We start from the raw sequence: 57,671 nt of genomic DNA on the forward strand, positions 1-57,671 counted from the left end.
AATTTTGGTGATTTTGGTGAACAGAACCAGACCTATAAGGTCCAGGTTATTGTTGATGACCGTATGCCGGGTGCAAATGGCACGCTTGAAAATACCGATATGGCCAATGGCGGGCCAAACCCGAATCAGGTGCCCTATGAGGAGGCACCAAATATCGATGCCACACCGATTTATCCCTATACGACCGATATTTCGGCATCGAATTTCCAGTATAATGTGGCGGCTGTTACCCGTGACGTGTTCCTGACGGCCTATAACACCCCGGCCAAGGTTACAGGCAATAATTTCAGCGTTGATGAAAGCAACGGCGTCATTAACGTTAATGGCAGCAACGCCAATCTGAGCATCGATGACGTTGATGATCTTGGCGGCACGATGAAAGTTACTTTGACGCTTTCAGAAGGTACGTTTACGCAAATCGGCTCATATATTGCTGACACCACAGCAGGGGCAAAGAGCGTTGATTTTACAGATGCCCGCGATTCAGTGACCTTGTCAGGCTTCACCGAGTCCGAGTTGAACAGCCTGATCAAAAGCATCACTCTGAAAGCACCAGATCAAATGGGTGATTCTGGCAGCAATTCCAACTTCAACGGCGATATCACCCTGACGGTCGAGGTCAATGACCTTGGCAATAGTGGCCTTCGCCCGGATCCGCTGAATGGCGACACCAATGATGCGGCGGCCAACCCCGGTGACTATGATTACGTCGATACCAGCGACGGATCGACGGATGCGGCATTGAAAACAACCCGTACCATCACGATTACGGTCAACCCCACCAATGATGCGCCAACAATCAGTGCTGGCACCACGTCGCACAGTGTCACGGAAAGTAATGTGCTGGGTACCGGTACGCCGGAAACCACCATTCTTGATAATGTCACCATCGGCGATGTTGACCTTGCAACAACGGGCGGGCTTGATGCCAATACCTTTGGTAAAGGCCAGATCGTTGTTTCGCTGACGGGGGCGCAGGCGGGTGAAATTCTTTCCGTTAGTGGATCGCTTGCCGGTATTGACAGTGTTACGGGTGGTACAGGCGGTAGCGCCCTTACGATCAATCTGACCGATACGGCAACCCTGGCCGAAGTGAAGGCTATTGTTGAGGCCATCAAATATCAGTCCACCGGCGATATCGTGACCGGGACGCGCAATATTACGGTTAATCTGTATGACGCGCAGGGCAGCAGCCAGGATGGTAACGTTCAAAGTGGCGGTGATGCCGGTGCATCACGCCTGAGCGCGTCGATTGCTGCCACGGTAATCGTCACCGAACAGAACGACCCGCCCAGCATTTCCGGTTCTCCGTCCATTACGGCCAAGGAAGATATCGATTATGTCTTCCAGGTCAGTGATTTCAACTTCACCCAAACCGGTGGTGAAAGCGCGCTTGATACCGAACTGAATAAAATCACCATCAAATCCCTGCCTGAGGGTAGCAAGGGTAGTCTGTTCTATGATGCTGATGGAGATGGGGTCTTTACCGAGATATTGGATGTGACGGGTGGGCTGGATGTTTCGGCACAGGATATTGCCGATGGTAAGCTGATCTATCGTTCCGACCCTAACCTGAACCAGTCGCAGGCGGATAACAGCTTTTCCTATAGCGTCTGGGATAAAGGGCATGCCAGCGATCCCACCATTCGGGAATCTGCTGATGGCACCATGCAGATCAATGTTGATCAGCAAAACGATGCCCCGGTTCTTACAGCCACCAATAAAACGGCAAGTGCAACCGAAAGTGCTACCAGCGCAACGGGTACTGACCCGGTTCAGATCGTTTCGGGTGTTACGCTTAGCGATTTCGACCTTTCCACAACCGATGGCCTGAGTGTTTTTGGTAAAGGCACGCTGACGGTTGAAATTGTTGGTGCAACGACTGCCACCAAGGAATATCTGACGCTTTCAGGCAGCCTGCCTGCCGGTGTGACGGTGGTTGATTCCCAGGGCAGTCCCATTTCGCTTTCCAGCACGGTTGGCGATAACAAACTGGTCTTCAGCCTGGATGCCGATACCACGGCTGCCGAAGTCCAAAGCCTGATGGAAAGCCTGCGCTATCATACGGAATCGGACGTTCTTGACGGGACACGTACCGTCAAATTCACCATCAATGATGGCAATAACGAACAGACAAACGGCAATACAGCCGGTGGCCCGACCAGCCTTGAAGCAACGCTGAACGCCACTGTTACCATTACCGAAGTCAACGACCCGCCGATTGGTAGTGATAAAACCGTTATCGCAACGGAAGACACTGATTATGTGATCAAGGTTGGTGATTTTGGTTATAGCCAGCCCGGCGATGAAAACGACGCATTCCAGGCGGTGCGGATTGATAGTCTGCCAGCTGGGACGAAAGGTGAGTTGTACCTGAAAGACAGTAATGGTGTTTTTCAGCATGTCGAGGCGAGTGATGTTATTTCTGTAAGCGATATTGCAGCCAAAAAACTGGTTTTCCGTCCTGTAGAGAACGTCAATGGTGATGCAGCAACCAGCTTTACCTTTACCGTTCAGGATGACCGTAACGGGTATGCCGATTCATCGAACACGATGACCGTTGATATCAATCCGGTAAACGATGCGCCGACTGTATCGGGTACGGATACGAATGCGATCATCGACGAATCACCAAATCCGGATGAAGGCACGGCGGCGGTTTATATTACCAGTAATGCCTCGGTCGAGGACCTTGACCTTGCATCAACATCAGGCCTGACGCCCGGTCAGTTTGGTGACGGTTGGCTTGAAGTTTCGATTGGTGGAGCGACCCCTACTGAAACACTGGCTGTTGCAAACAGCGTTTTGACCAATTTGGGCATGAGCCTTGATGGCTCTTCGACTGGTATCAATGGCACAACGCTTCGGATCAACTTTACCGATGCAACGACAACGGCCAATATCCAGACGCTGATCAATGCAATCACCTATCAGAATAGCAGTGACGTTCCGGATGATGGCCAGGTTCGGACGATCACGATTGCATTGCATGACGGTGTCAATGAGCAAAACGGTCATGATGCTGGCAGCGGTGGGTCAAAAAGTGGTTCGTTCGATGTTCATCTGACACTCAATGAACAGAACGATCCACCATCCGGTGCGGATCATACGGTCACGACGGACGAAGATACGAGCTACGCGCTTAAGGAAAGTGACTTCGGCTATTCGCAGCCGGGTGATGAAACCGATGCATTCCAGGCGGTGCGGATTGATAGCCTGCCTGATGCGACGAAAGGTGAGTTGTACCTGAAAGACAGTAATGGTGTTTTTCAGCCTGTTTCGGCGAGTGATGTTATTTCTGTAAGCGATATTAACGCGAACAAGCTGATTTTCCGTCCTGCAGATAACGTCAATGGTGACGCCGCAACCAGCTTTACCTTCTCGGTTCAGGATGATCATGAGGATCAGGATGCCTTTGATCCGACGCCGAACACGATCACGGTCAATATCAATCCGGTAAATGATGCGCCGGGCTTTGGGCTGAATGATGGAGAAATCAAATCTGTTGATGAAAGCACGGACAGTAATAAGGGTGTTCCGCCGACCTCGATCATAAGCGGTGCGAATGTTGGTGATATCGACCTTTCGACGACAGGCGCGCTTGATAGCGATACGTTTGGCGGCGGGAAGATCACGGTGTCGATTGGCAGTGCGGATGCCAGCGAACAGCTGACGATTGACAGCAGTGCGCTGCCCACCGGTGTGACGGCAACCGGGGGTGCCAATGGCACCAACCTTGTCATCACGCTTGATAACGACACAACGATAGCCCAGGTCAATGCGATCCTTGATGCCATTCGTTACAGCACGACTTCGGATACCTTCACTGGTGGCGAACGGACCATCACGACGACGCTGAGCGACGGGAACAATGTGCAGCCGGGTGGTGGCAGTGGCACGGTGGATGCGGGTGGCCCCAATCCGTTAAGCCAGACGCTGATTTCGAAGATCACGGTTGTGGAAAAGAATGACCCACCATCCGGTGCGGATCATACGGTCACGACGGACGAAGATACGAGCTACGCGCTTAAGGAAAGTGACTTCGGCTATTCGCAGCCGGGTGATGAAACCGATGCATTCCAAGCGGTCAAGATTGTAACGGTGCCAGTCAGTGGCAAGTTAACGCTGAATGGCGAAGGTGTATCTGCCGGGCAGGTTGTTTCTCTTGCCGACATTCAGGGCGGCAAGCTGCTTTATGTTCCGGCAGATAACGTCAATGGTGACGCCGCAGCCAGCTTTACCTTTGCGGTACAGGATGATCATGAGGATCAGGATGCCTTTGATCCGACGCCGAACACGATCACGGTCAATATCAATCCGGTAAATGATGCGCCGGGCTTTGGGCTGAATGATGGTGAAATCAAGTCTGTTGATGAAAGCACGGATAGTAATAAGGGTGTTCCGCCGACCTCGATCATAAGTGGTGCGGATGTCGGGGACGTTGACCTTTCGACGACAGGCGCGCTTGATAGCGATACGTTTGGTGGCGGGAAGATCACGGTGTCGATTGGCAGTGCGGATGCCAGCGAACAGCTGACGATTGACAGCAGTGCGCTGCCCACCGGTGTGACGGCAACCGGGGGTGCCAATGGCACCAACCTTGTCATCACGCTTGATAACGACACAACGATAGCCCAGGTCAATGCGATCCTTGATGCCATTCGTTACAGCACGACTTCGGATACCTTCACTGGTGGCGAACGGACCATCACGACGACGCTGAGCGACGGGAACAATGTGCAGCCGGGTGGTGGCAGTGGCACGGTGGATGCGGGTGGCCCCAATCCGTTAAGCCAGACGCTGATTTCGAAGATCACGGTTGTGGAAAAGAATGACCCACCATCCGGTGCGGATCATACGGTCACGACGGACGAAGATACGAGCTACGCGCTTAAGGAAAGTGACTTCGGCTATTCGCAGCCGGGTGATGAAACCGATGCATTCCAGGCGGTGCGGATTGATAGCCTGCCTGATGCGACGAAAGGTGAGTTGTACCTGAAAGACAGTAATGGTGTTTTTCAGCCTGTTTCGGCGAGTGATGTTATTTCTGTAAGCGATATTAACGCGAACAAGCTGATTTTCCGTCCTGCAGATAACGTCAATGGTGACGCCGCAACCAGCTTTACCTTCTCGGTTCAGGATGATCATGAGGATCAGGATGCCTTTGATCCGACGCCGAACACGATCACGGTCAATATCAATCCGGTAAATGATGCGCCGGGCTTTGGGCTGAATGATGGAGAAATCAAATCTGTTGATGAAAGCACGGACAGTAATAAGGGTGTTCCGCCGACCTCGATCATAAGCGGTGCGAATGTTGGTGATATCGACCTTTCGACGACAGGTGCGCTTGATAGCGATACGTTTGGCGGCGGGAAGATCACGGTGTCGATTGGCAGTGCGGATGCCAGCGAACAGCTGACGATTGACAGCAGTGCGCTGCCCACCGGTGTGACGGCAACCGGGGGTGCCAATGGCACCAACCTTGTCATCACGCTTGATAACGACACAACGATAGCCCAGGTCAATGCGATCCTTGATGCCATTCGTTACAGCACGACTTCGGATACCTTCACTGGTGGCGAACGGACCATCACGACGACGCTGAGCGACGGGAACAATGTGCAGCCGGGTGGTGGCAGTGGCACGGTGGATGCGGGTGGCCCCAATCCGTTAAGCCAGACGCTGATTTCGAAGATCACGGTTGTGGAAAAGAATGACCCACCATCCGGTGCGGATCATACGGTCACGACGGACGAAGATACGAGCTACGCGCTTAAGGAAAGTGACTTCGGCTATTCGCAGCCGGGTGATGAAACCGATGCATTCCAGGCGGTGCGGATTGATAGCCTGCCTGATGCGACGAAAGGTGAGTTGTACCTGAAAGACAGTAATGGTGTTTTTCAGCCTGTTTCGGCGAGTGATGTTATTTCTGTAAGCGATATTAACGCGAACAAGCTGATTTTCCGTCCTGCAGATAACGTCAATGGTGACGCCGCAACCAGCTTTACCTTCTCGGTTCAGGATGATCATGGGGATCAGGATGCCTTTGATCCGACGCCGAACACGATCACGGTCAATATCAATCCGGTAAACGATGCGCCGGGCTTTGGGCTGAATGATGGAGAAATCAAATCTGTTGATGAAAGCACGGACAGTAATAAGGGTGTTCCGCCGACCTCGATCATAAGCGGTGCGAATGTTGGTGATATCGACCTTTCGACGACAGGCGCGCTTGATAGCGATACGTTTGGCGGCGGGAAGATCACGGTGTCGATTGGCAGTGCGGATGCCAGCGAACAGCTGACGATTGACAGCAGTGCGCTGCCCACCGGTGTGACGGCAACCGGGGGTGCCAATGGCACCAACCTTGTCATCACGCTTGATAACGACACAACGATAGCCCAGGTCAATGCGATCCTTGATGCCATTCGTTACAGCACGACTTCGGATACCTTCATTGGTGGCGAACGGACCATCACGACGACGCTGAGCGACGGGAACAATGTGCAGCCGGGTGGTGGCAGTGGCACGGTGGATGCGGGTGGCCCCAATCCGTTAAGCCAGACGCTGATTTCGAAGATCACGGTTGTGGAAAAGAATGACCCACCATCCGGTGCGGATCATACGGTCACGACGGACGAAGATACGAGCTACGCGCTTAAGGAAAGTGACTTCGGCTATTCGCAGCCGGGTGATGAAACCGATGCATTCCAGGCGGTGCGGATTGATAGCCTGCCTGATGCGACGAAAGGTGAGTTGTACCTGAAAGACAGTAATGGTGTTTTTCAGCCTGTTTCGGCGAGTGATGTTATTTCTGTAAGCGATATTAACGCGAACAAGCTGATTTTCCGTCCTGCAGATAACGTCAATGGTGACGCCGCAACCAGCTTTACCTTCTCGGTTCAGGATGATCATGAGGATCAGGATGCCTTTGATCCGACGCCGAACACGATCACGGTCAATATCAATCCGGTAAACGATGCGCCGGGCTTTGGGCTGAATGATGGAGAAATCAAATCTGTTGATGAAAGCACGGACAGTAATAAGGGTGTTCCGCCGACCTCGATCATAAGCGGTGCGAATGTTGGTGATATCGACCTTTCGACGACAGGCGCGCTTGATAGCGATACGTTTGGCGGCGGGAAGATCACGGTGTCGATTGGCAGTGCGGATGCCAGCGAACAGCTGACGATTGACAGCAGTGCGCTGCCCACCGGTGTGACGGCAACCGGGGGTGCCAATGGCACCAACCTTGTCATTACGCTCGATAACGACACAACGATAGCCCAGGTCAATGCGATCCTTGATGCCATTCGTTACAGCACGACTTCGGATACCTTCACTGGTGGTGAACGAACCATCACGACGACGCTGAGCGACGGGAACAATGTGCAGCCGGATGGTGGCAGTGGCACGGTGGATGCGGGTGGCCCCAATCCGTTAAGCCAGACGCTGATCTCGAAGATCACGGTTGTGGAAAAGAATGACTTACCCGAAATTTCGGGGAACCCGGCTGTTACAGCGACCGAAGATACCGATTATGCTTTTGCTGTTTCGGATTTCCATTTCAAGCAGTCAGGTGGTGAAAGCACGGTTGATACCGAGCTTAACAAAATCACAATCAAGACCTTGCCCGATAGCAACAAAGGCCAGCTTTTGTTGCAAACCGGGACCGATGGCAATTCAAACCCGATTTATAGCGTCGTTACGGCGGGACAGGAGATTCCGGCAAGTGATATTGCGTCGGGCAAGCTGATTTATCGTTCGGATACTAATCTGAACGGGCCGGAAGCGAAAACCGCATTTACCTACACCGTATGGGACAAGGGCCACGCGAGCAGCAATAATGTTGCGGCAGAATCGGCCGTTGGCACCATGGATATCGATGTTAAAGCGGTAAACGATGCCCCGGTGCTGTCGGGAACCGCAGAATCACCGGCAATGGTTATTAAGAAGGACGGAACCGGCACCACTGGCACGGCCGCACTGGCCACCGGTGTTAGCGTTTCCGATATCGATATTACCACTGACGGCGATGTAAGCAGTTATGGTGGCGGATCAATCACCGTCAGCTTTACGGATGGTTATCAGGCAGGCGACCGGTTGACCCTTAATGGAGGGACGCTGGCCGGTATGACGGGCGTTACCGGTGGTAACGGGTCGGCACTGGTGATTTCGCTGGCGAATGAAGCGACATCTGCCCAGGTCAAGGCGATCATTGAGGCGATCCGTTATGGCAGCGTCGATGCCGATCCAACGGCTGCGAAAACCGACACCACCCGGGCCTTTTCGATTGTTCTGAACGATGGCGATAACAACGCCGACGGGGGAACGATTGATGGCACCAATGATGCCGGTGGGCCGACCAGCCTGAATTCGGCGGCATTGACGGGAACCATTTCTTTCCGTTATCCGCCAACGGCGACGGACGATACCGTTACCGTTTCCAAGCTGTCGACCACGGGTACGGGGAATGTCAAAACCAATGACAATGACCCGGAACATACGCTGGACCCGACCCATGAAGCGGATTTCAGTCTGTCGCAGGTGAATGGCGATAGCGGAAATATTGGCAAGACGCTTACCGGTACCTATGGCACGATTACGATCAATGCGGATGGCAGCTATAGCTATCAGCTTGATACGACCAATCCTGCTGTAGTTCAGCAATTGCCAGGCGATGCTGACCTGACAGAGAGCTTTACCTATGAGATTACCGACAATGACGGGCAAAAAGACACTGCCACGGTTCATATCAAGATTGTTGGTAACAATATTCCACCCGAGGCGACCGATAACAGCAATGCCGTCAAGGTTGGCACCAATGAAACTGCAACCGGCAATGTAATTACGGACAATAACGGGCATGGTGTTGATAGCAACGCCGAAAATGTCAGTCAGAACCTTTCGGTAGTGGGCATTAACGGTGGCAACGGCAATATCGGCACAGCCATTGCGGGGACCTATGGCACAATTCGCGTCAATGCGGATGGTACCTATAGCTATGTTCTAAATTCATCGAACAGTACGGTTAGAAACCTCCCGGTTGGTCAGACCCTGACCGAGACATTTACCTATACATTGTCCGATGGCATCGACACCGATGTTGCGACGGTCAGAATTACGATCAACGCGCCAAATGTGTCAAAGTCGCCAAGCCCGCCGCCACCGCCATTGCCAACCCCGACTGATCCGGGGCCGGGTGAAACACCGGGCACACCTGATCCGGGACCTGGCGGAACCCCCGGGTCGTCAAATGATCCTTATACCCAGGTTGTAAACACGTTTGGTTCGGGCGTTGATTTTCATTCACCGCTAACCAATCCGGTACGGCTTACTCTGGAATTGCAGGATCGCGTGGCAACAGCAACGGGCATTCAGTTGTTCCCGCTGCCGGCAACCGCGTTTCAGCATACGGACCCAACCGAAACCCTGGATATTGATGCGTCCCAGCCTGATGGGTCACCTTTGCCATCGTTTGTGAATTTTAACGCGCAAAACCTGGTGTTTGTGGTGGACGGCGATGCCGCACGTATTGCCGGGGTGAAGAGCCTTGATATCCGCGTGACGGGTCGTGATACCCACGGCAACGAGGCAACGACGACCTTTACCATTTTGTTCACCGACCGAAATGTTGATGCCCCTGGCGAAGGCACAACAGACGGAGAAAAATCGGATGAAGACGGTGGGGACAATGCCACACCAGCAGATGGTGACGGCAATACGCCTGTTGATGACAACGACAAAGCCGATGGCAATTCCAATGCAAACGGTGAAGGGGCGGCACAAGGCGATAATAACGCTGATGGCGCAACAGCGGATGCGCGGGATCAACAGGCGGGACTTGCGGCAAAAGAACGAATGTTGAGCCGTATTGCCGTTGATGCCCAGGCAATGAATTACGGACGGCACGCCATTTTGGCGGAGCGAGAAGCCTTGCTGGCGGATTTTGCGGCCCTGTTTAAGGGCTAGCATCGGGGAAGCAGCAAGCGAAGATTTTGACCGGAAGCCAAGAGGATGGCTTTCGGTGGGACTGGAGTGAAAAACAAGGGGCCGCCAAGGCGACCTTTAGAAGGGGGAATTCCGTAGCACATCGGTAAGCGGCCATTTCGGGATGGCTGCTGGTGTGTTGTGGAACGGGCTTCTTTTAAGGGGGAAAAGAAGCAAATGGTTACGAAAATGAAAATCACAAGAATTACAAAAACGAAAACGGGCACAATAATTGCCAGCAAGACCTTACCGGTTATGGCGGCATTTCTGTTTTTAAGTGGTTGCGCTGTGAAGATGGAGCCGATTAGCGATGCTGATCTGGCAGCCGCGGCGCAAAGCGACATGGCCCTGATTAAATCATCGGTGCCGGAAATTAACGGGCCGTTGACATTGCCAGATGCCATTGCCCGGGCGTTAAAATACAATCTTGCCAATCGGGTCAAGATTATGGAATCGGCGCTGGCGACAAAAAACTTTGACCTGGCCAAGCTCGACATGATGCCGCTTTTTAAAGCGGATGGCGGGTACAGTGCGCGCACTAACAAAAACGCAACCAATAGTCGCGATTATGCAACCGATGTTGAATCACCATCCTATTCCTATTCCGACGATGCCCAGCATTGGGATGGCAATTTACGCTTCAGCTTTAATGTGCTGGATTTCGGGATCAGTTATTTACAGGCCAAGCAGGAAGCTGACCGTGCTGTTATTGCCCTGCACGCACGTACCAAATCAATGGCGCGGTTGATTCAGGAAGTGCGCACATCGTTCTGGCGGGTGGTTTTGCTGGAACGTGTGGCCCCGGAAGTGGACGATTTGCTGGTGCGTGCAGACCAATCGATGAAGGATCTGGAAACCGCCCGAACCGAGGGGTTGCGTCCGCCATTGGCTGTTCTGGAAGACAAGCGTGCCCTGATTGAAATCATTCAGCAGCTTGAAACCATGCAACAGTCCATTGGTGCGGCCCGTATCGATCTGGCTTCGCTGATTAACGCGCCGGCAAAAACAGATTTGCAATTAAAAGTCGGCAGCGATTTTCCGCCCTTGCCGCGTAAACAGCCTGATTTTGACAAGCTGGAATTGTACGCGCTGGTTCATTCTTCGGATTACACCGACGAAATCTATAATCTGCGCATCGCCCAGAACGAATCGCGCAAGGCGATTGCCCGCCTGTTTCCGTCACTGGAAGGGTTTGGATCGCTGAATGCCGATACCAACCATTTCCTTGCCAATCGGTCATGGTATGAAGCCGGTGCGCGTGTATCGTGGAACCTGTTTAACGTGTTGCGGATTGGTGACGTCAATGAAACCAATGACGCGCGCCGCAATATGACAGTCGCCCGGCGTATGGCCGCCAACATGGCTGTGATCACCACAGTCCATGTGTCGTGGCAGGAATATGCGGATGCAAATGCCCGCCTGGACCAAGCCAAACGAATTGACGAAATCGACAAGGAAATTTCCAAGCTGACGGACGAGTCTGTTGCGACGGATGCCGTCACCGGGATGGAGCGAATTCGAAGTGAAATTCGGTCCTTGCGCTCGGCTGTGGCCCGTGTGCTGGCTTATTCCGATGCGCAGGATGCCTATGGCCGCTTCCTGTTCAGTCTGGGACTGGTGCCGGATGTCACATCGTCGTTGAATGCACCGGAAGAGGTTCTTGCCGAAAAAATCAAGGAATCGCTTGATAAATGGGAAGGGGGCGACCTGCCGATGATTGAAAATATTGGGACTATTCCTGATTTTGTTGATGAAAAATAACGCGTGAAATGCCGGGATATGGGGTAAAACAGCGCCATGTCCGGGCGGAGTTTATAGAGTGTTCAGTGTGAAGACGGGAATTTTTGGTGTGGTTCTGGCAGCGACAATGGCGCTGTCACAGCCGGCATGGTCGCAAGGTGTTGATGCGGGGAATAGGGATTTACCCGCCCTGATACCGGCTCCCATGCCTGATTCTGCCGGAAATTTCCCGGGGGCAGATGTATCGGGTGATCGTTTTCAGGGGTCGGTTCGGGCCAAGATCCGCCCGGTGCAACATGCCATTTTGTCTGCGCCGCTGTCGGCGACACTGGTGCAATTGGGCGCACGCGAAGGCAGCCGGGTTAAAAAGGGCGAGCCCCTGATGAAATTTGACTGCACCCCGCTTGAGGCGCAGTTAATTGTATCGCAAACCAGACGCAAGGCCGCATTAACCAAACTTGATGTTAATGAACGGCTTGAGAAAATTCACAATGTCAGCAAGCTGGAACTGTCGTTAAGCCGGTCTGAAGTTGAACTGACGGAAGCTGATATCAAGGGGATCCGGGCGCAATTGGCGCAATGTTCGGTTGATGCGCCGTTTTCGGGGGTCGTGACCCAGCAATTGATGCAGGCCCGCGAATTTGTCCGTGCCGGTGACCCGGTGTTGCGGCTGGTGAATATCGAGGATCTGGAAATCGAGATGGTCGTACCCTCAAGCTTGCTCACACGTTTGCATCGCGGGGACCATTTTGATTTGCATGTGGACGAGTTGAACCGCAACATTCCGTCAACCATCAAATATGTTGTGCGCGAAGTTGACCCGGTAAGTCAGACGGTGCGGGTTATTGGTGCCCCGGTTAAACCCGATGACGACCTGTTACCGGGTATGAGTGGTAATGTCAGTTTTGACTTTAGCCAGACACAATCCGCACAAATTGCACCGGCGACCCGGTAATGACAATACAGGATAATGCTGCGGGCGCACGTGGCCTTGCCAATCTTTTATTGTTGCAGGACCGAATCCGTGATGCTGATAGTCGGGCGGCACTTGGTGCCGTTGTGGTTAATGACAGCCGGATCATTGTGCCTTACGACATTGCCGTGTGCTGGCAGGGCGAACGGGGACGGGGCGATGTGCTGGCCGTATCGAACCTGCCCGAACCGGAACGGCAATCGGCCTTTACATTGTGGAGCAAGAAGCTGTGTGCGCATTTGTCGCGCGCACGCCATGCCCGGCCAACCCGCATTGCTGTTGAGGATATCGACCAAAGCCTTCAGGTCGACTGGCCGCATTATTTGCCATCTCATTCATTGTGGTTGCCGTTGCGGGCACCGGGTGGGCATGAATTGGGCGGCATGGTGTTGTCGCGTGCCAAGCCCTGGCAGGACGAAGAATTGCGGGTTTTGGAACGGCTGGCAAAAACCACGGCCTTTTCACTGGAATTTCTGATGCGCCGTCGTCGCAGGCGTAACCTGTTACGCAATCGTAAGCGGTTTTTGCTGGCCGGTGTTGCAATTGCGGCAATCGCAGCAGCAATGTTTATCAAGGTGCCGTTGACAATTCTGGTACCTGCCGAGGTGGTGCCGCTTAACCCTTATGTGGTGCGCGCACCGTTGCGCGGGGTTGTTGATACCGTGGATGTTGATGCCAACCAGATGGTCAAGGCAGGTGATAGCCTGGTGCATATGGATGCGACCCAGCTTGAAACCGATCTGGCCGTGGCACGCCAGGAATATGAAATTGCCATTGCCGAATATCGCCGCAGCCAGCAGGCGGCCAGTTCGGATCGGGAATCATCGAGCCAGATGCAGGTTTTGCTATCACGCGTGCATCAGAAAAATGCTGAACTGGAATATATAACCGGTCAGCTTGCCCGTGCCGATATCAAGGCCCCGCAGGATGGCATTGTGATTTTGCCTGGCCGCACCGAAATGGCCGGGTTGCCGGTATCGCAGGGCGAACGCCTGATGGTGCTGGCAGACCCGAAATCGGTGGAAATGGAATTATGGTTGCCGGTGAATGACCGTATTCCGTTACATGACGATAACCGGGTGGTTCTGTTTTTAAATGTCGAACCCGATCATCCTTATGAAGCGAAAATGCGAATTGTGGATTTTCAGGCCAAAAACTCGCCCGCCGGGGTGTTGTCGTTTCGGGCGCGGTCGGGCTTTGTTGGTACCGACCGGCCAAGGGTTGGTCTGCGAGGGGTTGCCAAAATATACGGCGATGATGTGCCGTTATATGTGATGTTGTTTCGCAGGCCGTGGGCAGCGCTTCGGCCCTGGCTGGAACTGTAGGGGCGATTTATGGCCGCACCGGCGTTATCCTTTGGTCAGCCCGGACGACAGCAGGAACCGCCCCCGGTTTTGCGGCGCGACCTTGACATTGTTCCGGGGGAGCCGGAACGTAATGGGCGCCCGGTTTATATTTTGCATGATGCAGCCGCCGGGCGGCATTTTCAGCTTGATCCGGTAACGGTTGATTTGCTGCCGCTGATTGATGGCAGGCCCGCCGACAAAATTTCACAACTGGCAGAAAAGTTTCTGGGCCATACCGTATCGACCGAGGAAATAACCCGGCTGTTTGGCTTTTTGCGCGCCCATAACCTGGTGCTGTGTGATGACGTGCAGCATGGTCGCCATAAAACCCAGCTTAAAATGAAGCCGGGTTTGGCGGCCAAACTGGTGAAATCGTATATTTCATTTCGGTTGCCATTGTTAACGCCGGACCTGTTTTTAAACCGTACGATTGGCTATGTCCGCTGGCTGGCATCCTCGCCAATGGTGTTTTTGCATGTCTGTGCCGCCCTTGCTGGCATTTACCTGGTGTCGCGTCAGCCCGATGTGTTTTTGCATACCCTGCGCGGATTTTTATCGTTCGAAGGCATTGTCGCCTATGGCCTGGCGGTGACAGCGGTAAAATCGGTACACGAGCTGTCACATGCCTATACGGCCAAGGCGCACGGCTTGCGGGTGCCGGTGATTGGTGTGGCTTTCATTGTGTTCTGGCCGGTTTTATATACCGATACCACCGATGCCTGGCGGTTGCCCAGCCGCCGTGACCGGCTGGAAATTGGTGCTGCCGGGGTTATATGCGAACTGGTGATTGCCGCCTGGTCGATGCTGTTGTGGAACCTGTTTCCTGATGGACCCATTGGGTCCATCCTGTTTTTGTTTGGCACCAGCACCTGGATTCTCAGCCTGTTTGTCAATTTGAATCCGCTGATGCGCTATGACGGATATTACCTGTTTTCCGACCTGGTGCGTGAACGCAACCTTGAAAGCCGCGCCCATGCCGTATGTCGCTGGAAATTGCGCGAAGTGGTTTTGGGCCTGGGCGCAGTTCCGCCCGAAAAGCCGACTTTGCTGTTGATCGGCTTTGGCTTTACCATCTGGGTTTACCGTTTTCTGCTGTTTTTTGGCATCGCATTGGCGGTGTATCATTTGTTCTTCAAAACACTGGGGATCGTCCTGTTTCTGGTCGAAATCTATTTCTTTATTGCCCGACCGATCATAAAGGAAATCGTTGTGTGGTTTTCATTTGGCAAATTGCTGAAATTCAATTTTGCGCTGATGCGATCACTGGCGGTGCTGGGGGTGTTTCTGGCGTGGCTGTTGATCCCGTGGCAGGGCGAAGTCAGCGCGCCAGCGGTTTTAACCCTGACTTATAATACCGTTTATGCGCCAATGGCCGCCCGGGTGGAAAAGGTTTTGGTCACAACCGGGCAGATGGTGAAAAAGGGCGATGTGATTGCCCGCCTGCAATCGCCTGAACTCGATGAACAGATTGCGGTTGCCGAACTTAAACGTGCTGAACTGGCATGGGAAAATGCCAGTATCGGCGTTGATGCCTTGCGCCAGAACCGGGCATTGGTGCTTGCCAGCCAGTTTGCCACCCAGGAACGGGTTTTGCGCGGCCAGCAGGCGCAACAACAGCGTCTGGTGCTACGTGCGCCTGCGTCGGGAAAAGTGGTCGATATGAACGACACCATCAATCAGGGCGCATGGATTGGTGTGGATGAACCGGTTTTATCGGTGGTCGAGGACGGGGCAGAAGTTATCGCCTATCTTGATGAATTGTCGCTGCCCAGAATTGAACCGGGGGCCACGGCCACATTTTATTCCGAAGACGGGGTTCAATTGCCGGTACGGGCCACGGTGTCGCGGATTGATGCCACCGGGGTCACCAACCTAACCGAACCCTATATGCGGTCACAAAATGGCGGACCGATTGAAACCGTGGAACAGCCAGATAAAAGTTTCGTGCCCGGCCGCGCGATTTACCGGGTGGTGTTAAAAAACACCACTGGTGCCAAAGTCCCCAGTGCCGTGCGTGGTAAAGTGATCATCACCGCCCGCCCCGAAAGCCAGTTTAGCAAACTGTCACGCCGCATGGTGTCGCTGTTGCAGAGGGAAAGCCAGCTTTAGGCGGTTGATCTTCCCGTAATTTAGATCTTGCTGTCGCCGACCATAGATTCCTCGCCCGAATGGCTTGTGCCTTTGCGAATCTGCCTGTGGCAATCCAATGGACAGATGCATTTTTGCACGTCGTGGATTTGAGGGCCTAGGTGGTTAGGCCATAGTTGCGTAGGAAATGTCTGTGGATCGGAAGGGGAAATTAGGATGTGGTTGATGGGTGATTTTCTTAAACAGTCGCCAAACTTCAAATCCTAAGCTCATTTCGCATCGCCTCAACTTTCTGTATTTTAGTCGATACCTTGCGCGCCCAAGTCATCTAGAGAGGCGAGGGTATATCTTGGGCGGCTCTGACCAACTTGAACGACATTGAACTTCACACGAGTTGGTTTGTGAAGCCATTCGCGATTGAGTACGTCCGGCTCATCGATATCTAGCCCTAAACGACCTCGAATCACTTTAGATTCACCAGATACAACAAACTCAAAGCTTCGTCCCTGCGGGAGGAAGCCTTGAAACTCACCGAAATACGTTTCCTCAGTTTCGAAAACGTTATCTTTGCGTAGCCTTCTTTCTGAGCTTTTCAGCTCTTCTAGGCTGTTATACTTGAAATAGCTATCGCGGAACTCTAATCCGCACCAAGCACCTCTCTTTGAGATTTCCGATAAAAAAGCAGCAACTTTGCTAACTGCCCGAGGGTGAATTTCCTCAACTATGTCCGAGATATCATCATCCGTTCCCTCAGCGGAAACGCGAAGCAGCTCTTTAAGGATTTCGACAGCGCCGCCTGCGCTCGCTTTTTCTTCAAAAAGCTCCCCTTGGAGATTTGGTAGCTCCATTTCAAAGCCAAATGAGCCAGTCGCCATCCCTGTGATCATGAGGGGGGCGAGAGATTTATCAGGAATGGGACCGGAATACTTTAGAGACCCTTTAAGGCCCGCAACAATGGCAGAGAATGCGTCCACAAATGCGGAAGAGGCGCTACCTGCAAAATCAGCTGAAATGGCAGTGCTGCCACGCACAGGATCACCCCGAAAGGTCAGAGATAAACTTTCAGGTTCTTGGATAGGGTATGGAAGCCGCTCTAGTTCTTCTTTTAGCTCTTTGAGGCGAGCTTCTAGTCCGAAGCGATCAATAACATTCTCGCTCGGAATATTTTCGAGTATTACTTCTACCTCATTGATTTCCGAAAGAAGTGCATCCTTTCTTCTAATCTTCATGGTTGAAATCCTGAGCTCTTTGTCGCCAGAAGGCTCTTAGCCTGCGCATCGTCAGTCGGAGCAAGGTCAACCTCAGCATATCCTTTCCACATCCCATCCCTCCGATGAGACCACAAGCTGTACCAGTAGCATATATCGTGGATATTAAGCTGAGGAAGAATCTTTATAAAGTGATCTACTTTGTAAAGATTCTTTACGGCTTGGCGATCCATGTATGGCTGAAGCGTGGACATGAAGGTCAGCTGTGTTTCACCTGCGGGTAGGAATGCATAGGTGACTACATCCACATCGTTTGGTGATCGACCCTCAGTGTCTTCAATATGTTCAAGAAAGCTCCCATCGATCCACTGGAAGCCCTGAGTTAGGCCAATGGAGTGCAGTCCCGCTCTGAGATCAATAAATCCATTTAGAATTTTAAGCCGCTCGGCGCTCAAGCAGAAGCGATCTGCAAAATCAATTAGGGAAACCTTATATGGAGAACGGTTTTTTCCGGCGGGATTAGCGCCGGGCCTAATGGGCGGTACTACACCTGCCATATTCCAATCTGGGATAGACAAATTTTTTTCCTGTACGATTTCATTGCAGTTTAATCTGTCGGGAGTAAATCAATCTAAACACTACATTGTGTAAGCTATCAAGCACTTAACGTTGTTTCAAACCTAATGGGCGAGGATAGTTGTATGACGACATGGTCGTTACGTACTGTGATGTGAGTGTGGGCAAGATCCAAGATATCGCATCCGAGCCCGGCGTAGATCTTGCGCATGATTGTATAGTTCGCTGTGACCATTGGCCGGTCCTGCTTTCGCTCGGCGTCCAGCGTGAAGATTGTGTCTCAGAACGACCCACGACAACGCGGTGGTTGTAGTGGGTTGCATTGGTTGCTGCGCTGACGTGGGGCAGTAGAGTAGGCCTCAAAGGGACAGGTAGCCAAGGGGCTCGGGAATGCTGCTGTCGAAGATAAATGAACCCGAGGCGGCCTATGCGAATCTGCCTATGGTAGTTCATTTGGACGGGCGCATTATTGTGCGCCGCGGATTTGAGAATTGTGGTGGTCAAGACATAGATGTGGGAGGAATACGTGTGTGGGTTGGGCGGGGAAGTTGGGAGGTGGTTCATTGGCGATTTACTGAAACAATCGCAAGCCCCCGGATACAACAAAACCCGTCGCTTTAGGCGACGGGTTTTGATTGGTGGAGCCGATCAGGATCGAACTGACGACCTCTACAATGCCATTGTAGCGCTCTCCCAACTGAGCTACGGCCCCATAATCATTTTAGTATCGTCCGCGCTGCAATTTCCAAGTGCTTGTCCGTTGCAGCGCGGGGATATTTAGAAGGTTAGGTGACGGTTGGCAAGACCTAATTTCAAAAAAAATTAGCGGTCTTCGTCGTTGTTTTCGACATGTTCAAGAACCTCGCCGAGATCATCATCGTCTTCGCCCAGATCAGAGGCGTCTTCGAGAAGATCGTCGTCGATATCGGTATCGACATCATCGTCGAGATCCGAAACATCTTCGATGTCGTCGTCCTGTTTCTTCGGCTTGGCTACGGCCACCCGTTTGGGTTTGGCAACCCCGTCTGCCGTGCCACATTTCGGGCAGACAACCGGTGTCCGATTCAGGTCATAATATTTGGTGCCGCATGCGAGGCAATGACGTTTCTTACCGCGGGCTGACATTACGGTAGACCCTCTTTATACCAATTTTTTACAAAAGTGGAACGAAGGACTACGCCCTTCAATCTGATTGGCCCAATTGCCATCTTGTTACAGCCTTGTCAAAAGGAAATTGCACCTGTTTTCACAATGCTTGCATTCGGAATTATTCACAGCGGGTCATCTGGCGATTTGTGTGTCGTTAAATCCCAAGGATGCTGGCCTGTTACGCATTCTCTATGCTAGAAAATGGCCCGGAACGGTCTTGCGTATTTTTACCCGGTTTTCGCAGGGTGAATTTCGTGCATATTGCCGTTTTAGAAATTTCGTTTATCCAAAGTCCGGTCCCCGTCTCGCTAAAGTTCGGCGCCGGTCTTAATTATGGTCCGGCCCCCGGCGGCCCGGTTCGCAGCAAAATACAGGCAGATCAGATGAGTTCAGCGCAAATCAAACGTCCCTTGCAATCCGCCAAATGCGGCGCCCTGACAGGCGATGTGCGTGTACCGGGTGATAAATCGATTTCGCACCGGTCGCTGATGTTTGGTGGCCTGGCGGAGGGCGAAACCCGTATTACCGGCCTGCTTGAAGGGGAAGATGTGCTGGCAACCGCCGATGCCATGCGCAAACTCGGTGCGACCGTTACCCGTGATGACGACGGTACCTGGCATGTCCATGGCGTTGGCGTCGGCGCGCTGCGCGAGCCCGATTCTGTGATTGACATGGGCAATGCCGGTACCGGGATTCGCCTGCTGGCCGGAATTGTGGCCACCCACCCGATTACCACGTTTTTTACCGGGGATGCGTCCTTGTGCAAACGCCCCATGGGCCGCGTTGCCGACCCGTTGGCCGAATTTGGCGCAAAATTCATCACGCGTGACCGGGGCCGCCCGCCAATGGCGGTGATTGGCACTGACGAAGCCGTACCGGTGACCTATACCCTGCCCATGGCATCGGCCCAGGTGAAATCGGCTGTGTTGCTGGCGGGTCTTAATACGGCGGGCACGACCACTGTGATCGAACCCAAACCGTCGCGCGACCATACCGAACGCATGTTGCGCCATTTTGGTGTCGATGTGGATGTACAGGTAAATGACGATGGCGGTCGCACCGTGAGCCTGACCGGGCCGTGCCAGATGACGGCGGCCGATATTGTGGTGCCAACTGATCCGTCTTCGGCAGCGTTTCCGCTGGTGGCGGCGTTGATCCACCCCGAATCGAACGTGACGATTCGCGATGTCTGCCTGAACCCGCTGCGTACCGGCCTGATCACCACCCTGATTGAAATGGGCGGCGATATTACCATTACCAATAAACGCGAAGAAGCCGGTGAAACCATTGGCGATCTGGTGGTGACGGGTAAAAACCGGCTGAAGGGCATTGTTGTGCCAGCTGAACGTGCGCCTTCGATGATTGACGAATACCCGGTTCTGGCAGTGGCAGCGGCCTATGCCGAAGGGGAAACCCGGATGTGCGACCTGGAAGAATTGCGTGTCAAAGAATCGGACCGGTTGGCTGCTGTGGCGGCCGGTTTGGCGGCAAACGGCATTATTCACCGGATCGAAGGGGACGACCTGATTGTGACCGGCGGGGTTGTGCCCGGTGGTGGCATGGTGGAAACCCATCTGGATCATCGGATTGCAATGTCGTTTCTGGTGTTGGGCCTGCGGGCAGAGAAACCGGTAATGGTTGACGATGCCGCCCCGATTGCGACAAGCTTTCCGATCTTTGAGCAACTGATGGCGGATCTGGGTACAAATTTTGCCCCGGTAAAAAACTGACCATCAGGCTGTGACGGTTGAAGGCTGCTGTTATTTGTATTTTACGGTGCGGCAGGCTTCGTTTTTGTCATTATAAAATCGGGATCGGAAACACGCATGATCATTGCTATTGATGGGCCGGCAGCATCCGGCAAGGGAACTTTGGCCCGCCGAGTCGCTGCTGCTTTGGACTATGCCTATCTTGATACCGGCCTTTTATACCGGGCAACCGGGGCAAAGGTTTTGGCAATGGGGGGCGATCCCGATAACGCCGAAGTGGCGGTCGAGGCCGCGCAAAACTTGCAGCCCGACGACCTGGAAAACGAAGATTTGCGCGGTGAAGAAGTGGGAAATGCTGCGTCGCGTGTGGCGGCAATCCCGCAGGTTCGTGCGGTGTTGCTGGACTTTCAACGCCAGCTTGCAAAGACCCCGCCGGGCAAGCGTCATGGTGCCGTATTAGATGGCCGCGACATTGGCACGGTGGTGTGCCCCGAGGCCCCGATCAAGTTTTTTCTGACCGCCAGTGTTGCCGAACGGGCAAACCGACGGTTCAAACAGTTGCAGGAAAAAAATCCCGCTGCTATATACGAGCGCGTTCTCAACGAGCTTGAAGAACGGGACGCCCGCGACAGGGCCCGCGACGTTGCGCCGCTGAAGATGGCAGACAATGCGATCCATATTGATACGGACCGTTTGAATGCCGATGCAGTGTACAACGCCGTTATGGCGCATATCCGCACCCATATGGGAACGGATGACTGATCGGGGGTTGTTTCAAACCGTCAGGCGATAGAACCAGGCTATAAGGTGAACGACACTGTCGTTCGCCTTTTCGTGCATGTAAAACCCTTTGGGTTTGGCAGGTGCCAGCCTGTTACATCATTTGGCAAAACCCGCCGTGATTTTACGGCAAGACCATCGGATACAACCGATTGGCCGGAATAGTGTCGATACTCGAAAGGAAGTCTGCTTAATGGCAACCGCTGAAGAAGCACAATTTACCACCGGCGAAAACTTCGCCGATCTGCTGGCCGAAACCCTTGGTTCTGAAGACGAGGGATTTGTTGGCCGCGTGATGACCGGTACGGTCGTCAAGAAAACCGACGATGATGCCATCGTTGACGTTGGTTTGAAATCTGAAGGCCGCGTACCGCTGAAAGAATTTGGTGCTGGTGAAGTCAGCATCGGTGACACCGTTGACGTTTACGTTGACCGTTACGAAAACAAGGACGGCCTGATCGTCCTGTCGCGTGAAAAAGCCCGTCGTGAAGAAGCCTGGGTCGAGCTGGAAAAACAGTTCAACGAAGGCAAGCGCGTCGATGGTACCATTTTCGGTCGCGTCAAGGGTGGTTTCACTGTTGATCTGTCAGGCGCCGTGGCATTCCTGCCGGGCAGCCAGGTTGACATCCGTCCGGTCCGTGACGTTACCCCGCTGATGAACAACCCGCAGCCGTTCCAGATCCTGAAAATGGATCGTTCGCGCGGTAACATCGTGGTTTCGCGTCGTGCAGTTCTTGAAGAAACCCGTGCTGAACAGCGTGCCGAACTGATCCAGAACCTCCAGGAAGGTCAGGTTCTTGACGGCGTTGTCAAAAACATCACCGATTACGGCGCATTCGTCGATCTCGGCGGCGTTGACGGCCTGTTGCACGTTACCGACATTGCCTGGAAGCGTATCAACCACCCGTCTGAAGCTCTTCAGATCGGCCAGACCGTCAAGGTTCAGGTTATCCGCTTCAACAGCGAAACCCAGCGTATCTCGCTTGGCATGAAGCAGCTTGAAGCTGATCCGTGGGAAGGTGTCGAAGCCAAATACCCGGTCGGTTCCAAGTTTGAAGGCCGCGTTACCAACATCACCGATTACGGCGCATTCGTCGAACTCGAAGCCGGTGTTGAAGGTCTGGTCCACGTTTCTGAAATGTCCTGGACCAAGAAAAACATCCACCCGGGCAAGATCGTTTCGACCTCGCAGGAAGTCGAAGTTATGGTCCTGGATGTTGACAGCCAGAAACGCCGCATTTCGCTTGGCCTCAAGCAGTGCACCTCTAACCCGTGGGACGCTTTCCTTGCCGCTCATCCGGTTGGCTCGGAAATCGAAGGCGAAGTCAAGAACATCACCGAATTCGGTCTGTTCATTGGCCTGCTCGGCGGTATCGATGGTATGGCTCACCTGTCCGATCTCTCGTGGGATCGTCCGGGCGAAGAAGTCATCAAGGAATACAAGAAGGGCGACGTCGTCAAAGCCAAGGTTCTTGACGTTGACGTTGAAAAAGAACGCATCTCGCTGGGCATCAAACAGCTCAACGAAGATCCGTTCAAAGAAGCTGCTTCGGGTATCAAGCGCGGTGACACCGTTACCTGCGAAATCATTGAAACCAATGACGGCGGCATCGAAGTTTCCGTTGGCGAAGGCGATCTGAAGGGCTTCATCCGCAAGGCTGAACTCGCACGTGATCGTTCGGACCAGCGTCCGGAACGTTTCGCTGTTGGCGAAAAAATCGACGCCCGTGTTGTTTCGGTTGATCGTAACTCGCGTAAGGTTTCTCTCTCGGTCAAGGCTCTTGAAGTCGCAGACGAGAAGAAAGCAATGGCGGATTACGGTTCGGCTGACAGCGGCGCATCGCTCGGTGATATTCTGGGTGAAGCACTGCGTAAAAAACAGCAGGACGCTGAATAAGCATCTGGCGCTGAATAATTTGCCTCTCGGGGCGCAGAACGGGTCGTGCTTTGCACGGCCCGTTTTTGTTTTGGGATGTTGTAAGGTTTTTTATCTGTCATCATCGTGGATCAAAGGACGCTGCAAAAGCGTTAGCGAAGGTGAAAACGGGTAAAATTTTGCCCGAACAGGTTTTTCTGCTTGCCAAGCGGGGGAAGAGAAACCATTTGAAAAGGCACAGTTTTTGTTTTTCTTTCAATCAGGTAAGTAAACGTCAATGGCCCTTGATGCCGATTTCATTATTGATCGTCGCCGTTTGAAAAAGTCGATTCTGCGGTGGCGTGTGTTGGCTGTTGTCGCAATTCTGATTGCGATTGTGGTGGGCCTGGCCCGAAGCGGCGTTTTTACCGGCGCAACCGGCCCTTATATTGCCGAGGTTACGGTAGAAGGGGTTATCGCATCCGACCCGATGATGCTGGCAGCACTTGATAAGCTGGAGCGCGATAATGACGCCGTTGGCGTGATTGTGCATATTGATAGCCCCGGTGGCACGATGGTGGGCGGCGAGGAACTTTACGAATCCTTGCGCCGCATTGGTCAAACCCGGCCAATCGTTGCCGAAATGGGCACGGTTGCCGCATCGGGCGGGTATATGACGGCCATTGCGGCTGATCATATTATTGCCCATCGTGGCACCGTTACCGGATCTATCGGGGTTATTTTTCAATCGATGAATGTGACAGCCGCGCTTGAAAAGCTGGGTGTCGAACCTGTGACCGTGAAAAGCGCACCGCTTAAAGCATCGCCAAATCCGTTTGAACCCACAACCGACGAAGCCCGTAATGTAATGAAAGGCCTGATTTCTGACATGTTTAACGTGTTTGTCAGCATGGTTGCAGAACGGCGCGACATGACAGTGGAGCAGGTAACAACCCTGGCCGATGGCCGGGTTTATACCGGTCGGCAGGCTGTTGAAAATGGCCTGATCGATGAAATCGGCGGTCGTCGCGAGGTTTTGCACTGGTTGGAACAGAAAAAAGGCATTGCAGCGGATACGCCGGTTGTACCGATAAAAATTGAGGATCCCGATAGTTCGATCATTGTGGATCTGTTTAAGGGCAGCATCGGAAATATGCTGTCATCAGAGGGGCTTAAACTTGACGGGTTGCTAACTGTCTGGCATCCTTAAGAAAAGCGCCGACTTTCCAAAGCGTGAACCAAAGGTTGATACCCAACAACTGCGTAACCGAACTGGATGGGGCTTGAATATGACGAAATCAGAACTGATCGCCCGGTTGGCCGAATTAAACCCGCATCTTTACCAGCGGGATGTTGAACGGATTGTCGCCACCATTTTTGATGAAATCACCGAAGCGCTGGCGCGCGGTGATCGTGTCGAATTGCGTGGGTTTGGCGCTTTTTCAGTCAAAGACCGTGAATCGCGTGTCGGGCGTAACCCGCGCACCGGCGAGGCCGTCCCCGTAAGCGAGAAAAAAGTGCCGTATTTCAAAACCGGCAAACAGCTGCGCGAACGGTTAAACTAAAACCGGCTTTAGGCACAAAGCCCGGAATGGCGCGAACCCGTTGATCAAACGGGTTATGCCGCCTTTGCCCCGACATGTGTGTTAAGGTTATGTGGGTGTTGCCGGTGTCACTGGTTTCACCGGTTCCGTTACATGGGCGTTTCCCGGCCATGGTGGTGCCTGCTGTTGTGATGTGCTCCATACTGCAAGCATAAGGATCCCGCCATTTTTACGATGGATTGTTCCTTAAACCGGCAGGTTCACACAATATCAGTAACAGGCATAAATGGCCGGCTATATGTGCCCATGTGGTGATTATGCGGTTGGTACAGCACCGGTTTTGCCACGAGCCATGCCCGTATGGCTGGCAAAAAGATTGGCCGTCGATATTGACGATATATTGAACCGGTCAGGGTGCCGATGACGGTTCTGGCATGTCGCCGTAACCTGGCAGACAGGGCTGGCACCGTAAAGCAGGAGGTTGAGTTGCGCGTTCTTTACTGGATCATCGCCATTCCGTTGACGATCTTGATCACGATTTTTGCTGTGGCTAACCGCCAGGTCACAACCCTGTCGTTGTGGCCATTGCCCTTTGAAATGGACCTGCCGCTGTTTGTGCCGGTCCTGGGGGCGCTGCTACTGGGCCTGCTGATCGGATTGTTGTTTGAATGGTTGCTGACCGGAAAACATCGCCGTGCCAATCGCAAAATGGAATCGGAACTAACCCGCATTCGTCGCCAGCAGGAAGCTGCCCGCGAAGAAGAGCGTACGGCCATTGCCAGTCAGAAATCATCGGGTTTGCCCCCGGCGGTCAATGCCGACTCGAAAGCAGATAAAACCAACACAGCGCCGGTGCAGCCTGCTGGCGTGTGAGTGTAGCCATATCAGGCTGATCACGGGTTATATCTGGCAGCGTGCTGATTTGCTGGATAGATAATCAAAGGCGGTTTCCGGTAACGGGGCCGCTTTTTTGATTTTGGGCCGGTTTAATCGCCGGAATTGAGCCAAAAGGAATGGTTTTTAAGTACCGAATCGACTAAAGCCTGTGTCACCCGATATCTGTGAAGCGCCAGAGGGCAGGTTCTGAGGATGTGTCGGGGTTCGCTTGGTCAGTTTTCGGTTGTGGTCGGGGCACCTGTTTAACGGTGTGCCATTTCGTGCGGCCAGATCGCCCGAACGAACTTTCGGCATATTACGCTGCCCCTGTGTAACTCATCACCGCATCGGCCCCGTATCATTTGCCAACCGGAGGATGCCATGACCGCTCAACTTTCCCAGATTGCTGCGAAAGACCGCATTTTTTGCGCCATCGACACTACCGATCTGGATCACGCGATTGATCTGGCGACAAAGCTTTCAGGTGTTATTGGCGGGGCGAAACTGGGCAAAGAATTTTTTGCCGCCCACGGCCCACAGGGTGTGAAGGCTGTTGCCGCCGCCGGTATGCCGGTTTTTCTTGATGTCAAATATCACGACATTCCCAATACGGTTGCCGGGGCCATTCGCGCGGTGACGCCGCTTGGTTTGAAAATCGTCAATGTGCATGCCGCTGGCGGGCAAGAAATGATGAAACGTGCGGGCGAAGCCGCGCGGGAAGCCGCCGACAAGGCCGGGGTGGCCGCCCCGTGGGTGATTGCCGTTACGATTTTAACCAGCCTGGACCAAAACGATTTGGACGAGATCGGTTTGCGCGGCCCACTGGGCGAACGGGTGGTTAAAATGGCCGAGCTGACACAAAAATCGGGTCTGGATGGTGTTGTATGTTCGGCCCGGGAGATTGAGCCGGTTCGCGCCGCCTGCGGCCCTGATTTTAAACTGATAACGCCCGGCATTCGTCCGGCATGGGCCAGTAGCGATGATCAGAAACGCATCGTTACCCCGTATGATGCGGTGGCACGGGGATCTGATATTCTTGTGATTGGCCGTCCGATTACCACGGCCGATGACCCGGTTGCCGCAGCACAGCGCATTGTTGAGGAACTGGGTTAATTAATCCGTCGCGCCGAAAACAGTAAACCCGCCGTGATCATGCAGGCCCGCATTACCCGATGCGGGCCTGTTTTTTGATAAAGCCGGGAATATTGGCAGGGGTAATAATGTGAATATCGCTGGGCGGGGCAATTGCGGTTTCGGGCAATAAGCGGTGCCACGCCATGATATGATGGCAGGCGGTACGCATGTCCTGTCGTAAATCGTGATGCAATACCGCGCTTAGTTTGCCTTGTTGCAACAGGGTTATGTTTTCCGAATCGAGATCATGGGCAATATAAACCTGCGGCGTAAGTCCGTGATCGGTCAGTGTTTGTAAAATCGCCCGGTTACCGCCCCCCATTGAATAAACTGCCTGAATGTTGCGGCAATCCTCAATCATGCTTTCCATGCGTCGGGCGGTATCGCTATCAAGCCCGGCACCGCCGCTGGCATCAATAATGGGTCGGTTAGGGGCCAGCTTTGCCATCGCGGTAACAAAGCCTGCCTTGCGGGATTCCTCGCCCCGAAAATGCTCGTCGCTCATTGTTATAACAACCGGGCCGGTTTGGGCTGTGGCGGCCAATGTAGATGGCAAAAAATGATGGATCAAATAGGCGGCCGTTTCGCCTGCGGCGTAGTTGTTTGCTCCGGCATAGGCCACATGCGGGGCGTCGGGGATGTCAGTGAAAATGGTGACAACGGGAATATTGCGCGCGCCAAGTTCGGCCATTGCGGTGCGAATATCAGGCTGGTCTTGTGCCTTAAGCAACACCCCCTGGCTCCCGCGTTTGCCAATGCGGTTCAGAATGGCAACAATGTCGCCCGCGCGCATCCGTTCCTGCATCATATAGCGCGGGCGGACAACAGCGGGGTGCAGGCTGGGCAGTTCGGCCTCCAGCGCGTTACGAATTTCGCGGCTAAAGCGTGTCGGGGCTTCGACAACCACATCAATAAACAACTGTCGCCCACGTGCGGCCAACTGGCCTTCCAGGGATGTCAGTTCATCAATGGCATCGCGAACCCGGCGCTGCGTTTGCGCGCTGACATTGGCCCGCCGGTTCAATACCCGGTCGACGGTTGCGGTGCCAAGTCCGGCCTGACGGGCAATTTCCTTGATCGGAAAGCGATGGGTCATGGATCCTCCATTGATGTATTTTTGATGGATTCCAAACCTCAACGCAAAGCATTTTCGCAGTAGCCTTCCTGGGTTGGCGGGCGCATGAACGATCCGCCGCTACCCGGAGGAAACAGCGATGACCCCAGTGGAAAAAATGCAGCGCCAAATGGTGAACCGGCATCCAGTTGCGGGCTATTACCGTGAAGCGGACTGCAAAACCGACGATTTGTTAGCTTTGCTGGCACGCGAAACCGTTGCCCGTGATGTTCCCCATGCCAGCGACATCATCAAAAACGTGCCGGTTTATGCGGGCGATAGGCTGCGCGAATTGCAAGGCAACCCGCAGGCCCGCCACGCTGTGATGGCGGAATGGGCACAGGTGATGATGGAGGGGGCCGGGGTTTTGGTTGTTGCCGGGGCCTATGATGATGGGACCGTGATTGATGCTGCGACTGCTGAGTATGCGGGCATTATTGCCGATGAAAAAGCCGCCAATGGTATCGCCGCTGACCATTTTGCCACGGCCGGTGCCAATGACCGGATCTGGAATTCGTTGCAAAAGCTGTGTTTGCGCGCACCCGATGTGTTTGCCCGTTATTTTGGTAACCCGGTTATTGATATGGTATGCGAAGCATGGCTGGGACCAAATTACCAGATGACAGCACAGGTTAATCTGGTGCGACCGGGCGGGCAGGCGCAACAGGCGCATCGTGATTATCATCTGGGGTTTCAAACCGTGGATGAATGCGAAAAATACCCGGCTCATGTGCATCATTTATCGCCGGTATTAACCTTGCAGGGGGCTGTCGCCCATTGCGACATGCCGGTTGAAAGCGGGCCAACATTGCTGTTGCCGTTTTCGCAAAGTTACGCCGAAGGTTATCTTGCGTGGCGACGCCAGGATTTTCGCGATCTGTTTCATGCCCGCCATATTCAGTTACCGTTAAAAAAGGGCGATGCACTGTTTTTTAACCCGGCTTTGTTTCATGCGGCGGGAACCAATTTTAGCGCCGACATTCAACGCATGGCAAATTTGCTTCAGGTATCCTCGGCCTATGGCCGCCCGATGGAGGCCATAGACCGCACTGCGATGTGCAAAGCGCTTTATCCTGTTTTACAGGCCACATTGCAGGCAGGAAATGTGGGGCAAGACGGGTTAAACGCTGCCATCGCTGCCTGTGCCGAGGGATATTCGTTTCCCACCAACCTTGATATTGATCCGCCGGTTGGCGGGCTGGCACCGGAAACGCAAAACCGGCTGTTTCATCGTGCCCTGGCCGAAAATATGACGAGCGCACAGTTCGAAAATGCGTTGAGCGCGCAACAGGCCCGCCAGAAACCCTGATTTCATGGTGTGATATTGACCGGTTGTAAAAGCATGAAAAGGACACGTGGAATGAAACGCCATGAACAAAGCTGTGCTGTCATTATTGGGGGCACACAGGGGCTGGGTTATGCGATTGCCAAACGCCTGATTGCCGAAGGCTGTAGCAAAATGGTGATTGCGGGGCGCAACCGGCATCGCGGCGAAGACGCTGCCAAAAGCCTTGCCTCCCATGCAGGTATTGATGTTGCCTTTGTTGCAACCGATCTTGCCGACCCGGATGCCTGTAAGACCCTGATTGATGACGCGGTATCGCGCATGGGGCGGGTAAATGTTTTGTTAAATGCGGGCGCATCCACCGAACGCGGATCGTTGCGCGATACCACGCCGGGCCAGTTTGATGACATGATGGCGATTAATGCCCGCGGCCCGTTTTTTGCCATGCAGGCCTTTGCCAACCATGCCATTGCCGGTGGTTACGCGGCATCGTGTGTGAATATTCTAAGCATGTCGCAATATTGCGGGCAGTCCTTTTTGGCACCCTATGCCGCATCCAAGGCGGCCCTTGCAACCCTGACCAAAAATGCGGCCCAGGCCCTGCGCCACAAACATTTGCGGTTTAACGGCATTGCGTGCGGCTGGATGGATACACCGGGCGAAGATGCCATTCAGCGCCGCTATCATGGGGCCGGTGATGACTGGCTGACAAAGGCGGAGGCCGAACAACCCTTTGGCAAGCTGGTCAAACCCGATGAAGTTGCCGGGCTGGCAGCGTATCTTTTGGCTGCCGAATCGGGTGTGATGACCGGGGCGATCATTGATTATGATCAGTATGTTTCAGGCGCGTATCCGGAATGAGTGCGTCTTTGGCCTTGATCTGTTTGGCGAACAGATTGGCAGGATGGTTAATTCCCGGGCATGTTTTTGATATTTGCCGAATTTGCATAGATTCTATGCGTAGAAAGCGATAGTTCCCGGCGGTCTTTGCAGGCAAGTTTGAATCGGTTCAGAGATGTTCTGACGGTGCGGTGTTCGCGATCAGCGAGGCACCGCCTTTTTCGTTTTTAGCCGGTTTTGCCGCAATCAGATGGTGTTTGATGTCAAAAGCTGAATTTCGTCAGGGCTTTTTTGCCCGCCTGCCCATTCTTGCACTGGCGATGGCATCGTTTGGCATCGGCACAACCGAGTTCGTGATTATGGGCCTGTTGCCCGATGTTGCCAGTGATCTGGGGGTCAGCATTCCCAGTGCCGGGTTGTTGGTAACGGGTTATGCGCTGGGCGTAACGTTTGGCTCGCCGTTTCTGGCGATTGGTACGGCCAAAATGGAACGTCGGCGGGTTTTGCTGTTTTTGGTATTGTTGTTTCTGGTGGGCAACATCCTGTGCGCCATTGCGCCGAACTATGCCTTCCTGATGGTGGCCCGCGTGATTACCGCATTGGGCCACGGGGCGTTTTTTGGCTTGGGCTCGGTGGTGGCGGCCGGGCTGGTGCCGCCGCACAAACGGGTGCAAGCCGTGGCATTGATGTTTTCCGGGCTGACATTGGCCAATGTTTTGGGCGTGCCGTTTGGTACCGCATTGGGCCAGGCCTTTGGCTGGCGGTCCACCTTTTGGGCGGTGGTGGCCATTGGGGTGGTTGCCTTTGCCGCCCTTTATATTTTTGTGCCGCGTAACATAAAGGCCGAAGGCAGCAGCCTTCTGGCCGAGGCCCGTGCGTTGGGCAAAGTCCAGGTTATTCTGGCAATGTCGTTAAGTGTTTTGGCATCGGCCAGTTTGTTTAGCGTCTTTACTTATATCACCCCGATTCTGACCCAGATTACCGGCGTTTCGGCACAAAATGTGACGCTGGTTCTGTTGCTGTTTGGCGTTGGCTTGACGGTGGGGAACTTCGTTGGGGGCCGATTGGGCGACTGGCGTTTGATGCCTGCCATCATCGTCACCTTCATCGCCCTTGTGCTGGTGTTGATGATGCTGACCGAAACGATTTATCAGGTCTGGCCTGCCATCGTGTCGATCTTTGTGTGGGGCGTGGTGATGTTTGCCCTGGTGTCGCCCTTGCAAATCCGGGTGGTAAACGAGGCCACCGGCGCGCCGAACCTGGCATCCACCCTTAATCAGGGGGCCTTTAACCTTGGCAACGCCGCCGGGGCGTGGCTGGGCGGTTTGGCAATTACGGCCGGTGTCAGCTATGCACAAATTCCGTGGATCGGCGCCATTATTGCGGTTGTCGGGCTGGCGGTTGCTATACTGTCTTATATTCTGGATCGTAAAACAGTGATGGGTGGAGAAACGCCTGTTGGTGCGTAATCATTTCAGGCGCTTGATTTTATAAAAACGGCCCGCCGCCATAATCATAGTGCGCGGGCCGTTTTTTTGTCTGACGCCGACAGGCTAGGGGTGATCAGGCAAATGCAGTTGCCAGGCTGTGCCAATAGGCCCCGATCATATCGCCGTATTGTTCGATGATCAGTTTGATTGAAATGGCGATAGAGACAAACACAAGAAGCGGGCGCACCAGTTTGGCCCCAATTTTCATTACCATGTGCGAGCCAATGGTCGCGCCAATGACTTGCCCCACCGCCATGGTAAGGCCAATTTCCCAAACCACCTCGCCGCCAACAATAAAGGTGGCAAGCGATGCGACGTTGGCAACGAAGTTTAAAACCTTGGTGTGGGCGGTGGCCTTGGTCAAATTGAACCCCAGCAGGGCAACAAAGGCGATGGAAAAAAACGACCCGGTACCGGGGCCAAAAAAGCCGTCATAAAAGCCAATGCCAAAACCCGCAGTAAAGGCAAACAGGGTTTTGCCGATTTTTTGGTGGGCATCAATATCGCTGGCGCGCGGGGAAAACAGAAAATAAAGGGCAATGGCGATCAAAAGCCCCGGCAGCAATGTCATGAGAATGCCGGGATCGATCATCTGGATCAGGGTAGTGCCCAGGACGGACCCAAGCAGGGTCAGAATAATGGCCAGCACCATATCACCGGGATTAACCAGCCCGCGCCGCATGAAATTGATCGAGGCGGAAAAACTGCCGCAGCTGCTTTGCAGTTTGTTGGTAGCCAGCGCCTGGGTCGGGGTAATCCCCGCCCATAACAGGGCGGGGATGCAGATAAGGCCGCCCCCGCCTGCAATGGAGTCGACAAACCCGGCAATCAAAGCCACGGCAAACAGGATCAACAGCAGATCGACGCCAAATTCCATGCGAATGTTCCGATATTTTGTGCGATAGATTGAAAAACGTTGGCAGCATAAGCAGTTCTGCGATTTCTGCCATTTATTCTTTGTCACGATGACAATTCGGGAATTGTTTTTGGTGTGACGTTTGCCAAAACGACCGGGCACGACTAGATATTGCCCTGCCTGATCAGATAACCCGTTACGAGGTCGAAATGCCCGAATTGCCAGAAGTGGAAACAGTTTGCCGGGGCCTTGCCCCGGTTATGGAAGGGCATGTGCTGGCATCGGTTGTTCAGCGCCGACCCAATTTGCGAACGCCGTTTCCCGATGATTTCGTTGGGCGTTTGACCGGACGCCGGATCGACCAGCTTACCCGTCGCGCCAAATATGTTGTCGCCTATCTGGATGATGGACAGGTGTTGTTGATCCATCTGGGTATGTCGGGGCGCATGACGGTGATTGAACCAGGCGCGGGTGTGTTGCCAGATGCAGGCAAACATGACCATGTCGACTTTGTTATGGAAACCGGTGTTTTGGTCCGGTTTAATGACCCCAGGCGTTTTGGTCTGATGGCCCTTTCGCATGTTGATGAATTGGCGACGCATCCGATGCTGGCGGGAATTGGCCCGGAACCGTTGGGGAACCAGTTTAATTCCCACATGCTGGCCGAAGCCCTGGCAAAACGGAAAAGCCCGATCAAAACCACGCTTTTGGATCAACGCCTGGTGGCGGGGCTTGGCAATATATATGTGTGTGAGGCGTTGTTTCGTTCGCGAATTGATCCGTTACGCGCGGCCAACAGCCTGAGCCTGTCGGAAATCGACCTGTTATATCGCGAGATTCGCGACGTTCTGGAAGATGCGATCAAGGCAGGCGGGTCATCGTTGCGCGATCATCGCCAGGCCAATGGTGAATTGGGTTATTTTCAGCATAACTTTCGTATTTATGGTCGCGAAGGCGAACCATGCATTACCCCGGAATGTGATGGCACAGTAGGCCGGCTGGTTCAGGGGGGGCGGTCGACATTTTTTTGTGGCAAATGCCAGCATTAAGACGGGCGGGCGTGCCATACCGCCGGTGATGCAAGATTGCAGGGCATGATTGTGGCCTTAATGATGATTTTGGGCAGGAATGTTGCCTGTTGTCGCTAAAATCGGTAAAACGGTATGTAATTATGGTTTCAGGCGGTGGACCAGCTGGAACGGCAGAAAATCGCAGTTTGAAAAGGATTCCCCATGACGTACGAAAACATCATTGCCGAAGTTAAAGGCAATGTCGGTTTGATCACTCTGAACCGGCCCAAGGCATTGAACGCCCTTTGTGACGCGTTAATTGCCGATCTGGCGGCAGCCCTTGATGATTTCGAATCCGACGAATCGGTTCGGGCCATCGTCATTACCGGGTCGGAAAAGGCCTTTGCTGCAGGGGCCGACATCAAGGAAATGATCGATCGCGATTATATGGATGTCTATAAATCCGATTTTATCACCAAGGGTTGGACCCGGATGGCGGCCTGCCGCAAGCCGACCATTGCCGCTGTTGGCGGGTTCGCACTGGGCGGTGGCTGCGAACTGGCGATGAGCTGCGATATCATGATTGCGGCGGATACAGCCAAATTTGGCCAGCCTGAAATCACGATTGGCACGATCCCCGGTGCCGGTGGTACCCAGCGTTTGACCCGTGCCATTGGCAAGGCCAAAGCGATGGAAATGTGCCTGACCGGGCGCATGATGGATGCCGAGGAAGCCGAGCGTTCCGGGCTTGTGGCCCGCGTTGTGCCTGCCGACTCGCTGATTGATGAAGCAATGAAGCTGGCTGACAAGATCGCATCTTTCTCGGCCCCGGCGGCAATGAAGGTCAAGGAAAGCGTTAATAAGGCGTTTGAGACGACTCTGGCGGAAGGGCTGATGTTTGAGCGCCGCGAATTTCATTCGACCTTTGCCCTGGAAGACCGGGCCGAGGGAATGAAAGCGTTTGGCGAGAAACGTAAACCCGAATTCAAGCACCGCTAGACCTGTTTGAACCGGTGATTCTGACCCTTGAGTCAGAAAGTACCGGAAAACGCGGCTTAGGGCGGTATCGGGGGTTGACGACCCCTTGGGACGGAGCTATAAGCCGCGCTCCGAATTACGTAACATTTTTGTTTTAAGAGACAGGTTCGCAATGGCTCATCATAAATCGGCCAAGAAGCGCATTATCCGTAACGAAGCCCGCGCTGTTGTTAACGGTGCACGTATCAGCCGTATTCGTACCTACGTTAAGCGGGTCGAAGTCGCGCTGCAGGTTGGCGACAAGGATGCCGCTCTGGCTGCTTTGAAAATTGCCGAGCCGGAAATGGCGCGTGGCGCGCAACTGGGTGTTCTTCATAAAAACACCGTTGCTCGCAAAGTATCGCGTTTGACCGCTCGCATCAAAGCGCTCTAATTTTATCCTTCGGGATGGCGAGTCGAAGGCCGCGTTTCTTGCGCGGCCTTTTCGCTGCCGGAATTCCGGAAATTCACCTTTCGTTCTTTGATTGCGAAGGTGGAAAAATCGCGCAATTCCGCGAACGTTTTGAGGCCGAAACCCTTTTAACGTTCTGTTAAAGATCGCCTTGCCTGATGCCTGACGCATCAGTACAGTGTTCCGACTTCGATCGCGATTCCACATCGCGAATAATGAAGAACGAAAAACAAGGGCGCGAGTACGCTTCCATTTTCTTGTAGCAATACAGGCGTGTTGGTCATTTTCGATCAACGCGGCAATGCTTTTTACTGTATTGCGTTGGGAAACTGGCGTCGGGATTTTATGCAACAGCGGGGAAAGGTCTTGAAAGTGCAGCACGCCGTAAGGGGAGCACAGTTTAGCGCCGGTAACTCCGAGGGTAATGCTCCCGGCAGCCAGCAGGCAGCACTGGAAGATCATATTGTGGCAACCTGGAAAAGTGTGCGCGAGAAACTGCGCGGTGAATTTGGGGCAACGGCCTATCGATACTGGCTGGAGCCGGTAGCACTGATCACGGTCGAGGCCGGTGTTGCCCGCCTTGGTGCGCCCAACCGGGCCATGCGTGACTGGGTGTCGCAGCATTATCTGGACCGGATTCAGGCGTTCTGGCATGCCGAAGATCCCAATGTGCACTTTGTCGAGGTGGTGGTGGCAACACCCGAAGGCGCGACAGAGCAAACAGCAGGCCGGGCAGCCCGGCAGGATGAAAGCACACATGCCGCAACCTCGCCGGTGCATAACGAACCGGCACAGGCCAATCCGCGTTATACAGCCGCAAATTATGATGCCCCCGGCGCGCGCAAGGCCCCGTGCCAGCCTGCGCCGGTTTCTGCCGGGCAGCATATGTCGCATCCGCCGGCAGGCCGCGGTGCAATTGGCAGCATGGCCGATGATGGCATCAGCGCAGCCCTTGATCCGCGATATACCTTTGATAACTTTGTGATTGGCAAGCCGAACGAATTTGCCTATGCCGCCGCCCGCCGGTTGGCCGAGGCCGAATCGGTGCCGTTTAATCCGCTGTTTTTGTATGGTGGTGTCGGTTTGGGTAAAACCCACCTGATGCACGCCATCGCATGGCACATTCGCCGTACCCAGCCGCATCGTACCGTTATTTACCTGTCGGCCGAAAAGTTCATGTATCGGTTTATTCGGGCGTTGCGCGATAAAAACACGGTCGATTTCAAGGATCAGTTCCGCTCGGTCGATGTGCTGATGGTCGATGACGTTCAGTTCATTTCGGGCAAGGACTCGACACAGGAAGAGTTTTTCCACACCTTTAATGCGCTGGTTGATCAGGGTCGCCAGATTATTGTTTCGGCTGACAAGTCGCCATCTGATCTTGAAGATATCGAAGAACGCCTGCGCTCGCGTCTCGGGTCGGGTCTGGTGGCGGATATTCATGCGACTACGTACGAATTGCGTTTGGGCATTCTTGAATCGAAAGCCGAACGTCAGCGCGTGGAATTGCCCCAGCGGGTGATGGAATTTCTGGCCCACAAAATTACGGCCAACGTTCGCGAACTGGAAGGCGCATTAAACCGCGTTATTGCCCATTCGCAACTTGTCGGCCGCGAGATCGGGCTGGAGATGGTGCAGGATGTATTGCATGACGTGCTGCGCGCATCTGAACGCCGGGTAACGATTGAAGAAATTCAAAAACGTGTTGCCGAACATTTTAATATCAAGGTTTCCGACATGCATTCGGCGCGTCGCGCGCGGGCAGTTGCCCGGCCACGCCAGGTGGCGATGTATCTTTCAAAGCAGCTGACCACCCATTCCCTGCCCGAGATCGGCCGTAAATTTGGCGGGCGCGACCATACCACCGTGATGCACGCGGTACGCAAGGTGGAAGAATTGCACACCACTGATCCGTCGCTTTCCGAGGATATCGATTTGTTGCGGCGCATGCTGGAAAGCTGATTTCGCGATACAGGGCTGTATTTTATAAAACCGGCGACAGGGCGTTGGCCCCATTGTGTCGCCGGTTTTTATTTTGCACCAAACTTTGATCGTTGTGATGGGCCTTGTTAAGGAAACCGTGTTTTAAACCGGCCGTCGGGCGAAAGTTTTTTGAGAGGCGGGGAAGCGATTTGTGCCCGGTCATGGCGCTGAAAGCCGCAGAAAACCGGGGCTTGTTTTGATGGGGTGAAATTTGGCCGGGCCAATGCAACGACTCCGTTCATTTGCTTGGCTTTTTAGCGTAAAAATCCTTCGATTTTGGGCCTCCCATGTTATAATGCGGCCAACCCAGCCAAAAGGGGTGGGGCTAAGTCGAAAAAATGAATAAAAATCAATTCGTTATATAATTGCAGACAGACGGATAGGACGGGCATGAAGCTGACCATCGAACGCGCGGCTCTGTTAAAATCTCTCACACATGTTCAAAGTGTGGTCGAACGGCGCAATACCATTCCGATTCTGTCCAATATCCTGCTGCGGGCCGAAGAAAATACCTTGTCGCTGACCGCAACCGATATGGACCTTGAGGTAATCGAAACCACCACGGCGGAAGTTTCCGAACCGGGTGCAACGACAACTCCCGCGCATACCCTTTATGAAATTGTGCGCAAATTGCCGGAAGGCTCTCAGGTGCAGATTGCGCTGGAGCCAGGTGCAGGGCGTTTGACCCTGTCGGCGGGCCGGTCGAAATTTAATCTGGCTGTTTTGCCGGTTGATGATTTCCCGGTCATGTCGGGCGGGGATTTGCCGGTCAGCTTTGGTTTGGCTGCGGCCGAATTGCGCGGTCTGATTGATCGGGCTGAATTTGCCATTTCGACGGAAGAAACCCGTTATTACCTGAACGGGATTTATTTTCACGCCGCCGATGCCGAAGGCACGAAAATTTTGCGCGCGGTTGCCACCGACGGCCATCGTCTGGCCCGTGTCGAGGCACCGTTGCCCGATGGTGCTGAAAACATGCCAGGTGTGATTGTGCCGCGTAAAACCGTTGGCGAATTGCGCAAGCTGATCGACGAAACCGGCGAGGCCGTGGATATTGCCTTGTCCGATACCAAAATCCGCTTTGGTTTTGGCAAGGCGGTTCTGACCTCCAAGCTGATCGATGGCACCTTCCCCGATTATGAACGCGTGATCCCGTCGGGTAATGACAAAAGCCTGGATCTGGAATGCAAACCGTTTGCCGACGCGGTTGACCGTGTTTCTGCCATTTCGATTGAAAAATCGCGTGCGGTCAAAGTGGTAATGTCAGGCAACACCCTGACCTTATCAGCCTCCAGCCCGGAACATGGCACGGCGACCGAAGAACTTGAAATCAATTACGATTCCGATGACATCGAAATTGGTTTTAATTCCCGTTACCTTCTCGACATTGCCAAGCAGGTTAAGGGCGATACCCTGAATCTTTTGATGTCTGACGGGCAGTCGCCGACGATCCTGCGCGATACCGACGATTTGTCGGCATTGTATGTTCTGATGCCGATGCGCGTCTGATCTGCGATTTTCCTGTTGTGGCTTTCCTTGCCCATAATCATCTTATGCAAGACGGTGACCCGATGACAAACCGTCTTGCTGTTTCCCGTCTCGATCTTGGCGATTTTCGCTGTTATGCGCGGCTGCGGCTTGATATCGACGCGGGGCCCGTGGTGTTGACCGGCCCGAACGGGGCCGGAAAAACCAACCTGTTGGAGGCGATCTCGCTTTTGGCACCAGGAAGCGGGTTGCGTCGGGCCAAATTGGGTGAAATTGCCCGAAATGTGCCGGCAACCGATGATGGCAGCGTGCGGGCCTGGGCGGTAAGTGCGCAACTTGAAACGCCTGACGGGCAATATCAGGTTGGGTCCGGGCTTGATCCGCAAGCCTTGCGGCAGGGCCGCGAACGCCGGGCGGTGAAAATTGACGGCGAAGCACAGCGCGGGCAGGCATCGTTGGGCCGGGTATGTGCCGCAGTTTGGTTAACGCCGCAAATGGACCGCCTGTTTCTGGATGGACCATCGGCACGGCGGCGGTTTCTGGATCGGCTGGTATACGGGTTGGACCCGGATCATAGCGGCCGTGTTGCCGCTTTTGAACATGGTTTGCGCAGCCGGGCAAAATTGCTTAAGGCCGGCAAAGCCGATGATAAATGGCTAAATGCCATCGAAGATTCGATGGTGCGCCATGGCATTGCCGTTGTGGTTGCACGTGCCGAATTGCTGGATCGTCTGGTTCGGGCGGGTACCATGGCAATTGGTGCTTTTCCGGCAGCACGTTTGGCGCTGGCGGGAGATTTGGAAAACTGGCTGGAACAGTTTCCGGCTGTAGAAGTTGAAGACCGTATGCGTGCTGCCCTGCGTGACGGGCGGGAACGCGATGCGATGTATGGTGGTGCCGCCGTTGGGCCGCAAAGAAGCGACCTGATGGTGTGGCACGAAGCGAAAAATCAGCCCGCCGCACAATGTTCGACGGGCGAACAAAAGGCGCTGTTGCTGTCAATTGTGATGGCAAATACGCGTTTGCAAAGTCGGGCCCGGGGTGCGGGTCCGCTTTTGTTGCTAGACGAAGTGGTTGCCCATCTTGATGCCGAAAGGCGGGGTGACCTGTTTGACGAAATCGTGGCGCTTGGTGTTCAGGCCTGGATGACAGGTACGGACCGGGCGCTTTTTGATGGTCTGATCGGGCGTGCGCAGTTCTTCCGGGTGGAAGATGCCAGCGTGTCGCCCGAGACGATTTGATCCGTGACTGCCGAGGTTGTGACGCTATGACCAACGAAACAGAAGCTCCGATTGCCGCCGGGATTGATCCGCAGGAATACGGCGCCGAATCCATCAAGGTCCTTCGGGGCCTGGAAGCGGTGCGCAAGCGGCCGGGCATGTATATCGGGGATACCGATGACGGAACCGGTCTGCATCACATGATATACGAGGTGGTCGATAACGCCATCGACGAAGCGCTTGCCGGTCATTGCGATACGGTATGGGTGCAGTTGAACGGTGACGGATCGGCGACCATTCGCGACAACGGTCGTGGGATCCCAACCGATATCCATAAGGAAGAAGGTGTTTCTGCCGCCGAGGTCATTATGACCCAGCTTCATGCCGGCGGTAAGTTCGATCAGAATTCCTATAAGGTTTCCGGTGGTCTGCACGGTGTTGGCATTTCGGTGGTGAATGCCCTGTCAACCTTGCTGAAATTGCGCGTCTGGCGTAACGGCAAAGAATTTTACATGGAATTTTCGGGCGGCGACGCTGTCAAGCCGATGGCCATTGTGGGGGATGCCCCGCTGACCGAGGACGGCACGCCGCTGACCGGGACGGAAGTTACCTTCTATCCTGACGCCGAAATTTTCACGATGACCGAATTTAACCTGCCGACCCTTGAGCACCGCCTGCGCGAACTGGCATTTTTGAATTCCGGCGTCATTCTGACATTGCGTGATGAACGCAGCAGTGATCCAACCGAAATTAAATTGCATTATGAAGGTGGTATTCGCGCGTTTGTTGAATATCTGGATCGTTCAAAAACACGTCAGATTGAGGAATGCGTTTCGATTGTGGGTGAAAAAGACGGGATCACCGTTGAAGTTGCCTTGCAGTGGAACGACAGCTATCACGAAACGACGCTGTGCTTTACCAACAACATTCCCCAGCGCGATGGTGGCACTCACATGGCCGGTTTCCGTGCGGCCCTGACGCGTCAGATCAACAGTTATGCCCAGGAAAGCGGAATCGCCAAAAAGGAAAAGGTTGCGCTTTCGGGGGATGATGCCCGCGAAGGTCTGACCTGTGTGGTGTCCGTCAAGGTGCCGGACCCGAAATTCTCGTCGCAGACCAAAGACAAGCTGGTTTCATCTGAAGTGCGCCCGGTTGTTGAAAATGTCGTTAATGACAAATTGTCGCAATGGCTGGAAGAACATCCCCAGGATGCCCGCAAGATTGTCAGCAAGGTTGTCGAGGCCGCAACCGCACGTGAAGCTGCCCGTAAGGCACGCGAACTGACCCGTCGTAAGGGGGCGCTTGATATTTCGTCCCTGCCGGGCAAACTGGCCGACTGCCAGGAACGTGATGCGACCAAAGCCGAATTGTTCATCGTCGAAGGGGACTCCGCAGGCGGGTCGGCCAAGCAGGGCCGCGAACGCGGATTCCAGGCGATTTTGCCATTGCGTGGTAAAATTCTAAACGTTGAACGGGCCCGTTTCGACAAAATGCTGTCGAGCCAGGAAATCGGCACCCTGATTACGGCACTGGGAACCGGCATTGGCCGCGATGATTTCAACATCGAGAAAATCCGTTACCACAAAATCATCATCATGACCGATGCTGACGTCGACGGTGCGCATATTCGAACGTTGCTGTTGACCTTCTTCTATCGTCAGATGCCGGAGATGATCGAACGCGGTTATCTTTACATTGCCCAGCCGCCGCTCTATCGCGCCAAACGGGGTAATTCTGTTCAGTATCTTAAGGGGGACCGCGAGATGGAACAGTACCTGACCGCGCAGGGCACCGAAGATGCCCTTTTGAAACTGGCTAACGGAATGCAGTATGCCGGTGCCGATTTGATCCGCATCGTTGAACTGGCGCGTAAAGCCAAGGGATTTTTGGAGCCATTGTCGCTGAAATTGCCAATTTCGGTGCTGGAGCAAGCAGTTTTGGCGGGTGCGCTTAACCCGGCTTTGCTTGATGACGACCAGAAACGTCTGGAATCGGCGCAAACCCTGGCAACCCATCTTGATACCCTGGCCGAAGATTTCGATCGCGGCTGGAAGGGCGAAGCCCCGCTTGACCAGTTGATGGTGTGGCGAATGTTGCGCGGTGTTGAGGAACGCTATGTCATTGATGCCAATATTTTGCGTTCGGCCGAAAGTCGGGCCCTGGCGGGCCTGATTGGTGAACTGCGTGAAGTGTTTGAAGCTGGTGCCGAATTTGGGGCCAAGGACAAGGTCTGGAAAATTCATGGCCCGGTTGATCTGGTTAATGCGGTGATGGAATATGGCCGTCGTGGCATTTCTGTTCAGCGTTATAAAGGTCTGGGCGAAATGAACCCCGATCAGCTGTGGGAAACGACCCTGGACCCGAATGTACGTTCGCTGTTGCAGGTGAAAGTTGAACATGCCGATGAAGCCGAAGAGGTCTTTTCAACCCTGATGGGCGACATTGTTGAGCCGCGTCGCGAGTTCATCCAGTCCAACGCCTTGAAAGTCGCCAATCTCGACGTTTGATCGGAATTTTCCAACGAAACGATTTCGCAGGCCCGCCATTTTGTGGCGGGCCTGTTTGCATTTAAGGGATGAAACGAACAAATTACGCGGGATGCCGAATTAACCGGTGCGCCTGAAATGCCACCCATAATCCCAGTGTGGCCGCAACACCGCCAATCAGAAAAACCGAGGCATATCCAGAACGGTCAGCAAGCAGGCCGACCACCGGGGCCGTTGCACCATAGGCAAGGTCCTGAAAGGCGGCAAAACCCCCAACAGCTGTTCCACGCAAATGCGGGGGAACCTGTTTGACAACCTCGGATCCCATGGCCGGAAACACCATGGAGCAGCCAATACCGGTGAACAGGGCACCAAGAAAGGCCAGTTCCGGAATGGGGGAAAGCCACAGCAGATATTGCCCCGCAGCTTCGATTGCCAGGGATGCCATCGCGACCGGGGTTCCGCCAATGCGGTCAGGCAGGTGGCCGCAAAACAGCCGTATTGCAACAAAACCGGTGCCAAAACATGTTAGGCCCAGCCCGGCATAGGCCCAGCCACGGCTTAGGAAATAAAGCGAAAAGAATGCCCCCAATGCAGCAAAGCCAATGCCTTGCAGGCCAACAACAAGGCCCGGTCGCCAGATACGGCCAATGATTTTCCAAAAGGATTCACGCGGCCCGGCATGGGGCTGAACGGCGGGAAGCCCGTGAATGACCAAAAGCCCGACCAGGGGCAGAAGGATGCAAACCGCCATAAGCCCGGCAAAACCGGCATAATCAAGCAAGGCCAACCCCAATGGGCCACCAGCAGCAAATGACCCATACATCCCCATACCGACCAGAGCGATGACCTTGCCCGAACGGGCAGGCCCCATAAGGCCAATTGCCCAGCTGACCATGCCGACCATGCCCAGGCTTTCGCCCAGACCCAGCAATAACCGGCCCAGGATTAGCAGAACATAGGCACCGGTAACGGGGAGTTGGGGCAGAGCGGAGACAAGGCAGATCACCCCGGCTCCGGCATAAATAACAAGACCGCGCTGCATACAGATTTTACCGCCCAGCCAGTCGGCACTGGCGCCGGCCCGGCTGCGGGTAACAATGGTGGATAAAAAGGCGATGCCAACGGCAAGGCCGCCAAAACTGTTGTTTAGTCCCATGCCATGAACCACATGGATCGGCACAGTGGGAAGAGACATGGCAACCGAAAGATATGAAAGAAAAAGCGCCCCTGTCAGAACAAGAACATAACGATAGGCAGGGTCGAAGCGGGTGGGTTCTGTAATCACATAAAATACTCCGGTAAAATCGGTTAGAGCTGTTTTTCGAGGAGTACGATGTGAATATGCAAACGCACCCTCACCGAACAGGTTCGGCAGATGCGTTGGGTAACGTTAACGCTTACGGCGAGGGGTGTGTGGCCCACGCAAGAATTTTGCGAGATGGATCGTTCCGGTATTGCCGGTTTTAAAAATGTGGCAGGCTGGCTATTTGACCGAACGCCTAGCCTAGGCGCACGGATAATTCGACGTCGTCGTCAAATGGAATTGACATGTATCCCAGTGCAGAAGAACGCACGATTTCAAGATAATAGGGGCTGTAATCGGCATTATCGGCAATAATAAGCGCGCCGGGTTTAAGGTGTTTTTCTACCAGATCCAGAATTTCGGGATACAGACCCTTGGCCCCGTCGAGCAAAACCAGATCAATGGTTTCGGGCAGGTCGTCAGCCAGGGTTTTTAGTGCATCGCCCTGTCGAATTTCGACAAGGTCGATCAGGTTGGCCATAATGAGGTTTTCCTGCGCACGTTCAACCTTGGAGGGTTCGAACTCGGTCGTGATCAGTTTTCCGCCGCCATTGTCGCGCAGGGCTGCAGCAAGGTGCAGGGTGGAAATGCCAAACGATGTGCCAAATTCAACAATGTTGCGGGCATTGCACGCACGGGCCAGCATATAAAGCAAGCTGCCGGTGGCGCGTGATACGGCAAGGGGCTGGTCTTTTAATCGGGTATATAAATCCAGATATTCGGTTTTGCTGTGCATTAACCGGTTTTGTTCGGCTGATGACAATTCGGCAATGCCCGGGCTTTGCAGGGGGGATGCATTGGCAGCTTCGTTAAATAGCCGGTCAAGTAACGGTGCTAGCGGCGGGCTGGTCAGGGTATTTAAGGGGGTCATTTCGATCTCCGGTTTGGGTCTGGTGCATTCTTGCGCCGCGATAAAAATACGATTAATTATTCGTGTTTCCTATTCGCATTGGCAGGTGCAGTGATGACCGACCCCCGACAGGCGCAGATTTCCTTGCGTCGAAAGCCCAAACAGGCCCGCTCCGCCGACCTGGTCGCGGCGATATTGGAAGCCGCTATTCAGGTTTTGGCCAAAGAAGGGGCGCAGCGTTTTACCACCGCCCGGGTTGCTGAGAAGGCCGGTGTTAGTGTGGGGTCGCTTTATCAGTATTTCCCCAACAAAGCCGCCATCCTGTTTCGGTTGCAAAGCGATGAATGGCAGCAAACCAACGGTTTGCTAGTGGGAATATTAAAGGATCGTACCTTGCCCCCGTCCGATCGCCTGCGGGTGCTGGTTCATGCCTTTGTTCGTTCGGAATGTGAAGAAGCCGACATGCGGGTCGCCCTTCATGACGCCGCACCGCTTTATCGTGACGCGCCCGAAGCCCACATTGCCAAACAAGCAGGCACACAGGCGATACAGGATTTTCTGACCGAAACCCTGCCCGATTGTGACTTTACCACCCGTGAACTGGCCGGTGACTTGATAACAACAACGCTCAGCACAGTGGGAAAGCAGTTTTCGGAAAGCCCGCGAACGGCAGATGAAATGGCGATATATTCCGATGCGATGGCAGATATGCTGTGCGCCTATGTGAACAGTCTGAAATCCGCATGATGCCAAAAATGCTTCGATTGGCGGCAGCGTACTCAAATGTTGCCAATACGTGTCAATACGCAGGATTTGCCAAGGGAATAGCGGGTGCGGCGCGCATTTGCTACTATTTGTTAAGGCATTAGGCGTTTACTCAAAAAAGCAAAATAAACCTGCGATATGAGCGGATTGGGACGTGGACGAAAATAACCAGGTGAAACGAAGTGGCGCAATGGCAGCCCAGGCTGCGTTGCAGGAAATCGAAGAACGCCGTCTGCGTGAAATACGCCGGCGTAAACGACGTATCCGCCTGGCGGCTGCATCGGTAGTTTTGCTGGTGTTAGCCGGTGTTTCAACGGTTGTTACATTGTCAATCCAGACCCAGCTGGATTTCAGCCGCAAGTCCGACCGCAGCCCCGATGTTTTGATTGCAGGATTTGATGGCACGGTAATCAAGAACGTTCAGGGGCATTATAGCCAGGACGTTTCATTAATTACGTTTCCGAAACGGCTTCAAAATGTCTTTGTTGCGGCCACTGATCCCGGTTTTTACCATCATTTTGGGGCAGGTTTAAGCGACATTACCCGCATTGTATCGGGCGATCCTGAACCTGGATCTACCCTGACAATGAAGGTTGCCCGCAGTTTTTTCGAGGTGCCCGATACGGGGACCGTACGTAACCTTGAAGAGTTGCTGGTTGCTTTGTGGCTGGAAGCCCGGTTTGATAAAACCACAATTTTACGATCCTACCTGGAGCGCACCTATGTTGGTTCAGGCATTTTCGGGGTAACGGCTGCATCGCGCATTCTGTTCGGGGTGCAGGCGCAGAATATGAGCCTGCATCAGGCGGCGGTTCTGGCGGCTGCGATGAATGATCCCAGGACCCTGAACCCGTTGCATTTCCCGACGGCATCGGCCCATGCGGCCAATATTGTGCTTCAGGAAATGGCGACACAAAAAATGATCGAGCCTGAACAGGTTTCGGCGTTATCGCGTACTGTGCCACAACTTTCACCGCGCATCAGCGAAGACGATTATTCGCAATATGTGATTGATCAGGTGATGGACGAAGTTGCAATTCGGGTTGGTTATACCAGCAAGGATTTGCGGGTGGTTACCAGCATTGACGCCCGCCTGCAAATGATGGCGCAGGATGCGGTAACAGATATCAGCAATTTGCGCCTGAAACCGCGGGGGGCAGACCAGGCCGCATTGCTGGCGATAAGCCCGGATGGGCGGGTACGCGCGATGGTGGGCGGAACAAGCTATGATCCGATGTCGCAAAACCGGGCATGGACTGTGCGCCATTATCCCGGGCGGATGATTAAAATTCTGCCTTATTATTACGCCCTGAATGAAAACCCGGATCCGGCCCAGTGGGTGCCCGACAGCCGCAAGGAAATTGAGGGGTGGAAACCGGTTAACCCGGACCGTCAATATCGGGGGCAGGTATCGCTGCGCGATGCCTTTGCCCGTGACGTCAACACTGTTCCTGTCGAACTGACCCACAAATTCGGGTTGGGTAATATGCGCGATTTTGCCGCCGATGTTGGCATTGAAAGCCGCCTGTCTGACGATATTCGTACCGTTGTGGGCCTTGACCCGGTGACATTACCCGATATCGCCCGGTTACATGCCCTGTCGTTAAATGGCGGCGTGACACCCAGAATTACGGTGATTAATTCCATTCGTTCCAGCGCCGAAGGGCAGCCTGTTTTATATCAGCGTAAAACAACAGTACGGGAAAAAACCCTAACTGACGAAGCCATGCTGGCAGTTAACAGTATGCTGGCCGGGGTGACTGACCCGCAGGTAAGGCTGGACCGGCCCTTTGTTGGTTTTGGCGCGTTGGCCGGGCGGGGCAGCGATGCCTGGTTTGCGGGGTTTACCGCCGATCTTTATACTGTGGTCTGGGTGGGCAACGATGATAAAAGCCGCGCCCCTGCCATTCGCCCGGATGTTGATGTTGCGTCACTGTGGCGGCTGTTCATGCTTGATGCATCACAGGGATTTTCGATCCGCTCGGTTGCGCGGGGAACAAGCCAGCGACTGGTGGAAGAAGATGGTGTTTCCGACATGTGGAAACGCCATTGGGTTGACCCCAACCCGCCCCTGGCAAACGAACCGTAACAGACAGACAATATGGAATGTCGCGTGCCGGTTTTGAAAAATGCCGGACAATGACGGGGGGCGCCGGGACTGTTTTGTTTGGTTTATTGCGGTGTTTTCATCGTACCGGGTGGCGTGTTGGCGTGTGAGTATTTCGCATGTCGTTGTGTCAGGGTTTAATTGTTCAAATTTTGAACAACCCCTGGATCGTCTGTGTTAAGCTGCGCACGTTTTGAGGGGTATGGGGCATAAACAGGGGATTTAAAAATCTTCAGGACTTTGGCAGGTGATTATGCCGTTTAAGCCGCCCGGTTTCGGCTTTTGGGGCTTGTCTTCATCAGATGCGTGTTATTGCCTGTCTGAGCGTGTTTATAAAACATGGTTTCTTAGGAAAATGATGTTTTATTGATAGCACGGTGCGTAATGGTTTACCTATGCTTGCAAAATGCCAAACAGGCGGATTTTCCCCGTTCTGGATGGTAATTTACGTGCCCATCCCCGTGTTTTTCAGGTTTCGAGGACGATTTTGGCGAAGCGACCCACCCGTAATTCATCTTCGGCACCCAGACGTCGGGCATCGCGTAGCTCTTCGGGCCAGTCGTCTTCGCGTAAACGTCGCCGTGGGGGAAAAAAACGGTCTTTTGGCGCGATCCTGATGTCCTTTGTGCCCCGTCCGATGTTGTTGGCGCAGATCATGATGGTTCTGGCCGTTTGGGCGGTGGTGCTGTGTGGCGGGCTTACGGCGTATTACGGCTATGATTTAACCAGCAAAATTGATTTTGATGTTGCAACCCAGCGCAAGCCGCTGGTGCGTATCATGAGCCTCGACGGGGTAAATCTGGCGAATTACGGAGATCGTTATGGTCACCCGGTTGAGGTCGGTGATCTTCCCGATTATGTCGGTCAGGCTTTTGTCTCGATCGAGGATCGGCGGTTTTATCATCATTTCGGTATCGATCTTATTGGCATAACCCGTGCGCTTGTAACCAATATCTGGCGGGGGCACATTGCCGAGGGCGGCAGCACCATTACCCAGCAGTTGGCAAAGAACCTGTTTTTATCACCCGAGCGCAGTTATGGCCGCAAGGTGGAAGAAGTTTTGTTGTCGCTGTGGCTGGAGGTGAAATTTTCCAAACGGCAAATTCTGTCGCTGTATTTGAACCGTATTTATTTCGGGTCGGGCGTTTACGGGATAGACGCGGCATCACGGCAGTATTTTGGTGTCGATCCTCGACGGTTAACGCTGTATCAGGCGGCTGTGCTGGCCGGGCTGCCCAAGGCGCCCAGCCGCTATAACCCGCTTGTGGCCCCGGCCCAGGCGGCCAAACGTGCCAATCAGGTGATCGATGCAATGCTTGATACCGGCGTGATCAGCAAACAGCAGGCCCGAACCAACCAGTATAAAAGTGTGACAACCGCGAATGTGGCGCGTGGCGGGCCGAATGTGCGCTATTTTACCGACTGGATTTTGGACCGGGTGACCGACTATGTCGGGTATCACGACCAGGATATGGTGGTGTATACGACGCTGGATTCTAACTTACAAAGTTCAGCGGAAGATGCCGTTAACCGGGTGCTTGACAGCAAGGAGGCCGAAAAGCGCAGGGCCGGTCAGGCGGCCCTTGTTGCCATGACGCCGGATGGTTCCGTCCGCGCGATGGTCGGGGGGAAGAACTTTTTTGAAAGCCAGTATAACCGCGTAACACAGGCTAAACGCCAGCCCGGATCGGTGTTTAAACTGTTTGTTTATCTGGCCGCGCTGGAAGATGAAATGCGTGCCGATGACTGGATGCGCGATGAACCCTATAGCGTTAATGGCTGGAGCCCGCGCAACTTTGACCGTCAGCATCATGGTACCATGTCATTGCGTGACGCGGTGGCAACATCGAACAATACCATTGCGGTTGAAGTTGCAATGAAAACCGGCCTGAACAAGGTTATTGATATTGCTCACAAGCTGGGTGTGTCGTCCGACCTGCCAGCCGAACCCAGCCTTGCCCTGGGGACCAGCGAGGTTACATTGCTGGAAATGACATCGGCCTATGCCATCGTGTCAAACGGCGGCTTTAATATTATCCCCCACGCCATCACCAGGATCGTTGGCCAGGATGGCAAGGTTTTGTATGAACGCGAAGGCGGGTATTTAACGCGCGTGTTAAACCCGGTTACCGCTGGTGAAATGAACAATATGCTGGCGGCCGTGATGGCGAAGGGTACGGGGAAAAATGCCCTGCTGGACCGCCCGGCTGCGGGTAAAACCGGTACCACATCGGATTATCGCGATGCCTGGTTTGTTGGTTATACCGCCGATCTGGTGGCCGGTGTGTGGATGGGCAATGATAACGGATCACCGATGGACGAAGTCACAGGGGGTGGTTTACCCGCCCATATGTGGAAATCCTTTATGTTGCATGCCCATCAGGATTTGCCGGTGCGGTCACTGGGCAAGGCGGCCCTGATGCGGGCCATCCGTATGGGCGAGGACGATAGCTGGAAAAAGTTTAATTCCGGCTTTAGCGGCGGGCACAAATAGCCATAGACCTACCGTGATGATAACTTTCCAGCGGCACGTTACATTATTGCCTGTTTTTTAGGGGCAGGATTGTGGCGAATATGTTGATGGCCTGTGCCGGCACATGTATCGAAAAAAGAGGCCGGATGTCGGTTGGCGACAATCCGGCCCAAGGAAGGCATTAACAGTTCCGAAAGGGAGAATCCGGAACCGCTGGAAAGACCTTGATAAGCGCCTTGATCTGGGGTGGACGCGGGGAGGTGTCGTGGATGCAGATCAAGGGGGTGTCACGTTATCAAAGCCGGATCAGGACGGGGTTTTCACCGCCTGATGACCCAACTTCTCCAGGAAAGCCAGGCATTCGTCGAGTTGGGATATCTCGACAAATTCGTTGCGTTTGTGGGCCTGTGTGATCGAGCCGGGGCCGCAAATGATGGACGGAATATTGCCCTGCTTCTCAAAGATCCCGCCTTCGGACCCGTAGGAAACCTTGCCGGAAACTTCGCCGATGATGTTACGGACAAAGGCAAAACTTTCGGCATCGGTGCAATCGCCCATGCCCGGATAATGAAAGATTTCTTCCCATTCAAAGCCGGTATCGGCTTCGCGGGCTTTCATTTCGGTTTCAAGCGTTTCCGTCACACGGGCCTTGATCTGTTCAATTACGCTGGCGGCATCGTGGTCGGGCAGGTGGCGAATTTCAAAGGTAAATTCGCAACTGTCCGGTGTCACGTTGGTGGCGGTACCGCCCGAAATGGTGGTGGTCAGCATCGTGCTGTGCGGCACGGTAAAATCGGGGTCAAACGGGCCATTGGTTTCAAATTCGCGGGCAACATCGGAAATAAGGGCAATGGCGCGCGCAGCATATTCAATGGCATTGACGTGATGGGGCGCAAAGGATGAATGCCCGGCGGTCCCTGTAACGGTCACACGCATGGAATATTTGCCCTTTTGGCCGTTAATCACCTTCATTTCTGTCGGTTCGCCAATAACAGCCAGGCGCGGCGGATGATCAATTTTTGCCAGATGATCCACCATGCTGCCAACACCAAGGCACCCCACTTCTTCATCGTAAGACAGGCACAAATGAAACGGGATCGCCAGATCCTGTTTGACGAGTTCCGGGATTAGCGCCAACGCGCAGGCGGCAAAGCCTTTCATGTCGGCAGTACCACGGCCAAACAGTTTGCCGTCGCGTTCGGTCATGTCAAAGGCGGGGCTGACCCATCCTTTTTCAAGGGCCGGGACAACGTCGGTATGGCCTGACAAAACAATGCCGGGCACGTCTTTGGGGCCGATGGTGGCCAGCAAATTGGCCTTCTCACCGGTTTCATCATAAAACAGCGTGGTTTCAATGTCGTATTGGGCAAGGTAATCCTGCACATAACGAATGAGACCGAGATTCGAGTTCTTGCTGGTCGTGTCGAACGCCACCAGCTTGCCCAGAATATCAATGGCAAGGTGCAGGCGGGACATGTTTGTCTGGGTCATTTTTTTTCAGCTTCTCGTGTCTCGAATTAATTGGCGGCGCGCACGTTGCTGCGCCATTTTTGCCATTCGCGGCGAATGGTTAAGGCCACGAACAGAATGGTCAGGGCAAAGAAGCCCCAGGAAATCCATGACTGGAAGAAAACACCAAGGTCACCGCGCGAAATCGCCAGCGAGCGGCGCATATTGTCTTCAAACATTGGGCCAAGGATAAAGGCGATCAGGAACGGGGCGGCAGGGATGTTCAGCACCATCATGATAAAGCCGACAATCCCCATGACCAGCAGCACGGCCACGTCAAACGGGCTGGATGCCACCGAATAGATGCCGAATACGCACAGAATAACGATGCAGGGCAGCAGCAATTGCTGCGGAATGCGCGAGATTTTGGCAAAGCCGCTGGCGGTCAGTTTACCGGCAACAAACAAGAAGACCGAACTAAACAGCATGCCAATAAACAGCGAATAAACTTCGCCGATATTGTTCTGGAATAACAGGGGGCCGGGGGTCAGGCCGTGGATCATGAAAGCACCCAGCATCACACCGGTAATCACGTCACCCGGAACGCCAAGGGCCAGAAGCGGGATCATGGTCGCCCCGCAGCAGCCGTTATTGGCCGATTCAGATGCAGCAATGCCTTCAAGTTCGCCTTCGCCAAACCGGTCGCCATTTTTCGAGGTGCGCCGCGCTTCGCTATAGGAAAAGAACGCCGCAGTGGAGGGGCCAATACCGGGAATGGCCCCCAGAATAACGCCGATAAAGCTGCCCCGGATGATGGATTTCAGGCTACCGCGAAATTCCTTCATGGTCAGGCGGTTATCGCCCAGTTTCATGGCCTGGGTGTTTTCCTCGGGGCGGAAAACGGCAAGTTTCAGCATTTCGGGCAGGGCAAACAGACCGATCAGAACCGGCACAACGCCAAGGCCGCTTTTCATATCTTCGGTCATGGCGAAACGGAAGGACCCGTACATATCTTCGCCAACGGTTGCCAGCAACAGGCCAAGGCAGGCCGCAACAATGCCCAGCAGCAGCGAACGCCCGGAAATACTGGCGACAATGGTTAGCGAGAACGCCATCAGCATAAAATATTCCGGCGGGCCAACACGCAGGGCAAAAATCGCCAGCGGGGCGGCCAGAAAGATTAGCGAGATGTTGGAAATGAAGTCGCCAATACAGCTTGAAACCAGCGCCATATTCAGCGCCTTGCCGCCTTTTCCTTCACGGGCCAGCGGGTAACCGTCCAGCACGGTACAGGCCGCCGATGCAGTGCCTGGCGTTTTGATAAGGATGGCCGAAATCGAGCCGCCATAGGTGGACCCTTTATAGAGGGCAACCAACAGCAAAAGGCTGGTGACGGGCGGCATATAAAAGGTAAAGGGCAGGGCCAGCGTTACGGCCATTGTGCCGGTCATGCCGGGGATTGCACCAATAATGACTCCACCCCAGATCCCGGCAGCCATAACGATAAAATTGGGCAGGGTTGCGACAGCGGCAAAGGCGCCAAGCAATTCATTCCACATGGTGTTTTCTCGTCAGATCAAATGCAGCAGACGGGCAAGGGAAAACCATTTGCCGTGCGGGAAGGGGGTGTGGGTGATTTCGGTGAAAACCACATACAGAAAAATCGGAAAAATAATACTCAGCCCGATCATCCATGCCTTGCGCGAAAAATCGCCGGTCATGATGAAAAGGAAGGCCAGCAACACGATGGTTGCGGTCAGAAAACCGATTTTCGGCATCAGATAAACAAAGGCGGTAAAGCCAATGATCATGCAGATGAAACGATAGACAAAAATACGGTTGGCATACAGATAGGCACCAATCGATGTAATCTGGTCGCTGGAGCGGCGGCGCATTTTCGGCACCGCCAGACCCAGGGCCAACACCCCCATAACAAGGCCGACCCAGCCAATAACGCGGGGCCACATGTCAGGGGGTGGGGCAAACCCCGGAATAAAGGACGGAACCCGAACATAAACCGGGATCAGAACAAACAGAACAAGGGCAAAAAATGCCGTTGCTACCAGTCCGGTGTAAAAATCGCGGTTGGGGATCATGGTTCCGCCTCGCATCCTAAAAACGGGGTAAAATTTTACTGGATATAGCCAAATTTCTTGGCCAGACCATGATACAGGTTGAACTGCGATTCGACATAGGCTGACGGATCTTCATCACCGATAACCGAGATGGAGCCGCGTTTTGCCGCCAGATCAAGCCACTGTTCGTTGGTCGCAACCTTGCCCAGAATGTCTTTCCATTTGGCAACAACATCTTCCGGCAGGCCCTTCGGCGCGTACAGGCCGCTCCAGCCGCCAACCTGTGCGGCGGTGGCATAACCCAGTTCCTTTGCGGTAGGAACGTCGGGCAGGTCAGCCATACGTTTCGGGGCATAAACCATCAGCGGGCGCATTTTGCCGGCCTGGATGTGGGGCATCAGCGAACCGGCCGAAATGGCCAGGAAGTCAACATGGCCACCCAAAAGGGCCGCTGCCAATGCTCCGCCGCCTTTATAGGGCACCAGGGTCGATGCGCTTAACGGGTCAAGACCGGCATCAGAAAGCAGTGCCTGAACCGAAAAACCGTCAATCGCGGTCGGGCCGGATGCAGCATAGGTGGTTGCACCATTGCTTTCCTTGATTTTGGCAAGCAGGTCATCAACCGTTTTGATGTCGGATTCGGCATTAACAGCCAAAATCATCGGGGTTGCTTCGAGAATGCCAAGGAAAGTGTAATCGTTCCAGGCAACCGGGCTGTCGGTATAAACAGCGGGGTAAAGTGCCATGCCAACGCGCGACAACAACAGGGTGTAACCGTCCGGGTCGGATTCGGTGACGAAACGTGCGCCGTTCATGCCGCCATTACCGGTTTTATTCACAACAATGACCGGCTGTTCGTTGGTGTAGTTGCGCGCAGTTTCTGCAAGCGCACGACCAGCAAGGTCAGAGGCGCCGCCAGCGCCATAAGGAACAACAAGAGTAATGGCTTTTTCCGGGTAGGAATCAGCTTGTGCTGCGGACGTGAATGCCGTTGCGGCCGCAAGGGCTGCAACACCCAGTGCAGCTTTCTTCAGATGATGAAACATTTTCATGTCTCCCTGGAGGTGGTGGCGTTATTGCCAAGTGATGCTTTTTGTTTTGTGTCTCAAACATGGCAAACTATAACTATTGAAGCAAAAAATTAATTTCAGTATTACTTATGTAAATACTGAAACCTATGCAGAGGGGGTGGCATGAATTTGCGTGAACTGGAAAGTTTTAATGCTTTCATGACCTATGGCACCGTCAGCAAAGCGGCCGAGGCGATGAATATCAGCCAGCCAATGGTTAGCCGGATGTTGGCGAACCTTGAAAAATCGGTGGGATTTGCGTTGTTTATCCGTAAACGCAACCAACTGGTTGCAACCGAGGAAGCCGTCCAGTTCCATCACACGGTATTGCGCACCCTGAACGGTTTTCGCGACCTTGAAAGCAGTGCGCGGGCCATTGCCAACCAGCAGCTTGGCAGCATTCGCATTGCCGCCCAGCCGATATATGTTGATACCTATCTTTTGGATGTTATCGCCAAATTCAAGGCGTTACACCCTAACGTGTCGGTCAGCATCACCGATTCCGGGATGGAAGGCATACTGGAAATGGTGACATCGCGAAATTGCGACCTGGGTATTGGCATTACGCTGGACCTGATGGACCGTGATGTGGCGATGATGCGCCTGGCCAAATGTCGCGCTGTTTGCCTGATGCCGCGCGATCATCGCCTTGCCGGGTTTGAAACCATTGATATTGATTTGCTGCGCGGCGAAAAATTTATCGAGCTTAGCAACGGCAGTCCGCTGCGTACCAAGGTTGATTATATTTTTCAAATTGCCGGGCGCTTGCGCCATATCGCGGTCGAGGCACGCACGGTGCGCACCATTTCCCGGCTGGTAGAACGTAATGTCGGTATCGCGATCAGCGATCCGTTTGCCGCCTTGCTGGTCGATCAGGACCGGGTGGTGGCGCGCCCCCTGACCCCGGAAATTTCGTGGGATGTGGCGGTGTTTCATGCCAACCGCGAATTGTCAAACGTGCAGCGTAGTTTTTTGGCGTTTTTGCGCGACGAATTGCCGCATCTGCGCGATGCGGGATGTGTGCTTTAACCACGTCAGTATTGGGTTTCATGCCTTTTGGTCAAAGGCCAGCTTGGCGGCAAGTGTCAGAAAAACGCAGCCGGTAAAAACCTGAAATGCACGGGCGATGCGGGCCGAACGCGCCAAAAACTGCCCCAGCTTTCCGGCAAAGCCACCAACCAGACAGTTAATGATGGTGCCGCCGATATTCAGGATAACCCCCAAAAGCAGGAATTGCAGCAATACCGATCCGCGTGCGGGATCGACGAATTGCGGTAAAAACGCCAGCACAAAAACAATGATCTTCGGGTTGAGCAAATTAACCACAATGCCGTCGCGCCACGCCCGAATGGCCGATCCTTTGCGGGTTTCGGCGGCCTTTAATGTATCGTTTCGGTTTCTAAATGCCTGGAATGCCAGCCACACCAGATAGGAAATGCCGGCCCAGCGCAGCATTTGAAAGGCAACCGGATGGGCCGCAAGCAAAGCCGCCAGCCCCAATCCAGCCAGCAATGTATGTACAAGCGCCCCTGTCGAAATGCCAAAACTTGCCGCCAGCCCCGCCCGTGGCCCCGATTTAATGCCTTGCCCCAAACAAAACAGCATGTCGTTGCCCGGCGTCATATTAAGGGCAAGGGCCGTTGGGATAAAAACCAGCAATGTTTCAAACGGAATGAGCACGGTCTGTCCTTAAATTTGGCCGAGGGATACCGGGTGGGTGATTTTTATAAAAGCAACAGCCTGTCAAAATGCCGCAGGTATAGAAATTTGCCAAGCCGGGGGTTGATTACTCGCCCGCACCAAACCGGTGTAGCCCTGAACCGTTGCGTTTTAACCAGTGTTGCTGTTTGGCCGAGGCCCCGTAAAGGTCGTCAACCACCTTCCAGAAACGTGGGCTGTGGTTAAGTTCCTGTAAATGGGCCACTTCGTGGGCAACGACATAATCCAGCACATCTTCGGGGGCTAAAATCAGCCGCCAGCTAAAGGATAAATTACCCCCCGACGAGCAACTGCCCCAGCGCGTGCGGGTATCCTTGATCGAAATGCGGTTGATTTTTTTGCCAATTTCTTCGGCATAGGCATGGGCGCGCGGGGCTATTTCCAGTTTGGCCTGTTTTTTTAACCAGTCAGCGACTCGTCGGTTGCTGTGTTCGATGGCACCCGAAACCCAGATGACGCCCGATTCCGCCCAAACCCCGCGTTTGGCCTCGGGCACGGCGCGAATGGCATGTTCATTGCCCAAAAACGGCACCCATGCGCCGGGGACAAACAAAACCCGGTCGGGCAGGCGCGACAGGTGCGCTTCGATCCAGTCTATATGCTGGCGCAGCATCGAAAGGGCGGTTTTACGCGAAATACCGTTGGGAACGACGACTTCCACGCCATCAAACCCCGGATCGATCCGCAATTTAAGCCGCGACGCGCGCGCACTGATGCGCAGGCGCACGGGCACAGGCCCCAAACGCGGCAGGTCAATTTCGGTTTCTTCGATGTTATTTGCCATATTGGTGTGGATAATCGCCGAATCTGTTAAAAAAGCACGCCAAATTTACGCGTTTTTACCGGTAGGTGCATCTTGGCCCTTGCCCGTCACATGGGTTTTCCTATACTCCGCGCGCAAGGTTCAGGGTCCAGACCTGTTAATATGGGTACACTGGCAACTGTCATGGTCGCGAAATACAAGAAAAAGCCCGCAGAGCGGGCGCACCCCCGGTCAAGGGATTTGACGCAGGAGGTCGCGACCATAACAGGTGTCCTTCGGATCGATCAGATTTGTACGGGCTGTTTTGTCGCAAAATCTTGAAAGATGTATATCTTCCGGCGATTTTGCTTCGCGCATCCATACAAATCTGATTGACCAGTGTGCTTATATTAACAGGTCTGGACCCTTGGTCCAGATTGGTGAATGTTTCGTTTGGGTTCCCGTGATGACACGGGATGACGGCGAAACCACGCTGCCCCGGCATAACATCGGAAGAAGAAAGGCGTCACAGCATGAGCAATCCGGTTAAAAAGGTGGTGCTTGCCTATTCGGGCGGGCTGGATACCTCCATTATCCTGAAATGGCTGCGCGAAGAATATAATTGCGAAGTCGTTACGTTTACCGCCGACCTCGGCCAGGGCGAGGAACTGGAACCTGCCCGCAAAAAAGCCGAAATGTTTGGCGTAAAAGAAATTTTCATCGAGGATCTGCGCGAAGAATTCGTACGTGATTATGTGTTCCCGATGTTCCGCGCCAACGCCCATTACGAAGGTGTTTACCTGCTGGGCACCTCGATCGCACGGCCGCTGATTGCCAAACGCCAGATCGAGATCGCTGAAATGGTCGGGGCCGATGCCGTTTCGCACGGTGCGACCGGTAAAGGTAACGACCAGGTTCGTTTCGAGCTGGGCTATTACGCGCT

41 protein-coding genes and 1 tRNA gene (2 of these 42 running past the window's edge) are annotated in these 57,671 nt (G+C 53.9%); 27 read left to right on the forward strand and 15 right to left on the reverse strand.

The genetic code is table 11. The annotated features are described in order from the left end of the window. From THS27_RS02680 to THS27_RS02700, 5 genes are all read left to right on the forward strand, one after another. A protein-coding gene (locus tag THS27_RS02680) for a cadherin-like domain-containing protein (RefSeq protein ID WP_085587595.1) crosses the window boundary here: on the forward strand, positions 1-9,975 show its 3' portion. 8,424 nt of this gene lie to the left of the window's left edge; only the last 9,975 of its 18,399 coding nucleotides appear in the window; the start codon falls outside the window, past its left edge; it ends in the stop codon at positions 9,973-9,975. A 207-nt stretch (positions 9,976-10,182) separates the two neighbouring features. Further along, positions 10,183-11,754 (forward strand): TolC family protein, encoded by a 1,572-nt coding sequence (locus THS27_RS02685; RefSeq protein ID WP_168184804.1) that lies wholly within the window; start codon positions 10,183-10,185, stop codon positions 11,752-11,754. 58 nt (positions 11,755-11,812) lie between these two features. Continuing rightward, entirely contained in the window at positions 11,813-12,688 is an 876-nt protein-coding gene (locus THS27_RS02690) for an efflux RND transporter periplasmic adaptor subunit (RefSeq protein ID WP_085587599.1), read from the forward strand. Further along, complete coding sequence (locus THS27_RS02695; protein ID WP_085587601.1) at positions 12,688-14,031, forward strand: efflux RND transporter periplasmic adaptor subunit; 1,344 nt, start codon at positions 12,688-12,690, stop codon at positions 14,029-14,031. The genes THS27_RS02690 and THS27_RS02695 overlap by 1 nt, the downstream gene beginning before the upstream one ends. 9 nt (positions 14,032-14,040) lie before the next feature. After that, entirely contained in the window at positions 14,041-16,161 is a 2,121-nt protein-coding gene (locus tag THS27_RS02700; protein WP_085587603.1) for an HlyD family efflux transporter periplasmic adaptor subunit, read from the forward strand. A gap of 278 nt (positions 16,162-16,439) precedes the next feature. On the opposite strand, the gene THS27_RS02705 is transcribed toward THS27_RS02700, so the two are convergent. The 4 genes from THS27_RS02705 to THS27_RS02725 form a co-directional block, all read right to left on the reverse strand. Further along, positions 16,440-17,369 carry a hypothetical protein gene (locus tag THS27_RS02705; RefSeq protein ID WP_085587605.1) on the reverse strand — a complete coding sequence of 310 codons (930 nt, stop codon included), beginning with the start codon at positions 17,367-17,369 and terminating at the stop codon, positions 16,440-16,442. Continuing rightward, positions 17,366-17,926: a hypothetical protein gene (locus tag THS27_RS02710; protein WP_085587607.1), complete on the reverse strand. Its 561-nt coding sequence runs from the start codon at positions 17,924-17,926 to the stop codon at positions 17,366-17,368. Before THS27_RS02710 ends, THS27_RS02705 begins: the two co-directional genes overlap by 4 nt. Positions 17,927-18,560: 634 nt before the next feature. Further along, positions 18,561-18,636: transfer RNA gene (locus THS27_RS02720), tRNA-Ala, on the reverse strand. A gap of 110 nt (positions 18,637-18,746) precedes the next feature. After that, positions 18,747-19,049: an FYDLN acid domain-containing protein gene (locus THS27_RS02725; protein WP_085587611.1), complete on the reverse strand. Its 303-nt coding sequence runs from the start codon at positions 19,047-19,049 to the stop codon at positions 18,747-18,749. A gap of 407 nt (positions 19,050-19,456) precedes the next feature. Here THS27_RS02725 and aroA point away from each other — a divergent pair, with 407 nt between their 5' ends. From aroA to pyrF, 7 genes are all read left to right on the forward strand, one after another. Then, positions 19,457-20,803: a 3-phosphoshikimate 1-carboxyvinyltransferase gene (gene aroA / locus THS27_RS02730; RefSeq protein ID WP_085587739.1), complete on the forward strand. Its 1,347-nt coding sequence runs from the start codon at positions 19,457-19,459 to the stop codon at positions 20,801-20,803. 96 nt (positions 20,804-20,899) lie between these two features. Continuing rightward, positions 20,900-21,544, forward strand: coding sequence for a (d)CMP kinase (gene cmk / locus THS27_RS02735; protein WP_085587613.1), 645 nt, complete (start codon positions 20,900-20,902; stop codon positions 21,542-21,544). Between the two features lie 211 nt (positions 21,545-21,755). Beyond that, positions 21,756-23,459, forward strand: a complete 1,704-nt coding sequence (gene rpsA / locus THS27_RS02740; protein WP_085587615.1) for a 30S ribosomal protein S1 — start codon at positions 21,756-21,758, stop codon at positions 23,457-23,459. Between the two features lie 256 nt (positions 23,460-23,715). Beyond that, the gene (gene sppA, locus THS27_RS02745; RefSeq protein ID WP_085587617.1) at positions 23,716-24,627 is read left to right on the forward strand and encodes a signal peptide peptidase SppA; all 912 of its coding nucleotides are present in this window, start codon (positions 23,716-23,718) and stop codon (positions 24,625-24,627) included. Between the two features lie 49 nt (positions 24,628-24,676). Beyond that, positions 24,677-24,982 (forward strand): integration host factor subunit beta, encoded by a 306-nt coding sequence (ihfB, locus tag THS27_RS02750; RefSeq protein WP_256376729.1) that lies wholly within the window; start codon positions 24,677-24,679, stop codon positions 24,980-24,982. A 399-nt stretch (positions 24,983-25,381) separates the two neighbouring features. Then, on the forward strand, positions 25,382-25,834 hold the full coding sequence (locus THS27_RS02755) for a lipopolysaccharide assembly protein LapA domain-containing protein (protein WP_246832810.1): 453 nt from the start codon (positions 25,382-25,384) through the stop codon (positions 25,832-25,834). Between the two features lie 384 nt (positions 25,835-26,218). Continuing rightward, on the forward strand, positions 26,219-26,950 hold the full coding sequence (pyrF, locus tag THS27_RS02760) for an orotidine-5'-phosphate decarboxylase (protein WP_085587619.1): 732 nt from the start codon (positions 26,219-26,221) through the stop codon (positions 26,948-26,950). Between the two features lie 52 nt (positions 26,951-27,002). On the opposite strand, the gene THS27_RS02765 is transcribed toward pyrF, so the two are convergent. Continuing rightward, positions 27,003-28,067, reverse strand: coding sequence for a LacI family DNA-binding transcriptional regulator (locus THS27_RS02765; RefSeq protein WP_085587620.1), 1,065 nt, complete (start codon positions 28,065-28,067; stop codon positions 27,003-27,005). A 118-nt stretch (positions 28,068-28,185) separates the two neighbouring features. Between THS27_RS02765 and THS27_RS02770 the strand changes: the two genes are divergently transcribed. From THS27_RS02770 to THS27_RS02780, 3 genes are all read left to right on the forward strand, one after another. After that, the gene (locus THS27_RS02770; RefSeq protein WP_210402811.1) at positions 28,186-29,394 is read left to right on the forward strand and encodes a phytanoyl-CoA dioxygenase family protein; all 1,209 of its coding nucleotides are present in this window, start codon (positions 28,186-28,188) and stop codon (positions 29,392-29,394) included. Between the two features lie 51 nt (positions 29,395-29,445). Continuing rightward, positions 29,446-30,231: an SDR family oxidoreductase gene (locus THS27_RS02775; RefSeq protein ID WP_085587622.1), complete on the forward strand. Its 786-nt coding sequence runs from the start codon at positions 29,446-29,448 to the stop codon at positions 30,229-30,231. A 239-nt stretch (positions 30,232-30,470) separates the two neighbouring features. Next, positions 30,471-31,679 carry an MFS transporter gene (locus tag THS27_RS02780; RefSeq protein ID WP_085587745.1) on the forward strand — a complete coding sequence of 403 codons (1,209 nt, stop codon included), beginning with the start codon at positions 30,471-30,473 and terminating at the stop codon, positions 31,677-31,679. Positions 31,680-31,773: 94 nt separating this feature from the next. Here THS27_RS02780 and THS27_RS02785 read toward each other — a convergent pair whose 3' ends face one another. Then, positions 31,774-32,577 carry a TSUP family transporter gene (locus THS27_RS02785; RefSeq protein WP_085587747.1) on the reverse strand — a complete coding sequence of 268 codons (804 nt, stop codon included), beginning with the start codon at positions 32,575-32,577 and terminating at the stop codon, positions 31,774-31,776. Positions 32,578-32,765: 188 nt separating this feature from the next. Here THS27_RS02785 and mutM point away from each other — a divergent pair, with 188 nt between their 5' ends. The 7 genes from mutM to gyrB all read left to right on the forward strand — a co-directional run bounded on the left by mutM (position 32,766) and on the right by gyrB (position 42,193). Then, complete coding sequence (gene mutM / locus THS27_RS02790) at positions 32,766-33,605, forward strand: bifunctional DNA-formamidopyrimidine glycosylase/DNA-(apurinic or apyrimidinic site) lyase (protein WP_085587624.1); 840 nt, start codon at positions 32,766-32,768, stop codon at positions 33,603-33,605. A gap of 183 nt (positions 33,606-33,788) precedes the next feature. Continuing rightward, positions 33,789-34,565, forward strand: coding sequence for an enoyl-CoA hydratase (locus tag THS27_RS02795; RefSeq protein WP_085587626.1), 777 nt, complete (start codon positions 33,789-33,791; stop codon positions 34,563-34,565). A gap of 151 nt (positions 34,566-34,716) precedes the next feature. Next, the gene (gene rpsT / locus THS27_RS02800) at positions 34,717-34,977 is read left to right on the forward strand and encodes a 30S ribosomal protein S20 (protein ID WP_085584349.1); all 261 of its coding nucleotides are present in this window, start codon (positions 34,717-34,719) and stop codon (positions 34,975-34,977) included. A 390-nt stretch (positions 34,978-35,367) separates the two neighbouring features. After that, positions 35,368-36,957: a chromosomal replication initiator protein DnaA gene (dnaA, locus tag THS27_RS02805; RefSeq protein WP_371455000.1), complete on the forward strand. Its 1,590-nt coding sequence runs from the start codon at positions 35,368-35,370 to the stop codon at positions 36,955-36,957. Between the two features lie 411 nt (positions 36,958-37,368). Beyond that, on the forward strand, positions 37,369-38,487 hold the full coding sequence (gene dnaN, locus THS27_RS02815) for a DNA polymerase III subunit beta (protein WP_085587629.1): 1,119 nt from the start codon (positions 37,369-37,371) through the stop codon (positions 38,485-38,487). Between the two features lie 62 nt (positions 38,488-38,549). After that, entirely contained in the window at positions 38,550-39,707 is a 1,158-nt protein-coding gene (gene recF / locus THS27_RS02820; RefSeq protein WP_085587631.1) for a DNA replication/repair protein RecF, read from the forward strand. A gap of 26 nt (positions 39,708-39,733) precedes the next feature. After that, positions 39,734-42,193, forward strand: coding sequence for a DNA topoisomerase (ATP-hydrolyzing) subunit B (gyrB, locus tag THS27_RS02825; RefSeq protein ID WP_085587633.1), 2,460 nt, complete (start codon positions 39,734-39,736; stop codon positions 42,191-42,193). A gap of 82 nt (positions 42,194-42,275) precedes the next feature. On the opposite strand, the gene THS27_RS02830 is transcribed toward gyrB, so the two are convergent. Together THS27_RS02830 and THS27_RS02835 are read right to left on the reverse strand one after the other, a co-directional pair. Further along, positions 42,276-43,460, reverse strand: coding sequence for an arabinose transporter (locus THS27_RS02830; protein WP_246832811.1), 1,185 nt, complete (start codon positions 43,458-43,460; stop codon positions 42,276-42,278). Positions 43,461-43,674: 214 nt separating this feature from the next. Continuing rightward, on the reverse strand, positions 43,675-44,349 hold the full coding sequence (locus THS27_RS02835) for an O-methyltransferase (protein ID WP_085587635.1): 675 nt from the start codon (positions 44,347-44,349) through the stop codon (positions 43,675-43,677). A gap of 93 nt (positions 44,350-44,442) precedes the next feature. Here THS27_RS02835 and THS27_RS02840 point away from each other — a divergent pair, with 93 nt between their 5' ends. Together THS27_RS02840 and THS27_RS02845 are read left to right on the forward strand one after the other, a co-directional pair. Beyond that, positions 44,443-45,075, forward strand: coding sequence for a TetR family transcriptional regulator (locus tag THS27_RS02840; protein WP_085587637.1), 633 nt, complete (start codon positions 44,443-44,445; stop codon positions 45,073-45,075). 172 nt (positions 45,076-45,247) lie between these two features. Next, positions 45,248-47,182, forward strand: coding sequence for a transglycosylase domain-containing protein (locus THS27_RS02845; RefSeq protein WP_246832812.1), 1,935 nt, complete (start codon positions 45,248-45,250; stop codon positions 47,180-47,182). Between the two features lie 486 nt (positions 47,183-47,668). Here the strand turns inward: THS27_RS02845 and THS27_RS27305 are convergent, their stop codons facing one another. Continuing rightward, the gene (locus THS27_RS27305) at positions 47,669-47,857 is read right to left on the reverse strand and encodes a hypothetical protein (protein ID WP_246832813.1); all 189 of its coding nucleotides are present in this window, start codon (positions 47,855-47,857) and stop codon (positions 47,669-47,671) included. On the opposite strand from THS27_RS27305, the gene THS27_RS02850 reads away from it, so the two are divergent. Beyond that, positions 47,856-49,694, forward strand: coding sequence for a transglycosylase domain-containing protein (locus tag THS27_RS02850; RefSeq protein ID WP_246832814.1), 1,839 nt, complete (start codon positions 47,856-47,858; stop codon positions 49,692-49,694). The two genes, THS27_RS27305 and THS27_RS02850, sit on opposite strands and share 2 nt — an antisense overlap. A 285-nt stretch (positions 49,695-49,979) precedes the next feature. Here THS27_RS02850 and argE read toward each other — a convergent pair whose 3' ends face one another. From argE to THS27_RS02875, 4 genes are read right to left on the reverse strand one after another with little or no spacing between them, the layout of a single operon-like run. Continuing rightward, positions 49,980-51,164, reverse strand: a complete 1,185-nt coding sequence (gene argE, locus THS27_RS02860) for an acetylornithine deacetylase (protein ID WP_085587643.1) — start codon at positions 51,162-51,164, stop codon at positions 49,980-49,982. Between the two features lie 26 nt (positions 51,165-51,190). Then, positions 51,191-52,681 (reverse strand): tripartite tricarboxylate transporter permease, encoded by a 1,491-nt coding sequence (locus tag THS27_RS02865; protein ID WP_085587645.1) that lies wholly within the window; start codon positions 52,679-52,681, stop codon positions 51,191-51,193. Between the two features lie 12 nt (positions 52,682-52,693). Further along, positions 52,694-53,218, reverse strand: a complete 525-nt coding sequence (locus THS27_RS02870) for a tripartite tricarboxylate transporter TctB family protein (protein WP_085587647.1) — start codon at positions 53,216-53,218, stop codon at positions 52,694-52,696. Between the two features lie 35 nt (positions 53,219-53,253). Continuing rightward, positions 53,254-54,243: a tripartite tricarboxylate transporter substrate binding protein gene (locus tag THS27_RS02875; RefSeq protein ID WP_085587754.1), complete on the reverse strand. Its 990-nt coding sequence runs from the start codon at positions 54,241-54,243 to the stop codon at positions 53,254-53,256. A gap of 147 nt (positions 54,244-54,390) precedes the next feature. Between THS27_RS02875 and THS27_RS02880 the strand changes: the two genes are divergently transcribed. Continuing rightward, entirely contained in the window at positions 54,391-55,296 is a 906-nt protein-coding gene (locus tag THS27_RS02880; protein WP_085587649.1) for a LysR family transcriptional regulator, read from the forward strand. A gap of 18 nt (positions 55,297-55,314) precedes the next feature. On the opposite strand, the gene THS27_RS02885 is transcribed toward THS27_RS02880, so the two are convergent. Both THS27_RS02885 and THS27_RS02890 read right to left on the reverse strand, forming a co-directional pair. After that, complete coding sequence (locus THS27_RS02885) at positions 55,315-55,947, reverse strand: LysE family translocator (protein ID WP_085587650.1); 633 nt, start codon at positions 55,945-55,947, stop codon at positions 55,315-55,317. 106 nt (positions 55,948-56,053) lie between these two features. Beyond that, a complete protein-coding gene (locus THS27_RS02890) occupies positions 56,054-56,770 on the reverse strand; it encodes a M48 family metallopeptidase (RefSeq protein WP_085587652.1) in 717 nt (238 codons plus the stop codon). Between the two features lie 491 nt (positions 56,771-57,261). On the opposite strand from THS27_RS02890, the gene THS27_RS02895 reads away from it, so the two are divergent. Further along, positions 57,262-57,671 carry the 5' portion of an argininosuccinate synthase gene (locus tag THS27_RS02895; protein WP_085587654.1) on the forward strand. It continues 811 nt past the right edge of the window, so the window shows 410 of its 1,221 coding nt (coding positions 1-410); the start codon lies at positions 57,262-57,264; its stop codon lies beyond the right edge, outside the window.

Source organism: Thalassospira sp. MCCC 1A01428 (assembly GCF_002115825.1).
Lineage (GTDB): Bacteria > Pseudomonadota > Alphaproteobacteria > Rhodospirillales > Thalassospiraceae > Thalassospira.

What these genes read in the sequence shown, in the direction of transcription:
- recF (WP_085587631.1), top strand. Translation starts at nt 38,550, where the DNA reads ATGACAAACCGTCTTGCTGTTTCCCGTCTCGATCTTGGCGATTTTCGC.
- gyrB (WP_085587633.1), top strand. Translation starts at nt 39,734, where the DNA reads ATGACCAACGAAACAGAAGCTCCGATTGCCGCCGGGATTGATCCGCAG.
- dnaN (WP_085587629.1), top strand. Translation starts at nt 37,369, where the DNA reads ATGAAGCTGACCATCGAACGCGCGGCTCTGTTAAAATCTCTCACACAT.
- sppA (WP_085587617.1), top strand. Translation starts at nt 23,716, where the DNA reads ATGGCCCTTGATGCCGATTTCATTATTGATCGTCGCCGTTTGAAAAAG.
- cmk (WP_085587613.1), top strand. Translation starts at nt 20,900, where the DNA reads ATGATCATTGCTATTGATGGGCCGGCAGCATCCGGCAAGGGAACTTTG.
- THS27_RS02880 (WP_085587649.1), top strand. Translation starts at nt 54,391, where the DNA reads ATGAATTTGCGTGAACTGGAAAGTTTTAATGCTTTCATGACCTATGGC.
- THS27_RS02700 (WP_085587603.1), top strand. Translation starts at nt 14,041, where the DNA reads ATGGCCGCACCGGCGTTATCCTTTGGTCAGCCCGGACGACAGCAGGAA.
- THS27_RS02725 (WP_085587611.1), bottom strand. Translation starts at nt 19,049, where the DNA reads ATGTCAGCCCGCGGTAAGAAACGTCATTGCCTCGCATGCGGCACCAAA.
- THS27_RS27305 (WP_246832813.1), bottom strand. Translation starts at nt 47,857, where the DNA reads ATGATCTGCGCCAACAACATCGGACGGGGCACAAAGGACATCAGGATC.
- aroA (WP_085587739.1), top strand. Translation starts at nt 19,457, where the DNA reads ATGAGTTCAGCGCAAATCAAACGTCCCTTGCAATCCGCCAAATGCGGC.
- THS27_RS02875 (WP_085587754.1), bottom strand. Translation starts at nt 54,243, where the DNA reads ATGTTTCATCATCTGAAGAAAGCTGCACTGGGTGTTGCAGCCCTTGCG.
- THS27_RS02890 (WP_085587652.1), bottom strand. Translation starts at nt 56,770, where the DNA reads ATGGCAAATAACATCGAAGAAACCGAAATTGACCTGCCGCGTTTGGGG.
- THS27_RS02870 (WP_085587647.1), bottom strand. Translation starts at nt 53,218, where the DNA reads ATGATCCCCAACCGCGATTTTTACACCGGACTGGTAGCAACGGCATTT.
- THS27_RS02850 (WP_246832814.1), top strand. Translation starts at nt 47,856, where the DNA reads ATGATGGTTCTGGCCGTTTGGGCGGTGGTGCTGTGTGGCGGGCTTACG.
- THS27_RS02765 (WP_085587620.1), bottom strand. Translation starts at nt 28,067, where the DNA reads ATGACCCATCGCTTTCCGATCAAGGAAATTGCCCGTCAGGCCGGACTT.
- THS27_RS02695 (WP_085587601.1), top strand. Translation starts at nt 12,688, where the DNA reads ATGACAATACAGGATAATGCTGCGGGCGCACGTGGCCTTGCCAATCTT.
- THS27_RS02785 (WP_085587747.1), bottom strand. Translation starts at nt 32,577, where the DNA reads ATGGAATTTGGCGTCGATCTGCTGTTGATCCTGTTTGCCGTGGCTTTG.
- mutM (WP_085587624.1), top strand. Translation starts at nt 32,766, where the DNA reads ATGCCCGAATTGCCAGAAGTGGAAACAGTTTGCCGGGGCCTTGCCCCG.
- THS27_RS02835 (WP_085587635.1), bottom strand. Translation starts at nt 44,349, where the DNA reads ATGACCCCCTTAAATACCCTGACCAGCCCGCCGCTAGCACCGTTACTT.
- THS27_RS02705 (WP_085587605.1), bottom strand. Translation starts at nt 17,369, where the DNA reads ATGAAGATTAGAAGAAAGGATGCACTTCTTTCGGAAATCAATGAGGTA.
- rpsA (WP_085587615.1), top strand. Translation starts at nt 21,756, where the DNA reads ATGGCAACCGCTGAAGAAGCACAATTTACCACCGGCGAAAACTTCGCC.
- THS27_RS02865 (WP_085587645.1), bottom strand. Translation starts at nt 52,681, where the DNA reads ATGTGGAATGAATTGCTTGGCGCCTTTGCCGCTGTCGCAACCCTGCCC.
- THS27_RS02755 (WP_246832810.1), top strand. Translation starts at nt 25,382, where the DNA reads ATGACGGTTCTGGCATGTCGCCGTAACCTGGCAGACAGGGCTGGCACC.
- pyrF (WP_085587619.1), top strand. Translation starts at nt 26,219, where the DNA reads ATGACCGCTCAACTTTCCCAGATTGCTGCGAAAGACCGCATTTTTTGC.
- rpsT (WP_085584349.1), top strand. Translation starts at nt 34,717, where the DNA reads ATGGCTCATCATAAATCGGCCAAGAAGCGCATTATCCGTAACGAAGCC.
- THS27_RS02780 (WP_085587745.1), top strand. Translation starts at nt 30,471, where the DNA reads ATGTCAAAAGCTGAATTTCGTCAGGGCTTTTTTGCCCGCCTGCCCATT.
- THS27_RS02840 (WP_085587637.1), top strand. Translation starts at nt 44,443, where the DNA reads ATGACCGACCCCCGACAGGCGCAGATTTCCTTGCGTCGAAAGCCCAAA.
- THS27_RS02795 (WP_085587626.1), top strand. Translation starts at nt 33,789, where the DNA reads ATGACGTACGAAAACATCATTGCCGAAGTTAAAGGCAATGTCGGTTTG.
- argE (WP_085587643.1), bottom strand. Translation starts at nt 51,164, where the DNA reads ATGACCCAGACAAACATGTCCCGCCTGCACCTTGCCATTGATATTCTG.
- THS27_RS02770 (WP_210402811.1), top strand. Translation starts at nt 28,186, where the DNA reads ATGACCCCAGTGGAAAAAATGCAGCGCCAAATGGTGAACCGGCATCCA.
- THS27_RS02685 (WP_168184804.1), top strand. Translation starts at nt 10,183, where the DNA reads ATGAAAATCACAAGAATTACAAAAACGAAAACGGGCACAATAATTGCC.
- THS27_RS02775 (WP_085587622.1), top strand. Translation starts at nt 29,446, where the DNA reads ATGAAACGCCATGAACAAAGCTGTGCTGTCATTATTGGGGGCACACAG.